Source organism: Pseudomonas sp. MF6396 (assembly GCF_002018915.1).
Taxonomy (GTDB): domain Bacteria; phylum Pseudomonadota; class Gammaproteobacteria; order Pseudomonadales; family Pseudomonadaceae; genus Aquipseudomonas; species Aquipseudomonas palmensis.
In genome coordinates this window covers 1-57,210 of sequence record NZ_MVOK01000022.1, presented here as the reverse complement: position 1 = coordinate 57,210, position 57,210 = coordinate 1, and the positions used below count along the sequence as shown (strand labels likewise).

At 63.6% G+C, this 57,210-nt stretch carries 51 protein-coding genes (1 of these 51 only partly in view); 23 read left to right on the top strand and 28 right to left on the bottom strand.

The genetic code is table 11. From position 1 onward, the window contains the following. From pstA to MF6396_RS20470, 4 genes are all read right to left on the bottom strand, one after another. Positions 1-1,351, bottom strand: the 5' portion of a protein-coding gene (gene pstA, locus MF6396_RS20485; RefSeq protein WP_078481441.1) for a phosphate ABC transporter permease PstA. 320 nt of this gene lie to the left of the window's left edge; only the first 1,351 of its 1,671 coding nucleotides appear in the window; it begins with the start codon at positions 1,349-1,351; its stop codon lies beyond the left edge, outside the window. 17 nt (positions 1,352-1,368) lie between these two features. Next, the gene (locus tag MF6396_RS20480) at positions 1,369-3,657 is read right to left on the bottom strand and encodes an ABC transporter permease subunit (protein WP_043861542.1); all 2,289 of its coding nucleotides are present in this window, start codon (positions 3,655-3,657) and stop codon (positions 1,369-1,371) included. A gap of 138 nt (positions 3,658-3,795) precedes the next feature. Further along, entirely contained in the window at positions 3,796-4,797 is a 1,002-nt protein-coding gene (locus MF6396_RS20475) for a phosphate ABC transporter substrate-binding protein PstS (protein ID WP_043861541.1), read from the bottom strand. A gap of 150 nt (positions 4,798-4,947) precedes the next feature. After that, on the bottom strand, positions 4,948-6,237 hold the full coding sequence (locus tag MF6396_RS20470) for an MFS transporter (protein ID WP_043861540.1): 1,290 nt from the start codon (positions 6,235-6,237) through the stop codon (positions 4,948-4,950). 360 nt (positions 6,238-6,597) lie between these two features. Between MF6396_RS20470 and MF6396_RS20465 the strand changes: the two genes are divergently transcribed. Next, the gene (locus tag MF6396_RS20465; protein WP_009402429.1) at positions 6,598-6,999 is read left to right on the top strand and encodes an acyl-CoA thioesterase; all 402 of its coding nucleotides are present in this window, start codon (positions 6,598-6,600) and stop codon (positions 6,997-6,999) included. A 72-nt stretch (positions 7,000-7,071) separates the two neighbouring features. Further along, positions 7,072-7,968 carry a D-hexose-6-phosphate mutarotase gene (locus tag MF6396_RS20460; RefSeq protein ID WP_078481440.1) on the top strand — a complete coding sequence of 299 codons (897 nt, stop codon included), beginning with the start codon at positions 7,072-7,074 and terminating at the stop codon, positions 7,966-7,968. Between the two features lie 104 nt (positions 7,969-8,072). Here MF6396_RS20460 and MF6396_RS20455 read toward each other — a convergent pair whose 3' ends face one another. The 5 genes from MF6396_RS20455 to MF6396_RS20435 all read right to left on the bottom strand — a co-directional run bounded on the left by MF6396_RS20455 (position 8,073) and on the right by MF6396_RS20435 (position 11,698). Continuing rightward, on the bottom strand, positions 8,073-8,606 hold the full coding sequence (locus MF6396_RS20455) for a DUF3299 domain-containing protein (RefSeq protein ID WP_043861581.1): 534 nt from the start codon (positions 8,604-8,606) through the stop codon (positions 8,073-8,075). Between the two features lie 51 nt (positions 8,607-8,657). Then, on the bottom strand, positions 8,658-8,903 hold the full coding sequence (locus tag MF6396_RS20450) for a GlsB/YeaQ/YmgE family stress response membrane protein (protein WP_043861538.1): 246 nt from the start codon (positions 8,901-8,903) through the stop codon (positions 8,658-8,660). A gap of 92 nt (positions 8,904-8,995) precedes the next feature. Further along, a complete protein-coding gene (locus MF6396_RS20445) occupies positions 8,996-10,078 on the bottom strand; it encodes a 5-(carboxyamino)imidazole ribonucleotide synthase (protein WP_078481438.1) in 1,083 nt (360 codons plus the stop codon). 10 nt (positions 10,079-10,088) lie between these two features. Continuing rightward, positions 10,089-10,580, bottom strand: a complete 492-nt coding sequence (purE, locus tag MF6396_RS20440) for a 5-(carboxyamino)imidazole ribonucleotide mutase (RefSeq protein WP_054916459.1) — start codon at positions 10,578-10,580, stop codon at positions 10,089-10,091. A 212-nt stretch (positions 10,581-10,792) separates the two neighbouring features. Continuing rightward, positions 10,793-11,698 (bottom strand): LysR substrate-binding domain-containing protein, encoded by a 906-nt coding sequence (locus tag MF6396_RS20435; protein ID WP_043861535.1) that lies wholly within the window; start codon positions 11,696-11,698, stop codon positions 10,793-10,795. Positions 11,699-11,876: 178 nt separating this feature from the next. Between MF6396_RS20435 and aspA the strand changes: the two genes are divergently transcribed. Further along, positions 11,877-13,301 (top strand): aspartate ammonia-lyase, encoded by a 1,425-nt coding sequence (gene aspA, locus MF6396_RS20430; RefSeq protein WP_078481437.1) that lies wholly within the window; start codon positions 11,877-11,879, stop codon positions 13,299-13,301. A gap of 126 nt (positions 13,302-13,427) precedes the next feature. Here aspA and MF6396_RS20425 read toward each other — a convergent pair whose 3' ends face one another. After that, a complete protein-coding gene (locus MF6396_RS20425; RefSeq protein ID WP_058541954.1) occupies positions 13,428-13,856 on the bottom strand; it encodes a hypothetical protein in 429 nt (142 codons plus the stop codon). A 151-nt stretch (positions 13,857-14,007) separates the two neighbouring features. Between MF6396_RS20425 and MF6396_RS20420 the strand changes: the two genes are divergently transcribed. The 3 genes from MF6396_RS20420 to MF6396_RS20410 all read left to right on the top strand — a co-directional run bounded on the left by MF6396_RS20420 (position 14,008) and on the right by MF6396_RS20410 (position 17,253). Beyond that, positions 14,008-14,994 carry an asparaginase gene (locus tag MF6396_RS20420; RefSeq protein ID WP_078481435.1) on the top strand — a complete coding sequence of 329 codons (987 nt, stop codon included), beginning with the start codon at positions 14,008-14,010 and terminating at the stop codon, positions 14,992-14,994. Between the two features lie 87 nt (positions 14,995-15,081). Beyond that, entirely contained in the window at positions 15,082-16,074 is a 993-nt protein-coding gene (locus MF6396_RS20415) for an AraC family transcriptional regulator (protein ID WP_043861531.1), read from the top strand. A 141-nt stretch (positions 16,075-16,215) separates the two neighbouring features. After that, the gene (locus tag MF6396_RS20410) at positions 16,216-17,253 is read left to right on the top strand and encodes a histone deacetylase family protein (protein WP_043861530.1); all 1,038 of its coding nucleotides are present in this window, start codon (positions 16,216-16,218) and stop codon (positions 17,251-17,253) included. A gap of 2 nt (positions 17,254-17,255) precedes the next feature. On the opposite strand, the gene pdxR is transcribed toward MF6396_RS20410, so the two are convergent. Then, on the bottom strand, positions 17,256-18,785 hold the full coding sequence (gene pdxR, locus MF6396_RS20405; RefSeq protein WP_078481434.1) for a MocR-like pyridoxine biosynthesis transcription factor PdxR: 1,530 nt from the start codon (positions 18,783-18,785) through the stop codon (positions 17,256-17,258). Positions 18,786-18,892: 107 nt separating this feature from the next. Between pdxR and MF6396_RS20400 the strand changes: the two genes are divergently transcribed. Together MF6396_RS20400 and MF6396_RS20395 are read left to right on the top strand one after the other, a co-directional pair. After that, a complete protein-coding gene (locus MF6396_RS20400; protein WP_043861529.1) occupies positions 18,893-19,339 on the top strand; it encodes a GNAT family N-acetyltransferase in 447 nt (148 codons plus the stop codon). Positions 19,340-19,353: 14 nt separating this feature from the next. After that, positions 19,354-20,028, top strand: a complete 675-nt coding sequence (locus MF6396_RS20395; protein WP_054916454.1) for a GNAT family N-acetyltransferase — start codon at positions 19,354-19,356, stop codon at positions 20,026-20,028. Positions 20,029-20,122: 94 nt separating this feature from the next. Here the strand turns inward: MF6396_RS20395 and oadA are convergent, their stop codons facing one another. Both oadA and MF6396_RS20385 read right to left on the bottom strand, forming a co-directional pair. Further along, complete coding sequence (oadA, locus tag MF6396_RS20390; protein ID WP_043861527.1) at positions 20,123-21,931, bottom strand: sodium-extruding oxaloacetate decarboxylase subunit alpha; 1,809 nt, start codon at positions 21,929-21,931, stop codon at positions 20,123-20,125. Positions 21,932-21,942: 11 nt separating this feature from the next. Beyond that, positions 21,943-23,358: an acetyl-CoA carboxylase biotin carboxylase subunit gene (locus MF6396_RS20385; protein WP_043861526.1), complete on the bottom strand. Its 1,416-nt coding sequence runs from the start codon at positions 23,356-23,358 to the stop codon at positions 21,943-21,945. Positions 23,359-23,563: 205 nt separating this feature from the next. On the opposite strand from MF6396_RS20385, the gene MF6396_RS20380 reads away from it, so the two are divergent. Next, positions 23,564-24,511, top strand: coding sequence for a LysR family transcriptional regulator (locus tag MF6396_RS20380; protein WP_162484870.1), 948 nt, complete (start codon positions 23,564-23,566; stop codon positions 24,509-24,511). Here MF6396_RS20380 and MF6396_RS20375 read toward each other — a convergent pair. Both MF6396_RS20375 and hexR read right to left on the bottom strand, forming a co-directional pair. After that, positions 24,453-24,671 (bottom strand): PA3496 family putative envelope integrity protein, encoded by a 219-nt coding sequence (locus MF6396_RS20375; protein WP_078481432.1) that lies wholly within the window; start codon positions 24,669-24,671, stop codon positions 24,453-24,455. The genes MF6396_RS20380 and MF6396_RS20375 overlap by 59 nt on opposite strands. A gap of 162 nt (positions 24,672-24,833) precedes the next feature. Next, positions 24,834-25,700, bottom strand: a complete 867-nt coding sequence (gene hexR, locus MF6396_RS20370) for a transcriptional regulator HexR (protein WP_043861524.1) — start codon at positions 25,698-25,700, stop codon at positions 24,834-24,836. Between the two features lie 104 nt (positions 25,701-25,804). Here hexR and zwf point away from each other — a divergent pair, with 104 nt between their 5' ends. Both zwf and MF6396_RS20360 read left to right on the top strand, forming a co-directional pair. Next, complete coding sequence (gene zwf / locus MF6396_RS20365) at positions 25,805-27,247, top strand: glucose-6-phosphate dehydrogenase (protein ID WP_078481431.1); 1,443 nt, start codon at positions 25,805-25,807, stop codon at positions 27,245-27,247. 84 nt (positions 27,248-27,331) lie between these two features. Further along, on the top strand, positions 27,332-27,649 hold the full coding sequence (locus tag MF6396_RS20360) for a hypothetical protein (protein WP_078481429.1): 318 nt from the start codon (positions 27,332-27,334) through the stop codon (positions 27,647-27,649). A 61-nt stretch (positions 27,650-27,710) separates the two neighbouring features. Here the strand turns inward: MF6396_RS20360 and MF6396_RS20355 are convergent, their stop codons facing one another. Further along, the gene (locus MF6396_RS20355) at positions 27,711-30,581 is read right to left on the bottom strand and encodes an EAL domain-containing protein (protein WP_078481428.1); all 2,871 of its coding nucleotides are present in this window, start codon (positions 30,579-30,581) and stop codon (positions 27,711-27,713) included. Positions 30,582-30,816: 235 nt separating this feature from the next. Here MF6396_RS20355 and uvrD point away from each other — a divergent pair, with 235 nt between their 5' ends. From uvrD to MF6396_RS20335, 4 genes are all read left to right on the top strand, one after another. Beyond that, the gene (gene uvrD, locus MF6396_RS20350; protein ID WP_043861521.1) at positions 30,817-33,000 is read left to right on the top strand and encodes a DNA helicase II; all 2,184 of its coding nucleotides are present in this window, start codon (positions 30,817-30,819) and stop codon (positions 32,998-33,000) included. Positions 33,001-33,192: 192 nt separating this feature from the next. Then, entirely contained in the window at positions 33,193-34,044 is an 852-nt protein-coding gene (locus MF6396_RS20345; protein WP_043861520.1) for a Tim44 domain-containing protein, read from the top strand. Between the two features lie 112 nt (positions 34,045-34,156). Beyond that, positions 34,157-34,564, top strand: a complete 408-nt coding sequence (locus tag MF6396_RS20340) for an SMI1/KNR4 family protein (protein WP_014720555.1) — start codon at positions 34,157-34,159, stop codon at positions 34,562-34,564. 157 nt (positions 34,565-34,721) lie between these two features. Further along, positions 34,722-35,534: an alpha/beta hydrolase gene (locus MF6396_RS20335; RefSeq protein ID WP_078481426.1), complete on the top strand. Its 813-nt coding sequence runs from the start codon at positions 34,722-34,724 to the stop codon at positions 35,532-35,534. Here MF6396_RS20335 and MF6396_RS20330 read toward each other — a convergent pair. Next, positions 35,531-37,291: a cation:proton antiporter gene (locus MF6396_RS20330; RefSeq protein ID WP_054916449.1), complete on the bottom strand. Its 1,761-nt coding sequence runs from the start codon at positions 37,289-37,291 to the stop codon at positions 35,531-35,533. The two genes, MF6396_RS20335 and MF6396_RS20330, sit on opposite strands and share 4 nt — an antisense overlap. Before the next feature lie 323 nt (positions 37,292-37,614). Between MF6396_RS20330 and MF6396_RS20325 the strand changes: the two genes are divergently transcribed. Next, complete coding sequence (locus MF6396_RS20325; RefSeq protein ID WP_043861517.1) at positions 37,615-38,100, top strand: acyl-CoA thioesterase; 486 nt, start codon at positions 37,615-37,617, stop codon at positions 38,098-38,100. On the opposite strand, the gene pdxY is transcribed toward MF6396_RS20325, so the two are convergent. Continuing rightward, positions 38,097-38,969, bottom strand: coding sequence for a pyridoxal kinase PdxY (pdxY, locus tag MF6396_RS20320; RefSeq protein ID WP_078481425.1), 873 nt, complete (start codon positions 38,967-38,969; stop codon positions 38,097-38,099). The two genes, MF6396_RS20325 and pdxY, sit on opposite strands and share 4 nt — an antisense overlap. A gap of 117 nt (positions 38,970-39,086) precedes the next feature. Between pdxY and MF6396_RS20315 the strand changes: the two genes are divergently transcribed. Further along, the gene (locus MF6396_RS20315) at positions 39,087-39,479 is read left to right on the top strand and encodes a DUF3301 domain-containing protein (RefSeq protein ID WP_043861515.1); all 393 of its coding nucleotides are present in this window, start codon (positions 39,087-39,089) and stop codon (positions 39,477-39,479) included. A gap of 54 nt (positions 39,480-39,533) precedes the next feature. Here MF6396_RS20315 and MF6396_RS20310 read toward each other — a convergent pair whose 3' ends face one another. The 3 genes from MF6396_RS20310 to zigA are packed head-to-tail and all read right to left on the bottom strand — an operon-like array spanning position 39,534 to position 42,346. Beyond that, entirely contained in the window at positions 39,534-40,496 is a 963-nt protein-coding gene (locus MF6396_RS20310) for a CobW family GTP-binding protein (protein ID WP_078481468.1), read from the bottom strand. A gap of 42 nt (positions 40,497-40,538) precedes the next feature. Continuing rightward, positions 40,539-41,138 (bottom strand): DUF1826 domain-containing protein, encoded by a 600-nt coding sequence (locus tag MF6396_RS20305; protein ID WP_043861514.1) that lies wholly within the window; start codon positions 41,136-41,138, stop codon positions 40,539-40,541. After that, complete coding sequence (gene zigA / locus MF6396_RS20300; protein ID WP_078481423.1) at positions 41,138-42,346, bottom strand: zinc metallochaperone GTPase ZigA; 1,209 nt, start codon at positions 42,344-42,346, stop codon at positions 41,138-41,140. The genes MF6396_RS20305 and zigA overlap by 1 nt, the downstream gene beginning before the upstream one ends. 93 nt (positions 42,347-42,439) lie before the next feature. On the opposite strand from zigA, the gene MF6396_RS20295 reads away from it, so the two are divergent. Beyond that, complete coding sequence (locus tag MF6396_RS20295) at positions 42,440-42,817, top strand: glutamine synthetase (protein WP_078481422.1); 378 nt, start codon at positions 42,440-42,442, stop codon at positions 42,815-42,817. 75 nt (positions 42,818-42,892) lie between these two features. Further along, positions 42,893-43,792 carry a GTP cyclohydrolase FolE2 gene (folE2, locus tag MF6396_RS20290; protein WP_078481420.1) on the top strand — a complete coding sequence of 300 codons (900 nt, stop codon included), beginning with the start codon at positions 42,893-42,895 and terminating at the stop codon, positions 43,790-43,792. Here the strand turns inward: folE2 and MF6396_RS20285 are convergent, their stop codons facing one another. Then, positions 43,793-44,320: a DUF3617 domain-containing protein gene (locus MF6396_RS20285; RefSeq protein ID WP_043861510.1), complete on the bottom strand. Its 528-nt coding sequence runs from the start codon at positions 44,318-44,320 to the stop codon at positions 43,793-43,795. A 128-nt stretch (positions 44,321-44,448) separates the two neighbouring features. Here MF6396_RS20285 and cls point away from each other — a divergent pair, with 128 nt between their 5' ends. Then, on the top strand, positions 44,449-45,888 hold the full coding sequence (gene cls / locus MF6396_RS20280) for a cardiolipin synthase (protein WP_078481419.1): 1,440 nt from the start codon (positions 44,449-44,451) through the stop codon (positions 45,886-45,888). Positions 45,889-45,897: 9 nt separating this feature from the next. On the opposite strand, the gene cfaB is transcribed toward cls, so the two are convergent. Next, complete coding sequence (cfaB, locus tag MF6396_RS20275) at positions 45,898-47,082, bottom strand: C17 cyclopropane fatty acid synthase CfaB (protein WP_054916443.1); 1,185 nt, start codon at positions 47,080-47,082, stop codon at positions 45,898-45,900. Between the two features lie 188 nt (positions 47,083-47,270). Here cfaB and lpdA point away from each other — a divergent pair, with 188 nt between their 5' ends. Next, positions 47,271-48,671, top strand: coding sequence for a dihydrolipoyl dehydrogenase (gene lpdA, locus MF6396_RS20270; RefSeq protein ID WP_043861507.1), 1,401 nt, complete (start codon positions 47,271-47,273; stop codon positions 48,669-48,671). A gap of 77 nt (positions 48,672-48,748) precedes the next feature. On the opposite strand, the gene hcnC is transcribed toward lpdA, so the two are convergent. From hcnC to hcnA, 3 genes are read right to left on the bottom strand one after another with little or no spacing between them, the layout of a single operon-like run. Then, positions 48,749-49,993 carry a cyanide-forming glycine dehydrogenase subunit HcnC gene (gene hcnC, locus MF6396_RS20265; RefSeq protein ID WP_078481417.1) on the bottom strand — a complete coding sequence of 415 codons (1,245 nt, stop codon included), beginning with the start codon at positions 49,991-49,993 and terminating at the stop codon, positions 48,749-48,751. Then, positions 49,990-51,393 carry a cyanide-forming glycine dehydrogenase subunit HcnB gene (gene hcnB, locus MF6396_RS20260; RefSeq protein ID WP_043861505.1) on the bottom strand — a complete coding sequence of 468 codons (1,404 nt, stop codon included), beginning with the start codon at positions 51,391-51,393 and terminating at the stop codon, positions 49,990-49,992. Before hcnB ends, hcnC begins: the two co-directional genes overlap by 4 nt. Then, entirely contained in the window at positions 51,390-51,704 is a 315-nt protein-coding gene (gene hcnA, locus MF6396_RS20255; RefSeq protein WP_043861504.1) for a cyanide-forming glycine dehydrogenase subunit HcnA, read from the bottom strand. Before hcnA ends, hcnB begins: the two co-directional genes overlap by 4 nt. A 176-nt stretch (positions 51,705-51,880) precedes the next feature. On the opposite strand from hcnA, the gene MF6396_RS20250 reads away from it, so the two are divergent. Both MF6396_RS20250 and MF6396_RS20245 read left to right on the top strand, forming a co-directional pair. After that, positions 51,881-54,094, top strand: coding sequence for an LTA synthase family protein (locus MF6396_RS20250; RefSeq protein WP_229589187.1), 2,214 nt, complete (start codon positions 51,881-51,883; stop codon positions 54,092-54,094). Between the two features lie 429 nt (positions 54,095-54,523). Then, complete coding sequence (locus MF6396_RS20245; protein ID WP_078481416.1) at positions 54,524-55,399, top strand: TIR domain-containing protein; 876 nt, start codon at positions 54,524-54,526, stop codon at positions 55,397-55,399. A 354-nt stretch (positions 55,400-55,753) separates the two neighbouring features. On the opposite strand, the gene MF6396_RS20240 is transcribed toward MF6396_RS20245, so the two are convergent. Next, positions 55,754-56,575 carry a hypothetical protein gene (locus MF6396_RS20240; protein ID WP_231390552.1) on the bottom strand — a complete coding sequence of 274 codons (822 nt, stop codon included), beginning with the start codon at positions 56,573-56,575 and terminating at the stop codon, positions 55,754-55,756. Positions 56,576-57,101: 526 nt separating this feature from the next. After that, positions 57,102-57,210, bottom strand: a 109-nt coding sequence (locus tag MF6396_RS28495) for an IS3 family transposase (RefSeq protein WP_146427598.1), incomplete at its 5' end; no start/stop codon positions are given.

Here is a 57,210-nt window from a genome sequence, read left to right as displayed (position 1 = left end):
GGCTGGCCATCGGCAGCACGATCTTCCACAGCGTCTCGGCCTTGGTCGCACCCAGGGCCAGCGAGCCCTCGCGCACGGTCCGCGGGATCCGCGCCAGGCCTTCTTCGGTGGCCACGATCACCACCGGTACCGCCAGCAGCGCCAGGGTCAGCGAGGCCCACAGCAGGCCCGGGGTACCCAGGGTCGGCGCCGGCAGTGCTTCGGGGAAGAACAGGTGGTCGAGCGAGCCGCCCAGCACGTACACGAAGAAGCCCAGGCCGAACACGCCGTAGACGATCGCCGGCACGCCGGCCAGGTTGTTCACCGCGATGCGGATCAGCCGGGTCACCGGGCCCTGGCGGGCATATTCACGCAGGTACACCGCCGCCAGCACGCCGAACGGGGTGACGATCACGGCCATGATCAGGGTCATCATCACGGTGCCGAAGATCGCCGGGAAGATCCCGCCCTCGGTGTTGGCTTCACGCGGGTCGTCGCTGAGGAACTCCCACACCTTGGCGAAGTAGGTGCCCAGCTTGGTGAAGTTGTTCATGGCGTTGGGCTGGTAGGCGTGCACCACCTTGTCGAGGTTGATCTCGACTTCGCGGCCATTGCCGTCACGGGCCACCAGGCTGTCGCGGCTGAAGTCCTGGTGCAGCTTGCCCAGGCGGTCCTCGATGGCCTTGTAGCGGTTGTTCAGCTCGGCGCGCTCGGCATCCATGTCGGCCTGCGCTACAGGGGTCAGCTTGCCTTGCAGTTCCAGCTTGCGGGCTTGCAGGCGCAGGCGCTCAAGGCCATGGTTGATCGCACCGATGTCCTTCTTCTCGAGCTTCTGCAGCTCGCCGGCCAGGCCGGCAGCACGCTTGAGGCGTGCCTGCAGCTCGTTCCAGGCGGCCTGCCCTTCGGCAACCACCTTGCCGTTTTCCTTGACGCTGACCAGGTAGCCGTAGAAGTTGCCCCACTCGCGGCGCTCCAGGGCGATCAGGTCGACCGGCTTCTGCTGGTCCACCAGCCAGTCGCCGACCACCCAGGTGAAGTCACTGCCGTTGAGGTCGCGGTTGCCGACCTTGATCAGCTCGCGGGTCATGAACTCCGGGCCGTTGTCGGGTACCGGCAGGCCGGCCCCCTTGAGGCGTGCCAGCGGCACCTCTTCCTTCTGCACCACTTCGCCGATGACGATGTGGTTGGGCTGGCCCGGCACGTTGTAGCTGGCCTGAATCAGGTCGGCCGGCCAGAAGTGCGCCAGGCCGCGCACGGCGATCACGGAGAGCAGACCGATGGTCATGATCACCGCGATGGACACCGCGCCACCGCTTATCCAGACGCCGGGGGCGCCGCTCTTGAACCAGCTCTTGAGGGAATCCTTTTTCACGGATCTCTACCTTTCTATCAAAGCGACGAGTATTTCTTGCGCAGACGCTGGCGAATCAGCTCGGCCAAGGTGTTCATCACGAAGGTGAACATCAGCAGCACCAGCGCGGCGAGGAACAGCACGCGGTAGTGGCTGCCACCGACTTCCGATTCGGGCATCTCCACCGCGACGTTGGCCGCCAGGGTGCGCATACCTTCGAACAGGTTCATTTCCATGACCGGGGTGTTGCCCGTGGCCATCAGCACGATCATGGTTTCACCCACCGCGCGGCCCATGCCGATCATCAGCGCCGAGAAGATGCCCGGGCTGGCGGTCAGGATGACCACGCGGGTCAGGGTCTGCCACGGCGTGGCGCCGAGTGCCAACGAGCCCAGGGTCAGGCTGCGCGGCACGCTGAACACGGCGTCCTCGGCAATCGAGTAGATGTTCGGGATGACCGCAAAGCCCATGGCGATACCGACCACCAGGGCGTTGCGCTGGTCGTAGGTGATGCCCAGGTCATTGGTGATCCACAGGCGCATGTCGCCGCCGAAGAACCAGGTTTCGAGGAACGGGCTCAGGGTCAGCGCGCCCCAGCCGGTGAACAGGATCACCGGGATCAGGATCGCCGCTTCCCAGCCATCCGGCACACGCAGGCGGATCGACTCCGGCAGGCGGCTCCAGATGAAGCCGGCCAGCAGGATGCCGAACGGCATCACCACGAACAGGCTGAACACACCGGGCAGATGCCCTTCCAGGTACGGCGCCAGGAACAGCCCGGCGAAGAAGCCGAGGATCACCGTGGGCATCGCCTCCATCAGCTCGATCACCGGCTTGACCTTGCGGCGCATGCCCGGGGCCATGAAGTAGGCGGTGTAGATCGCTGCGGCAATCGCCAGCGGTGCGGCCAGGATCATCGCGTAGAACGCGGCCTTGAGCGTACCGAAGGTCAGTGGCGACAGGCTCAGCTTGGGCTCGAAGTCGGTGTTCGACGCGGTGGACTGCCAGACGTACTTGGGCTCGTCGTAGTTCTCGTACCAGACCTTGCTCCACAGCGCACTCCAGGACACTTCCGGGTGCGGGTTGCGCAGGCTGGCCGGGATCAGCTTGCCGCCCTCTTCGACGAACAGGCGGTTGGCCCGTGGCGACAGTGCCAGCACGCCGGCGCCTTCGGCCATCGGCTCCACCAGCAGGGTGCGGTGCGCGGTGCTGTGGAACACGCCGAGCTTGCCGCTGGCATCCAGTGCCACGAAGCCCTTGCGGCGCTCTTCGGCATCGATCTGCACGATCGGCGCCTTGCCCATCTGGAAGGTACGAATCTGCTTGAAGCGCTGCTCGCCGTCCGGGTCGCGGGCCATGAACCACTGGGCCAGGCCACCCTTGGAGTCACCGATGATCAGCGAGATGCCGCCCACCAGCTGGGCGCTGGCGGTGACTTCGGCATCGGCGTCGTCGAGCAGCTTGTAACGACCGTTGAGGCTCTTGTCGCGCAGGCTGAACACATCGGCCTGGGCCCGCCCGTTGATCACGTACAACCACTGCTGGCGCGGGTCGATGAAGATCGCCTTGACCGCCTCGGTCATCTGCGGCAGTTCGATGTGGTTCTGCTCGCTGGTGACTTCGCCGGTCATCATGTTTTCTTCGCGGCTCAGTTGCAGTACCTGCAACTGCGCACCGCTGGAGCCGGCCACCACCAGGGTGTCGCCATTGACGTTCAGGCTCACGTGCTCCAGCGCACGGCCCGAATCGCCGAGGGCGAACGGTTGCTGGCCATAGGGGTAGTCGATGGCCGGGGTGATGGTCTTGTGGTTGTCCGGGTAGGTGATCTTGTAGCTGTGGCTGAACACCAGTGCCTGGCCGTTGGACAGGCCCAGCACCACCAGCGGGTTGCCCGGCTGGTCGGCGCCGATCGAGGTCACCTGGGTGCCGGCCGGTACCGGCAGGTCGACACGCTTGAGCTCGGCACCGGTCTTGGTGTCGAAGAACAGCGCCTGCCCCTTGTCCGAGACGCGCATGCCGACCAGGTTCTGCTCTTCGAGCGCGATCATCAGCGGCTTGCCGGCGTCCTGGGTCAGCCAGGCCGGGGTCATGGCCTTCTTGGTGGTCAGTTCGGCGCCTTGAAACAGCGGCACCACCACGTAGGCCAGGTAGAAGAAGATCAAGGTGATCGCCGCCAGCACGGCGAGCCCGCCCACCAGTACATACCAGCGGGTCAGGCGGTCCTTGAATGCACGCAGGCGACGCTTGCGTTGCAGCTCGGGCGTATTGAAATCAATCCGCACGGGGGGAGAATTTTGGGTCATGGTGGAGTTGGCCAGATCATTCATGCGCTCACCCTAGCGGTCCCGTATGACAAAAACATGACAATGCAGTGACGCAAAAAAGCCCGCCGCTCAGGCATGCCTGGCAGCGGACTCGCAATTTGCAGCGCGGCCCGCACAGATGCAGGGCGCGCCCGTTCACACTCAGTTTGCAGCGACGCCTTTGGCGGCGTGGTTCAGGCCCAGGTCGGCCAGCGCTTTCTCGGCCACTTTGGCGGGCAGCGGGATGTAACCGTCTTTCACCACGACCTGTTGACCGGCCTGCGACAGCACCAGCTTGACGAACTCGGCTTCCAGCGGGGCCAGAGGCTTGTTCGGGGCCTTGTTGACGTAGACGTAGAGGAAACGCGACAGCGGGTAGGTACCGTTGAGGGCGTTGGCTTCGTTGTCTTCGACGAACGCGCCGCCTTCCTTCTTGGCCAGGGCCACGGTTTTCACGCTGGCGGTCTTGTAGCCGATGCCCGAGTAACCGATACCGTTCAGCGAGCTGCTGATCGACTGCACGACGGACGCCGAGCCAGGTTGTTCGTTGACGTTAGGCTTGAAGTCGCCTTTGCACAGGGCTTCTTCCTTGAAGTAGCCGTAGGTGCCGGATACCGAGTTGCGACCGAACAGCTGGACCGGCTTGTTGGCCAGGTCGCCGGTCACGCCCAGGTCGCCCCAGGTTTTCACGTCGGCCTTGGCACCGCACAGGCGGGTGGAGGAGAAGATGGCGTCGACCTGAGCCATGGTCAGGCCCTTGATCGGGTTGTCCTTGTGCACGAACACGGCCAGGGCGTCGACGGCGACCGGGATGGCGGTCGGCTTGTAGCCGTACTTCTGTTCGAACGCCTGCAGCTCGACGTCTTTCATCTTGCGGCTCATCGGGCCCAGGTTGGCGGTGCCTTCGGTCAGCGCGGGTGGCGCGGTGGAGGAGCCGGCGGCCTGGATCTGGATGTTTACGTTCGGGTATTCCTTCTTGTAGGCCTCGGCCCACAGGGTCATCAGGTTGGCCAGGGTATCGGAACCGACGCTGGAGAGGTTGCCCGATACGCCGGTGGTTTTGACGTAGGTCGGAATAGCAGGATCAACAGCGGCAACTGCGTTGGCAGTCGCAACGCCAGCGGCGGCAAAGGTCAGGGCCGCCATCAAACGCTTCAGTTTCATGCCTTACTCCTAGCAGGAATTGGGGGTAGATGGATCGGGCCCAAGTATCTGCAGGCCGTATGACTACTCTATGAACTGAATGTGACAATTAGATGAAAGGCCATCACCTCGTTCGAGGGATGGCCTTTATAGCGGACGCGGGGCGGGGTTTCAGCGCTTGGTGAGCAGCAGGTAGATGCCTACCAGCAGGCCCAGGGTGCAGATGCCGGCGACATAGTAGGCCGGGCCGAGCGGGCTGAACTTCATCAGCGAGGTGACCATGATCGGGGTCAGGCCACCGAAGATCGCGTAGGCCAGGTTGTAGGAAAACGACAGGCCGCTGAAACGCACCACCGGCGGGAAGGCGCGCACCATCACGTAAGGCACCGCACCGACGATGCCCACGCACAGCCCGGTAACGGCGTACATCGGGTACAGCCACTCAGGGTGCGCCGCCAGGTTGTGGTAGAAGCTCCAGGAGCTGGCCAGCAGCGCCAGGCTGCCGACGATGAACACGCGCCCGGCGCCGAAGCGGTCGGCCAGGCGCCCGGCCACGATGCAGCCGATGCTCAGCAGCACGATGGCCAGGCTGTTGGCCTTGAGGGCCTCGGTGGCGCTGATGCCGTAGAGAGTCTGCAGCACGGTCGGGGTCATCAGGATGACCACGATGATGCCGGCCGACAGCAGCCAGGTCAGCAGCATCGACAGTACGATGGCGCCACGGTGGTCACGCAGCACCGCGCGCAGCGGCACTTCCTCGGCCAATGCCTTGCGCTGCTGCATCTCGGCGAACACCGGGGTTTCGTGCAGCCAGCGGCGCAGGTACACCGAAAACAGGCCGAACACGCCGCCGAGCAGGAACGGGATCCGCCAGGCGTAGTCGCTCAGTTGCTCGGGGGTGTACACGGTGTTGATCAGGGTCGCGACCAGCGAGCCGAGCAGGATGCCCGAGGTGAGGCCCGCCGTCAGGGTGCCGCAGGCGTAGCCGATGTTGCGCGCCGGCACGTGTTCGGACACGAACACCCAGGCACCCGGCACTTCACCGCCAATGGCGGCGCCCTGGATCACGCGCATCAGCAACAACAGGATCGGTGCCCACATGCCGATCTGCGCGTAGGTGGGCAGCAGGCCCATGATCAGGGTCGGCACGGCCATCATGAAGATGCTCAGGGTGAACATCTTCTTGCGCCCCAGCAGGTCGCCGAAGTGGGCCATCACGATGCCGCCCAGCGGGCGCGCCAGGTAGCCGGCAGCGAAGATGCCGAAGGTCTGCATCAGGCGCAGCCACTCGGGCATGTCGACCGGAAAGAACAGCTTGCCCACCACCGCGGCGAAGAACACGAAGATGATGAAGTCGTAGAACTCCAGCGCCCCGCCCAGGGCGGAGAGCGACAGGGTCTTGTAGTCACTGCGGGTGAGCGGCCGCGAGGGCTGCTCTATGGAGGGGGGCACGGAGGTCATCGAAGCGTCTCTTATTGGCAAATCAGGCCGCGGCAGCGCTGGCCCCGGCCTGTCAGGAGGTCGAACGATAGCAAATTGTTCGAAAAAGCACATGGATCGACATAATCGGGGCAGATAATCATGACCGCATGGTCGTCGCCCCACGCGCGGCTCTATATACTGGCCGCTCGTATCAAACGGTTACGCCTTGTGTGGGATGTTGTGCGAAAACGCCGCTAGGTATGCTTAGTCGGTTTCGCAGAGTCTCCCTTCGCCGCACGGCAGAGCGAAGCAGCGTAGTATGTTCGTGCTGAATCGTTTTTCGCGGCGTCCGCACCAGCGCAAACCAACGAAGCGTTACGGGTCAGAGGCACCCCCGGCATGATTGAACTCGAACAAGAAGATCCTATTCCGCAAGGCGACCTGGCCTTGCAGATCACCGCATTGCCCCGTGAAACCAACGGTTTCGGCGATATCTTCGGCGGCTGGCTGGTCGCCCAGATGGACCTGGCCGGCACGGCCATGGCCAGCCGAGTCGCAGGCGGGCGCGTCGCCACCGTGGCGATCGACCGCATGGCCTTTCTGGTGCCGGTGGCGGTGGGCGCGCAACTGTCCTTCTATACCCAGACCCTGGAAATCGGCCGCAGCTCGATCCAGATGATGGTCGAGGTGTGGAGCGACGACCCGCTGAGCAGTGAATGGCGCAAGGTCACCGAGGCGGTGTTCGTGTTCGTCGCCATCGACGGCAGCGGCCGCACCCGCTCGGTGCCGCCTCGTCGCTGAGCCTGGGGCGCGCTAAACTCGAGGGTCTGCGCGAGGTCCAAGACCTCGTAGGCCACCCTTCGAGAGCAACGCATGTCCACATCCAAGGTAGAAGTCGAACAGCATGGCGAGCTTGCCTGCTGGCGTATCACCACGCCTCGCGCCGAGCTGCTGATTGCCCAGCAGGGCGCACAGGTGCTCAGTTACCAGCGCGTGGGCGAGCCGCCGCTGCTGTGGCTCAGCGATCAGGCGATCTTCAGGCAGGGCAAATCGGTGCGCGCCGGTGCCCCGGTGTGCTGGCCCTGGTTCGGCAACCTGCAACGCAACCCAGCGGCCGTACAGGCCATGTTCCACGGCGCCGAGGCCCCGGCCCACGGGCTGGTGCGCGGGCGTGACTGGCAGTTGCTGGGTATCGACAGCAGTGCGGATTCGGTACGCGTGGACTTCACGCTGCCCCAGGCGTTGGGAGAGCTGCCCGGCTGGCCGCACACGGTGGAACTGAAACTGAGCATCGTGCTCGGCGAGGAACTGGCGCTGACCCTCGACAGCCACAACCTGGGCAATGGCAGCGTCACCCTCAGCCAGGCGCTGCACAGCTACTTTGCAGTCAGCGACGTGCGTGGCGCGCGAGTTGAAGGCGTGGACGGGCTGGCCTACATCGAGACGCTGGCAGACTGGGAGCAACGCACCCAGCAGGGCGACCTGGGGTTTGCCGGGGAAACCGACCGCATCTACCTGCAGACACCTGAGCGTCTGAGCATCGTCGACCCGGGCTGGAACCGGCGTATCACCCTGCGTACCCAGGGTTCGCGTTCGGCGGTGATCTGGAACCCATGGGTGGACCGCGCCGCGCAGCTCACGGACATGGCCGATGACGGCTGGCAGCGGATGCTGTGCATCGAGACGGCGAACGTGTGGGATGACGTGGTGGAACTTGCGCCCGGGGCGACCCATTCGCTGAGTGTCAGTATCGGCAGCGAACCGCTCTAGACCGCTATCGCGGGTCAAGCCCGCTCCCACCGGGCATTGCACTGATCATGAGGGCAGCACTGTACCTGTGGGAGCGGGCTTGACCCGCGATGCAGACGACGCGGTTACAGGTCGGAGTCCTCCACCACCCTCACCTTCCCCGCATCCAGCGCATACGCCGCATCGGCCAGGTCATTGCTGACCTTCTCCACCTTCAGCGTGCCGCTGACCCACAGCGGCGTGTAGATATCGTCCAGCTTCAGGCCATGGGGATAACGCACCAGCACCAGCTGGTTGGGCGGCGGTGGCGGTACATGGATGCAGGCGCCCGGATAGGGCACAAGGAAGAACAGCGTGCTGTTGCCCTTGGCGTCGGTTTCCAGCGGCACCGGGTACCCGCCCAGACGGATCTGCCTGCCGTTCATGGCAGCCACCGTCTTGCTCGAATACATCACCGCCGGCAGGCCCTTGCTCTGCTTCAGGCCACCCTTCTCGGTAAAGGTACCCATCGCCTCGGGGGAGTTGTGGTCGATCTCGGGCATCTGCTCCAGCGCCTTCTGGTCCGACTTGGGCATCAGCTCCAGCCAGTCGGTCTCGGGCAGCTCGGCGCGGGCCAGGCCACTACACAGCAACAGGGTAAGCAGTACGACTCGGCGCATGAAAAAAAGCTCGGCAACTGACGGAAAGTTGCCGAGCATTCTAGCGCCCTGTCAGCGCTTTTTGATCATGCCGTAGATCACCAGCAGGATGATTGCACCCACCAGTGCACCGAGGAAGCCAGCACCCTCGCCCGCATGGTAGATCCCCAGCGCCTGGCCACCGTAGGTCGCCGCCAGAGAGCCGGCGATACCCAGCAGAATGGTCATGATCCAGCCCATGCTGTCGTCGCCCGGCTTCAGAAAACGTGCCAGCAAGCCGACGATCAGGCCGATGAAGATGGTTCCGATGATACCCATGGCATTCCCTCTGAATTGAGTGCACGAGCCAAAGCCTAGTCAGCGCTTTGGCATCCTGCCATCAGAGGGATGCGCGGCGGGAATGGTTCCGCTCAGCCTGCGATGAGCGCTTCGACCTGCTGGATCTTCTGCTCCAGCGTGGTCATGTCGGCGCAGCGCAGGGTGGCGTGACCGACCTTGCGCCCGGCCTTGAAGGCCTTGCCGTAGTGATGCAGGTGACAGTCGTCGATAGCCACGACCGCAGCCACCGCCGGCACTTCGCCGATGAAGTTGAGCATGGCGCTTTCGCCGACCTTGGCGGTCGAGCCCAGCGGCAGGCCGGCCACGGCGCGCAGGTGGTTCTCGAACTGGCTGCACTCGGCACCTTCGATGGTCCAGTGCCCGGAGTTGTGCACACGCGGCGCGATCTCGTTGGCCTTCAGGCCACCGTCGACCTCGAAGAACTCGAACGCCAGCACGCCGACATAGTCGAGCTGCTCGAGCACGCGGCTCGCGTAGTCTTCGGCCAGGCTCTGCAGCAGGTGGTCTTCGCTGGCCACCGACAGGCGCAGGATGCCGCTGTCGTGGGTGTTGTGCACCAGCGGGTAGAAGCGTGTCTCGCCATCGCGGCCGCGAACGGCAATCAGCGACACCTCGCCGGTGAACGGCACGAAGCCCTCCAGCAGGCAGGGCACGCTACCAAGTTCGGCGAACGTGTCGACAACATCGGCTTCGGTGCGGAGCACCTTCTGGCCCTTGCCGTCATAACCCAGGGTACGGGTCTTGAGCACGGCCGGCAGGCCGATGCTGGCGACGGCGGCCTCCAGGTCGGCTTGCGACTGGATGTCGGCGAAGGCCGGGGTCGGGATGCCCAGGTCACGGAACATGCTCTTCTCGAACAGCCGGTCGCGGGCGATGCGCAGCGCTTCGGCGCTCGGATACACCGGCACGAACTGCGACAGGAAGGCCACCGTCTCGGCTGGCACGCTTTCGAATTCGAAGGTCACCAGGTCGACTTCGTCGGCCAGCTGGCGCAGGTGATCCTGGTCGCCGTAGTCGGCACGCAGGTGCTCGCCCAGAGCGGCCGCACAGGCGTCAGGGGCCGGGTCGAGGAAAGCGAAGTTCATGCCCAGCGGGGTACCCGCCAGGGCCAGCATGCGGCCCAGTTGGCCGCCACCGATTACACCGATTTTCATGCGTGTGACCTCAGGCCTGGCGCGGGTCTGGATTGTCCAGAACGTTGTCTGTCTGCTCAGCGCGGAACTGTTTCAGAACGGTATGGAACTGCGGGTGCTTGGCGCCCAGGATGCTCGCCGAGAGCAGCGCGGCGTTGATCGCGCCGGCCTTGCCGATGGCCAGGGTGGCAACCGGGATGCCAGCCGGCATCTGCACGATCGACAGCAGCGAATCGACGCCCGAGAGCATGGCCGACTGCACCGGCACACCCAGCACCGGCAGGTGGGTCTTGGCGGCGCACATGCCTGGCAGGTGGGCAGCGCCACCGGCACCGGCGATGATCACCTCGATGCCACGGCCTTCGGCCTCTTCGGCGTACTGGAACAGCAGGTCCGGCGTGCGGTGGGCGGAAACCACCTTCACTTCGTAGGGAATGCCGAGTTTTTCCAGCATATCGGCGGTGTGGCTAAGGGTGGACCAATCGGACTTGGAGCCCATGATCACGCCAACCAGTGCACTCATCGTCGAGCCTCTTCTCTTGGGCGCCTTCAGGCGCGTCAAAAAACAACAAGCCACGCAGGGACGACCGGCGTGGCTTGTTATGCGAATTAGGGCCGGGTGTACCGACCGAAGGCCGCGCAGTATATCGTAAAGCCGTGTGTTTGATGCACCCCGGCGACCAACTGTAAGCCTTATTTTTCGGGCTTTTTCAGGGCTTCGGGCTGACTCTGGAGTCAAGCCGTCGCCGGCCCGCCTTCGAGCTTGCGCCACAGCAGGCGCACGTTGGCCTTGCGCACCAGCGCGCAGCGGTACAGGCGGATCTCCAGCGGCACGTGCCATTGCGCACCGCCACAGATCACCAGCTCGCCACGTTCAAGCTCGGCGCGGGCCGACAGGCGCGGCACCCAGGCAATACCCAGGCCTTCCAGGGCCATGCTCTTGAGGCTGTCGGCCATGGCGGTTTCGTAGATGGTGGTAAAGCGCAGGTTGCGCTGGCGCAGCAGCAGATTCACCGAACGCCCCAGAAACGCTCCGGCGCTGTAGGCCAGCAAGGGCACGCTGGCGTCGTTTTCCAGGTCGAACAGCGGCTTGCCGTCGGCATCCGCTGCACACACCGGCAGCATCTCGGTGTGCCCCAGGTGCAGCGAGGGGAAGATCTCGGCGTCCATCTGCAGGGCCGCATCCGGGTCGTAGAACGCCAGCATCAGGTCGCAGCCACCTTCGCGCAGGGCGTGCACCGCATCGCCGACGTTGGTCGCCACCAGCCGCGTGGCGATGTTCAGACCGTCGTTGCGCAACTGCGCGATCCAGCGCGGAAAGAAGCCCAGCGCCAGCGAGTGCGCCGCCGCCACCTGGATCACCTCGCCCTGCCCGCCTTCCAGGTGATGCAAGTGGCGCAGCACCTCGCCCAGCTGGTCGACCACCGTGCGCGCCGTCACCAGGAACAGTTGGCCGGCAGCGGTCAACTCGATCGGCGTGCGCGAGCGGTTGACCAGGGTCAGCCCCAACGCAGCCTCCAGGCTGCGAATGCGCCGGCTGAACGCCGGCTGGGTCACGAAGCGACGCTCCGCCGCCTGGGAAAAGCTGCGGGTGGCGGCCAGGGCGCTGAAATCTTCCAGCCATTTGCTTTCGAGGTTCATCGGGCTCTCCAGGCATGCACCAAAATGGTACACGCTCGAATGTCAATTGGCGTCACATGGAACGTTATGCCGTTTGTGCATAGGTTAGCGTGCAACAGCATTGGCCGCAAAATCCGTGCAGGCCTAGGATTGGCGCCATTCCGGCATGTGCCGGGCCTAACTCGAGATGATCTCTATCATGTCCGCTGCTGCATCGTTCCGTGTCGAAAAAGACCTGCTTGGCACCCTCGAAGTCCCTGCTGATGCCTACTACGGTATCCAGACCCTGCGTGCTGCCAACAACTTCCACCTCTCTGGCGTGCAGCTGTCGCACTACCCGAAAATGGTTGTCGGCCTGGCCATGGTCAAACAGGCAGCTGCCGACGCCAACCGCGAGCTGGGTCACCTGAGCGATGCCAAGCACGCCGCCATCAGCGAGGCCTGTGCCCGCCTGATCCGCGGTGACTTCCACGAGCAGTTCGTGGTCGACATGATTCAAGGCGGTGCCGGTACCTCCACCAACATGAACGCCAACGAAGTGATCGCCAACATCGCGCTGGAAGCGATGGGTCACCAGAAGGGCGAGTACCAGTACCTGCACCCGAACAACGACGTGAACATGGCGCAGTCGACCAACGACGCCTACCCGACCGCCATCCGTCTGGGCCTGCTGCTGGGTCACGATGCGCTGCTGGCCAGCCTCGACAGCCTGATCCAGGCCTTCGCTGCCAAGGGTGAAGAGTTCAGCCACGTACTGAAGATGGGCCGTACCCAGCTGCAGGACGCCGTGCCGATGACCCTGGGCCAGGAATTCCGTGCCTTCGCCACCACCCTGACCGAAGACCTCAACCGCCTGCGCACCCTGGCGCCGGAAGTGCTGACCGAAGTCAACCTGGGCGGTACCGCGATCGGTACCGGCATCAACGCCGACCCGGGCTACCAGGCCCTGGCCGTACAGCGTCTGGCGCTGATCAGCGGCCAGCCGCTGGTACCGGCTGCCGACCTGATCGAAGCCACCTCCGACATGGGCGCCTTCGTGCTGTTCTCCGGCATGCTCAAGCGCACTGCAGTCAAGCTGTCGAAGATCTGCAACGACCTGCGCCTGCTGTCCAGCGGCCCGCGCACCGGCATCAACGAGATCAACCTGCCGGCGCGTCAGCCAGGCAGCTCGATCATGCCCGGCAAGGTCAACCCGGTTATCCCGGAAGCGGTCAACCAGGTGGCCTTCGCCATCATCGGCAACGACATCGCGCTGACCATCGCGGCCGAAGGCGGCCAGCTGCAGTTGAACGTGATGGAGCCGCTGATCGCCTACAAGATCTTCGACTCGATCCGTCTGCTGCAACGCGCCATGGACATGCTGCGCGAGCACTGCATCGTCGGCATCACCGCCAACGAACAGCGCTGCCGTGAACTGGTCGAACACTCGATCGGCCTGGTCACCGCCCTGAACCCGTACATCGGCTACGAAAACGCCACCCGTATTGCCCGTATCGCGCTGGAAAGCGGCCGCGGCGTACTGGAACTGGTGCGTGAGGAAGGCCTGCTGGACGAAGCGATGCTCAACGACATCCTGCGTCCGGAAAACATGATTGCACCGCGTCTGGTACCGCTCAAAGCGTAACCGACGCCGTACTACCGCTCACCAGGTTGAGGGACTAGACACCTCTCACCTTTTGAGGGCCCAGGGACTTTGTCTCCGGGCCCTTTTTTTTGCCTGCGGTGCGACCTTCGCCAGCAATGCCGGCGCCTAAAGGGAACGGGTAGTGTCGGCTGCTTCTGCCGACGAGGGCAGCAGCAGCACATTCAGGAAGGTCGAATCGCTGACGATCTCCTTCATGAACCACCACACGAACGCCAGGCAGAGCGCCACCATGAAGGCGGTCAGATCGCCCGTGTAATGGCGCACCGTGAGCACCCCGATAAAGCACAGCACCACGCCCAGCCCGCTGATCAGGTCTGCCCAGTTGGAACGGCTGAGGTGGCGCTTCATGGCCCGGTGATCCGCCTCGGGCAACACCAGTGCCTGCGCACACTTTGCACAGGTGAGCGGCTGCCCGCCCATGAGCGTTTCCAGCTCGCCCTCGCTCGGCAACCAGACGTGGCCGCATGCCGGGCAATTGAGGTCCACCGCGGCGCACAGGCGCTCTTGCGCGGATTTGTACTTGTTCGTCGACACGTCCTTGGCACCTTCGTCCTGAAGCAGGCGCGATGGTAACCGCTGGCCGTCACGCTGCCCATCGCGAACTCGGGCGGCCCGGCCGCTGACAGCGCGCCGGGGGATGGCGTAAGGTGGTCGGCTTTCCTTCAGTCGAGCACGGAGACAGGCCATGACCCCGGCCCCTGCCCACAACATCATGGTGCTGTACACCGGTGGCACCATCGGCATGCAGGCCAGCGCCGGCGGCCTGGCCCCGGCGTCGGGCTTCGAGCAGCGCATGCGTGAGCAACTGGCCGGGCAACCGGGCCTGGCAGCCTGGCAGTTCCGCGAACTGCTGCCGCTGATCGACAGCGCCAACATGACGCCCTGCTACTGGCAGCGCCTGCGCGCCGCGATCATCGAAGCGGTGGATGGCCAGGGCTGCGATGGCGTGCTGGTGCTGCATGGCACCGACACCCTGGCCTACAGCGCCGCCGCCATGAGCTTCCAGTTGCTCGGGCTGACGGTGCCGGTGCTGTTCACCGGCTCGATGCTGCCGGCCGGTACGCCGGACAGCGATGCGTGGGAGAACCTCACGGGGGCGCTGCAGGTGCTGAGCCAGGGTACGTCGCCGGGTGTTCAGCTGTATTTCCACGGTCAGCTGCTGGCACCAAACCGCACCGCCAAGGTGCGCAGCTTCGGCCGGAACCCGTTCGCGACCTTGCAGCGCTCGGGCGGTGCGGCGCAGGCGCCTGTACCGGCAGCACTGGCTTATCGCGCGCCGCTGCAGGTGGCCAAGGTTGCAGTGTTGCCGCTGGTGCCAGGCCTCGACGCCGCGCTGTTGCAGGCCACACTCGACAGCGGGGTCCAGGGGCTGGTGCTGGAATGCTACGGTAGCGGCACCGGGCCGTGTGATGACGATGCGTTCGTGGCCGTGCTGGAACAGGCCCGCGCGCGTGACATCGTGGTGGTGGCGATCACCCAGTGCCATGAAGGCGGGGTCGAACTGGAGGTGTACGCAGCCGGCAGCCGCCTGCGCGAGGCCGGTGTGCTGTCGGGTGGCGGAATGACCCGGGAGGCGGCGTTCGGCAAATTGCTGGCATTGCTCGGTAGCCGGTTGCCGGTTGACGAGGTGCGACGGCTGGTTGGGCTGGACCTGGCTGGCGAGTTACGTTGAGCCCTTCGCTGGCTTGCCAGCGAACTGGCCCTGAAGGGCATACAAATTGCTCACTCAACCCCAAGCCCCCTCAGCCGGATGCCGAGCATGCTCCACTCCCACCTCACCACCCTGAACGCGGTTTCCCTGATGCTGCAGGCCTTCAAGGACGAAGACCGTGCCGCCCAGCGGCTGCTCGAAGGCACCGGCATCACCCCGGCCGACCTGGGCCGCGCCGACTGGCGCATCACCACGCACCAGGAACTGCGGGTGTGCGCCAACGCCGTGGCCATGCGCCGGGAAGTCGGGCTGGAACTGGGCCAGCGCATGCACGTTTCATCCTACGGCATGCTCGGTTACGCCCTGCTTTCCGGTGCCACCCTGGGTGACGCCCTGCACCTGGCCCTGCAGTACCCCGCGCTGCTGGGAACACTTTTCCAGCTGCGCCTGATCGAGGACGGCGAGCGGGTCTGGTTCAGCGCCAGCGACTACGGCCAGGCCCCGGAGCTTGCGGCGTTCAATGCCGAGTTCTGCCTGACGTCGCTCAAGGTCATCTGCAACGACCTGCTCGGCCAGCCGCTGCCCTTGCTGGGCGCGCGTTTCGCTCACCCTGCCCCGGATTACCAGGCGCTCTACAGCGCGCCTTTCGACTGCCCGCTGCAGTTCGGCGCCAGCGACAATGCCTTCGCCTTCGAACGCCACTGGCTGGCCCGGGCCCTGCCCCTGGCCGACCCGATCACCCACCGTGCGATGAGCGAACGCTGCCGCCGGCAGAACCTGGAATTCACCGGGCGCCAGGCCTGGCTCGGGCGCATTCGCCAGCTGCTGCAGCAGCAGTTGGAGGCACCACCAGGCCTCGAGGGCCTGGCGCGGCAGATGAGCTGTTCGTCACGCACCCTGCGTCGCCACCTGCACGAGCTGGGCAGCAGTTATCAACAGCTGCTAGATGAGCTGCGCTTCGAACGGGCCAAGCAGTTGCTGGCCGAGGACGAGCTACCGATCTACCGCATCGCCGAGGTGCTGGGCTTCAGCGAGCCGGCCAGCTTCCGACACGCCTTCCTGCGCTGGAGCGGCGTGGCACCGAGCCATTTTCGCGCCTGAAACACGCGCATGCACCGCGAGGGGGCGAAATGCGGACAACCGTGTTGGCCATATCGATCCCCTTTTGGCCGTTTGCGCCGTTCTGCCGGTGGGCGTACCTCCCGACAATGGGGCCACGCCAGTAAACCCGGAGAACAAAAAATGCTGACGATCTATTCCGATGACCATCGCCTGCACCACGGCCGCTGCGAGCTGATCGACGGGCAGTTGATGCCCTGCTTCGAAATGCCCTCGCGTGCCGACCATGTGCTCGAGCGGGTCAAGGCCCAGGGCCTGGGGCCCGTCGAAGGCCCTACCGATTTTGGCCGCGCACCGCTGCTGCGCGTGCACAGCGCCGACTACCTGGATTTCTTCCAGGGCGCCTGGCAGCGCTGGAGCGCACTGGGCCATGACGGCGACCTGCTGCCGTTCACCTGGCCGGCGCGCAGCCTGCGCCAGGTCAAACCCAGCGGCCTGCATGGCGAGCTGGGCTATTACAGCTTCGACGCCGGTGCACCGATCACCGCCGGCACCTGGCAGGCCGCCTACAGCTCGGCGCAGGTTGCCCTGACCGCACAGGCGGCGGTGCAGGCCGGTGCCCACAGCGCCTTCGCCCTGTGCCGGCCACCGGGGCATCATGCCGCCAGCGACGTGATGGGGGGCTACTGCTATCTGAACAACGCCGCGATCGCCGCCCAGGCCTTCATCGACCACGGTCGCCAGCGCGTGGCGATCCTGGATGTGGACTACCACCACGGCAACGGTACCCAGCAGATCTTCTACGCACGCAACGACGTGCTGTTCGCCTCGATCCACGGCGACCCGCAAGCCGAATTCCCGTTCTTCCTCGGCTATGCCGACGAGCACGGCGAAGGCGACGGGCTGGGCTGCAACTTCAACTATCCGCTGCCGGCAGGCAGCGACTGGGCCACCTGGCGCGGCGCGCTGGACGAAGCCTGCGAACGCATCGGCGCGTATGACCCCGAAGTGCTGGTGATCTCGCTGGGCGTGGACACCTTCAAGGACGACCCGATCTCGCAATTCAAGCTCGACAGCCCGGACTACCTGGCCATGGGCGAGCGCATCGCACAGCTGGGCAAGCCGACCCTGTTCATCATGGAAGGTGGCTATGCCGTGGCCGAAATCGGCGTCAACGCGGTCAACGTGCTCGAGGGTTTCGAGCGCGCCCGTCAAGGCTAGGCTCAGTCGACCCAGGCACGTGCAAGGCGTGCCAGGGCCTGGGCAATCGCGGCCTCGTTCACGGCCGCGAACCCCAGCACCAGTCCGGCACGCTTATCCACAGGCAGCGGCGTGTCGGGCAACCAGTAATCACTCAGCGCATTGAGTTCGACACCCACCGCTGCGGCACGGGCGATCAGTTCCCGTTCGCGCGCCTGGCTGTCCACGTCGATCTTCAGGTGCAGGCCCGCCGCCACCTCCGGCAAGGCTCCCAGCCCCGCCACAGCCTTCGGCCAGCCGGCCAGCAGCGCATTGCGCCGGCTCAACGCCGCGCGGCGCATGCGCCGGATATGACGCTGGAAGTGCCCTTTAGCCATGAACTGCGCCATCACCGCCTGTGTGCCGACCTCGGAATGGCGCACCGCCAACGCCCGAAAGCGCGAGAATGCCTCCACCAGCCGGGCCGGCAGCACAAGGTAGCCCAGACGCAGCGCCGGAAAGGCCACCTTGCCGAAGGTGCCGACATACAGCACCCGTCCGCTGCGGTCCAGGGCTGCCAGCGGGGCCAGCGGCGCGCCGCTGTAGCGGTACTCGCCGTCGTAGTCGTCCTCGATGATCCAGCTGTCATTGCGCTCGGCCCAGGCCAGCAGTTCCAGACGCCGCGCCAGGCTCAGGGTGACGCCGGTGGGGTACTGATGCGCGGGGGTAACGTAGCTCAGGCGACAGTTGGGCAACTGGGCCAGGGCAGCGCACTGCAACCCGTCGTGATCCACCCCCACGCCATGCACCTTCGCGCCCGCCATGGCGAAGGCTTTACCCGCCGCACGATAGCCGGGGTTTTCCACAGCCACACCGTCACCGGGCGCCAGCAGCAGCTGTGCACAAAGGCTGATTGCCTGCTGCGCACCACTGGTGATCACAATTTGTTCAGCCACGCAGGACAACCCACGGGAGCGACGCAGGTAGGTGGCAATCAGCTCGCGCAGCAGCGGTTCTCCGGCCGGGTCGCCGTAACCGAGTGACGCCGGGTCGGGATTTCGCCAGAAACCCGCCTGCAGCTTGGCCCACACCTCGAAGGGGAACAGATCGAAGGCCGGTATGCCAACCTGAAAAGCCCGCGGCGCACGAGGCTCATGCACGGATAAATGATTGTTTTCCAGGCGCTCCAGCACGTCCGTGTGGATAACTTTACTGGATAAATCCTCAGTGCAATCACCCGTTTTTGTGGATAACCCTGTGGAAAAACCCAGGGATAACCCTGTGGACAGTTTTGTGGATAGTTTTGGCAGCTGACTGACGTAGGTACCATCGCCCACCCGGCTTTCGATATAGCCTTCGGCATACAGCTGGTCGTAGGCACGAACTACGCTGTTACGTGAGACGGCCAGCGCTGCGGCCATGTCGCGGGTGGCGGGAAGACGCGTGCCGCTACCCAGGCGCCCGTCCAGCACGCGCTGGCGCAGCGCCTGGTACAACTGGCGACTGAGCCCCTGACGACGGTCCAGCACGATGCCGGTGGGGTCGAAGGGCAAGGCAACGCTACGTTCGCTCATGAAATTGGACCTACCAAATAAGCCGGAAATGGCTCTTACCATAAGCCAATAGCCTGCCTAGGATGGGGCCATTCGCCAACCCCTGTATTGCACACAAGGATCCTTCGATGTCTACCGTGACCCTGCGCCCCGTGACCGCCGATGACCACGCCGCCTGGCTGCCGCTGTGGCAGGCCTACCAGCGTTTCTATGAGACCCGCATCGATGAGGCGGTCAGTGCCGTGACCTGGCAGCGCATGCTCGACACCAGCGAGCCGACCAACGCTGCGCTGGCCTGGGTCGATGGCAAGGCGGTGGGCATGGTGCACTGGATCTACCACCGCTCCAACTGGACGGTGGAAAACGCCTGCTACCTGCAGGATCTGTATGTCGACGCCAACCAGCGCGGCAAGGGCGTGGGCCGCCAGCTGATCGAGCTGGTGTACGACACGGCGCGCCAGGCCGGCTGCACCAAGGTGCACTGGCTGACCCATGAAACCAACGCCACCGGTATTTCGCTGTATGAACAGGTGGCCGAACGGCCGGGTTTCATCCAGTTCCGCAAAGCCCTGTAATCGGAGAAGCCACCATGAGCACACCGTTGAACTGGCGGCCGGCCAAGGCCCCGCAGCCTGTCCCGCTGGTCGGGCGCTTCATCCGCCTGGAAAAACTCGACCCGCGCCGCGACCGCGAGCACCTGTGGGCGGTGTTCCAGGGCCCCGAGGCCGACCAGACACTGTGGAAGTACCTGGCCTACGGACCATTCACCGAGCGCGAAGACTTCGACCACTGGCTAGACAGCAACGCCGCCAGCAGCGACCCGCTGTTCTACAGCGTGATCGACCTGGCCAGCGGGCAGACCCAGGGTATCCTCAGCCTGATGTCGATCGTGCCCGAGCAGGGCCGTATCGAGATCGGCCACATTGCCTTCGGCGCGGCCATGCAGCGCACGCCCAAGGGCACCGAGGCCATCTACCTGCTGGGCAAGCAGGCCTTCGCCCTGGGCAACCGGCGACTGGAATGGAAGTGCAACAACGACAATGCCCGCTCCAAGCGCGCGGCCGAGCGTTTCGGGTTCACCTTCGAAGGGGTGTTTCGCAAGCACATGGTGACCAAGGACCACAACCGCGACACGGCCTGGTACTCCATCACCGATGACGAATGGCCGGCCATTGCCGCTGGTTTCGAACGCTGGCTGAGCGAGGACAACCAGCGCCCAGAGGGTCAGCTCAAGACGCTGGAAGCGTGCCGTACGGGTGCGTGAGGCGGGTACCCGAAGCGGGCGTATCCAACAGAAGATAAAAAAAGGGGAGCAATTCGCTCCCCAGAGGTTAACCGCTTGCAGATGAAGGCCTGAATCAGCCTTCGATCTCGATCAGGATCTCGCCCGGGTTGACCCGGTCGCCCTTGGCCACGTGTATGGCTGCAACCTTGCCGGCGATGGCCGATTGCACCTCGGTTTCCATCTTCATCGCTTCGGTGATCAGCACCGCCTGGCCGGCCTTGACCGTGTCGCCCTGCTTGACCAGCACATCGACGATGTTGCCCGGCATGGTGGTGCTCACATGGCCCGGCTCGCTGGCCTGCTTGCGCTTGCTGCTGCCACCGCCGACGAATTCGTTGAGCGGCTCGAACACCACCTCTTCCGGCATGCCGTCGATGGACAGGTAGAAGTGGCGCTTGCCTTCGGCCTTGACGCCCACACCGGTGATATCCACGCGGTAGGTCTCGCCGTGCACGTCGATCACGAACTCGGTTGGTACGCCTTCGCCACCGGCCGAGGCCACCGCGCCGGCTTCCGGAATCGGCAGCAGCACTTCAGGGGTCAGGCTGCCGGCTTCACGCTCTTCAAGGAACTTGCGCCCGATGTCCGGGAACATGGCGAAGGTCAGCACGTCTTCTTCGGACTTGGCCAGGCTGCCGATGTCGGCACGCAGCTTGGTCATCTCGGGCTTGAGCAGGTCGGCGGGGCGCACGTCGATGACGTCTTCGCTGCCGATGGCCTGGCGACGCAGCTTCTCGTCGACCACCCCCGGTGCCTTGCCGTAGCCACCCTGCAGGTACAGCTTCACCTCGTTGGTGATGGTCTTGTAGCGCTCGCCGGCCAGCACGTTGAAGAACGCCTGGGTGCCGACGATCTGCGAGGTGGGCGTGACCAGCGGCGGGAAGCCGAGGTCTTCACGCACCCGCGGGATCTCGGCCAGCACTTCGTTCATGCGGTTGAGCGCACCCTGCTCCTTGAGCTGGTTGGCCAGGTTGGAAATCATCCCGCCCGGTACCTGGTTGACCTGCACGCGGGTATCCACGGCGGTGAACTCGCTTTCGAACTGGTGGTACTTCTTGCGCACGGCATAGAAGTACAGGCCGATCTCCTGCAGCAGTTGCAGGTCCAGGCCGGTATCGAACTCGCTGCCCTTGAGCGCTGCAACCATCGATTCGGTGCCCGGGTGGCTGGTGCCCCAGGCGAAGCTGGAGATGGCGGTGTCGATATGGTCGGCACCGTTCTCGATGGCCTTGAGCTGGCACATCGCGGCCAGGCCGGCCGTGTCGTGGCTGTGGATGAACACCGGCAGCGACTGCTCGGCCTTGAGTGCCTTGACCAGCTCGCCGGTGGCGTAGGGGGTCAGCAGGCCGGCCATGTCCTTGATCGCGATGGAGTCGCAGCCCATGGCTTCCATCTGCTTGGCCTGGGCCACGAACGCCTCGATGGTGTGCACCGGGCTGGTGGTGTAGGCGATGGTGCCCTGGGCATGCTTGCCGGCCGCCTTCACGGCCTCGATGGCCACGCGCAGGTTGCGCACGTCGTTCATGGCATCGAAGATGCGGAACACATCGATGCCGTTGACTGCTGCCTTGGCCACGAAGGCCTTGACCACGTCATCGCTGTAGTGCCGGTAGCCAAGCAGGTTCTGGCCGCGCAGCAGCATCTGCAGACGGGTGTTGGGCAGTGCTGCGCGCAGCTTGCGCAGGCGCTCCCACGGGTCTTCCTTGAGGAAGCGCACGCAGGCGTCGAAGGTCGCGCCGCCCCACACTTCCAGCGACCAGTAGCCCACCTTGTCGAGCTTGTCGCAGATCGGCAGCATGTCGTCGGTGCGCATGCGGGTGGCCAGCAGCGATTGGTGGGCGTCGCGCAGGATCGTGTCGGTTACGAAAATTTTCTTGGACATTGTAGGGTTCCTCACAGGCCTGCGTGGGCGGCGATGGCGGCGGCGATGGCCAGGGCCAGCTCTTCGGGTTTGCGCTTGATCGAGTAGTTGGTCAGTTCGGGGTGGCTTTCAACGAAGCTGGTGTTGAACTGGCCGCTACGGAATTCCGGGTTGCGCAGGATTTCCTGGTAGTACGCGGCGGTGGTCTTGACCCCCTGCAGGCGCATGTCGTCCAGGGCCCGCAGGCCGCGGTCCATGGCTTCTTCCCAGGTCAGTGCCCAGACCACCAGCTTCAGGCACATCGAGTCGTAGAACGGCGGGATGGTGTAGCCGGTGTAGATCGCCGTGTCGGTGCGCACGCCCGGGCCGCCGGGGGCGTAGTAGCGGGTGATCTTGCCGAAGCTGGGCAGAAAGTTGTTTTTCGGGTCTTCTGCATTGATCCGGAACTGCAGCGCGAAGCCGCGGTGCTGGATGTCTTCCTGCTTGACCGACAGCGGCAGGCCCGAGGCGATGCGGATCTGTTCGCGAACGATGTCGATACCGGTGATTTCCTCGGTGATGGTGTGCTCCACCTGCACCCGGGTGTTCATTTCCATGAAGTACACCTCGCCATCGGCGAGCAGGAACTCCACGGTACCGGCATTCTCGTAGCCCACGGCCTTGGCCGCGCGCACCGACAGGTCGCCGATGTAGGCGCGCTGTTCGGGGGTCAGCTGCGGGCTGGGGGCGATCTCGATGAGCTTCTGGTTGCGGCGCTGGATCGAGCAGTCGCGCTCGAACAGGTGCACCACGTTGCCGAAGCTGTCACCCAGGATCTGCGCCTCGATGTGCTTGGGGTTGACGATGCATTTTTCCAGGAACACCTCGGCCGAACCGAATGCCTTGGTGGCTTCGGAAATCACCCGCGGAAAGGCCTGCTCGAGTTCTTCGCGGCTGTTGCAGCGACGAATGCCGCGCCCGCCGCCGCCGGAAGTGGCCTTGAGCATAACCGGGTAACCGATGCGGTCGCCCTCTTCCAGGGCTTCGTGGATGTCGGCCACGTTGCCTTCGGTGCCCGGGGTGACCGGTACGCCGGCCTTGATCATGCTGCGCCGCGCCTCGGTCTTGTCGCCCATGCGGCGAATGACTTCGGCGGCCGGGCCGATGAACTTGATCCCGCGTTCGGCGCAGATGTCCGCCAGCTCCGCGTTCTCCGACAGAAAACCATAGCCCGGGTGCAACGCATCGCAGCCGGTTTCCACTGCCAGGTTCACCAGCTTGCGCGGGTTGAGGTAACCGGCCAGGGGTTCGGCACCGATGCTATGGGCCTCGTCCGCACGCTTTACGTGCAGGGCGTGACGGTCGGCGTCGGAATAGATCGCCACCGAGCGAATGCCCATCTCGGCGCAGGCACGCACGATGCGTACTGCGATTTCACCCCGGTTGGCGATCAGGATTTTTTTTATCACTGGAGTCTTCCCAAAGCCGTTGGTAACAAACGAACCGGCAGTACCGGTCGGCGCGTGACCAGACGTCGCTGGCCAGTCGTATAATCACCCTAGCGCCGAACGTGAATAAACAAAAATCAATATTTGTTAGGGGCAGCATTAGCAATTGCTTATAGTGCCGTAACAGGGTTTTGCCGAGGCGACGGGAAATATGCGTAAGTCATTGATGCGTATGACATTGCGTCAATTGCAGATCTTCAATGAAGTGTGTGATTTGCGTTCGTACAGCCGGGCCGCCGAGGAGATGTCGCTGACGCAACCCGCCGTTAGTCTACAGATCCGCCAGCTCGAAGAACTGGTAGGCCAGCCGCTGTTCGAGTACGTCGGCAAGAAGCTCTACCTCACCGAGGCCGCCGAGGCGCTGCAGCGCGCCAGCCGGGACATCTTCGGACGCCTGGAGAGCCTCGACATGCAGCTGTCGGACATGCAGGGCTCGCTGCAGGGCCAGCTCAAGCTGGCGGTGGAGTCGAGCGCCAAGTACTTCGTGCCGCACCTGTTCGCCGCCTTCAAGCGCCTGCACCCGGAGGTCAACCTGACGCTCACCGTGGTCAACCGCGCCCAGGCCATCCGGCGCCTGTCGGACAACCGCGACGACCTGATCATCATGTCGATGGTGCCGCAGGACATGGGCCTGGAGTTTTTGCCCTTCCTGAACAACCCGATCGTGGCCGTGGCCCCGCCCGATCACCCGCTGTGCACGCTCGACAGCCTGCGCCTGCAGGACCTGGAGCCGCATACGCTGCTGGTGCGCGAACAGGGTTCGGGCACGCGCAAGGCGTGCGAGGAGTACTTCAAGGAAAAGCGCGTGCACTTCACCCAGACCCTAGAAGTGGCATCGGCCGACGCCCAGCGCGAATGCGTGATCGCAGGCCTTGGCATCGCCCTTTTGACCCGGCATGCACTGAACATGGAACTGGCCACCGGGGTGCTGCGCGAGCTGCCGGTAGAGGAGCTGCCGCTGTATCGCAGCTGGTGCGTGGTGCAGGCCAAGGCCAAGCGGCAGTCGCCGGTGGCCCTGGCCTTTGTTGCGTTCATCCGCAGCGAACGTGCGCAGATCAGCGCGCTTGTTGAGCGTTTCTCGGGGACGTTGCCGCTGACACCTGCCATACGCTGACAGCGTGCAGTTCGGGGTAGTCGGCGATGTCCTGCAGCAATTGGCGCTGCTCGGAATAGCTTTCGATCGCGCGGCGAAACTCCATGCGGCGCTGATCCTTTTCCTGCTGCTTGCGGGACTTGGCGGTAGGTTGGTGCGAGCCATCGAATTCACGAGCCATTGCGTGTCTCCCTGGTCGATTGCGGGGAGTTTCAGCGTGCCCGGGCGGGGTTACGGTTTGGCGGCGGGAGGGTTACAAAAGCATGAACAATCAGGCGTGGTATGCGGTGCTGCCCTTCGCTGGCAAGCCAGCGAAGGTGTCAGCTCGGGCGGTGCAAGACGATCAGTCGTCCATCGCCTTGATCGACTTGGGCGACAGGCGCAGGCTGCGCAAGCTGCGCTTGACGCTCTTGAGGTGGTTGACCAGGCTCGGCCCGCGCGCCATGGCAACGCCCATGGCCAGCACGTCGATCACCACCAGGTGGGCGATACGTGAGGTCAGCGGGGTGTAGATTTCGGTGTCTTCATGCACGTCGATGGCCAGGTTGACCGTGGACAGTTCGGCCAGCGGGGTCTGGCTCGGGCACAGGGTGATCAGCGTCGCACCGCTTTCACGCACCAGGTTGGCAGTGATCAGCAGGTCCTTGGAACGCCCTGACTGGGAAATGCAGATCGCTACGTCACCCGGCTTGAGGGTGACCGCCGACATCGCCTGCATGTGCGGGTCGGAATACGCCGCTGCCGTCAGCAACAGGCGGAAGAACTTGTGCTGGGCATCGGCAGCCACCGCACCCGATGCACCAAACCCGTAGAACTCCACGCGCTGCGCCTGGGCCATGGCCGTCACGGCGCGCTGCAATGCCTGGGCATCGAGGTGCTCGCGCACTTCCATCAGGGTGTGCAGGGTGGTGTCGAAGATCTTCAGGCTGTAGTCGGCTACCGAATCGTCTTCATGAATCGCGAACTGACCGAAGCTCGCACCCGCCGCCAGGCTTTGCGCCAGCTTGAGCTTGAGGTCCTGGAAACCGGTGCAACCGATCGCCCGGCAGAAACGCACGATGGTCGGCTCGCTGATCCCGACGCTGTGCGCCAGATCAGCCATGGAGCTATGCATGACAGCCGCTGGATCGAGCAATACGTGATCGGCAACCTTCAGTTCCGATTTGCGTAGCAGATGGCGCGACTGGGCGATGTGTTGCAACAGATTCAAGGGCAGGACTCGGTTATGATCGGCTGACCGGGTTGTAGCTTTCTTGTAGTTATACTACATGACCGGCGACCCGCCCAGCTAAACGATCTTGGAGAGTGGTGGCATTGACTATCCCGTGCGACATTCTGGTGTTCGGCGGCACCGGCGATCTGGCCCTGAACAAACTGCTTCCAGCGCTCTACCACCTGTTTCGCGAAGGCCGTCTGCACAACGCCGTGCGGATCATCGCCCTGGCCCGCCGGCCCTTGCCACGGATTGAATTTCTCAAGCTGGTCGAACGCCGCTGCCGCGCCCAGATCGTGCCCCAGGACTTCAGCGACGAGGTGTGGCACCGCTTTTCCACGCGCCTGGACTACTTCTCCATGGACGCCATGCAGAGCGCCGATTTCGGCCGCCTCGCCCGCTTTCTGGGCGAGCCCGGCGGGCTGACGCGGGTCTACTACCTGGCCACCGCACCCAACCTGTTCGTGCCCATCGCCACCCACCTGCAGGTGGCCGGGCTGGTCGACAGCGAAGCGCGTATCGTGCTGGAAAAACCCATCGGCCACTCACTGGAGTCCGCCACCACGATCAACAGCGCCATCGGCGCGGTATTCGCCGAATCCCAGGTGTTTCGCATCGACCACTACCTGGGCAAGGAGACGGTGCAGAACCTCATGGCATTGCGCTTCGCCAACGCGCTCCTGGAACCGGTGTGGCGCACCAACCAGGTGGACCACGTGCAGATCAGCGTGTGCGAAACCCTCGGCGTGGAAAACCGCGGCGGCTACTACGACCGTGCCGGCGCGACCCGCGACATGCTGCAGAACCACCTGCTGCAACTGCTCTGCCTGGTAGCCATGGAGCCACCTGCGCAGTTCGAGGCCGAGGCGGTGCGCGATGAAAAGGTCAAGATCCTCAAGGCCCTCAAACCCATCACCGGGCAGGACGTGCAGGACAAGACCGTGCGCGGCCAGTACAGCGCCGGCAAGATCGGCGGGCAGGAGGTTCCGGCCTACTACTTCGAGAAGGACGTGGACAACGACAGCGATACCGAAACCTTCGTCGCCGTCGAAGCCCACATCAACAACTGGCGCTGGGCCGGCGTGCCCTTCTACCTGCGTACCGGCAAGCGCATGGCCAAACGCTCCTCGCAGATCGTCATCCAGTTCAAGCCGGTGCCCCATCGCCTGTTCGACGGCGACCAGGCCAACCAGTTGCTGATCCAGCTGCAGCCCGACGAGCGCATCAGCCTGCAGATGATGACCAAGGCACCGGGCAAGGGCATGCGCCTGGAGCCGGTGGAACTGAACCTGAACCTGGCCCAGGTGTTCGGCCAGGCACGTCGCTGGGACGCCTACGAACGCCTGCTGCTGGATGTTCTGGACGGCGACTCGACCCTGTTCATGCGCCGCGACGAAGTGGAGGCCGCATGGGCCTGGATCGACCCGATCCTGACTGGCTGGCAGGAGCACTTCCAGGCCCCCCGCCCTTACCCGGCCGGCTCCAATGGCCCGGACCAGGCCCATAGCCTGCTGGCTCACCAGGGACGCGCCTGGCACGGTTGAAAGCTTTCCGGCTGCCGGGTGCAGCCGCGCTGTTCGATAGTGGGCACGCAACATCCCACCCACCATCGAATGGAGTACAAAGGAATGTCCCTGAAAGCAAAAGGCTGGATCGCGCAGAACGACAAGATGCCGGGCAACGCCAGGTTTCGAGTGCATGGCACCGTGGAAGTCGCCACCTCGGCCATCGTGCCGGTGCTGGTGAAACGCGCCATCCAGGACAAATCGCACGCCCTGGCGCTGGAACTGAAGCTGGAGAACGTGGACGCCCTGGCTGCCCAGGTGATCACCGAACGTGCGGTCTGTTTCGAAATGGACGGCGACCACAGCAACATCCCGAAAGTGGATATTTTCCACGACGGCAAACTGCTGGTGAGCCTGGAGGAGATCCTGGTCACTCACTGACCGGCAGGCTTCGACTTGTTACAACGCCAGGGCCCCGTTGATCGGGGCCCTGGCCGTGGGGCTACCAGCGCCGATCTTCACGCAGCAAGGCGGCCAGGCTGTCGGCCTCCACCGGCCGGCTTATCAGGTAGCCCTGCACCTCATCGCAGCCCTGCTCGCGCAGAAACGCCAGCTGCTCCTGGGTTTCCACCCCTTCGGCCACCACCTGCAGGCCCAGGCTGTGGGCCATGACAATGATCGCACGGGTGATTGCGGCGTCCTCGCTGCCTTCGTGCAGGCCACGGATGAAGGTCTGGTCGATCTTCACGTAATTCACCGGAAAACGCTTGAGGTAGCTGAGCGACGAATAGCCGGTGCCGAAATCGTCGATGGCCAGCTTGACCCCCAGTTCATGCAACTGATGAAAGGTCGCGATGATGTGCTCCACACTGTCGAGCAACTGGCTTTCGGTCAGCTCCAGCTCCAGCAGGTGCGGTGCCAGGCCGCTGTCTTCCAGCACCTGACGCACCAGGCTGACCAGCTTGCCCTGGCGCAACTGATACACCGACAGGTTCACCGACACGCGAATCGGCGCCAGCCCCTGCCGTTGCCATTCACAGGCCTGCCAGCACGCCTGGCGCAACACGAACTCGCCCATCGGCGCGATCAGCCCGGTCTCTTCGGCCAGGCCGATGAAGTCGCCCGGTGGCACCATGCCCACCTGCGGGTGATGCCAGCGCACCAGGGCCTCGGCAGCCTGCAGGCGGCCGCTGGTCAGGCACAGTTTGGGCTGGTAATAGACCTCCAGCTGGCGTTCTTCGATGGCCTTGCGCAGCTGGTTCTCCAGTTGCAGGCGCTCCAGGGTGCTGGCCTGCAGGCTCTCGGTGTAGAACTGGAACCCGTCGCCGCCGAGGTGCTTGGCGTGCTGCATGGCCATGTTGGCCTGGCTCACCAGGGTGCTGACATCCAGGCTGGCATCGGGCAGCAGACTGACCCCCACTGAAGCGCTGATCACCAGCTCGTGCCCGTCGACACGCAGCGGCACGCGCAACTTGTCCAGCAGGCGCGTCGCCACCCGCACCAGGCTGGACAGGTGTGAATAGCCGTCGAACAGCACCACGAACTCGTCACCGGACAGACGCGCCACGGTATCGGCCTCGGGCACTGCGTTGCCGATGCGCTGGGCCATGGTCTTGAGCAGCCGGTCGGCCAGTTCGTGGCCCAGGCTGTCGTTGAGCAGCTTGAAGCGGTCCAGGTCGATGTGCAGCAGCGCCAGGCTGCGACCGCTGCCACGCAGGCGCTGGCCGGCTTCATGCAGACGCAGGCGGAACAACGCGCGGTTGGCCAGGCCGGTCAGTTCGTCGTAGTGCGCCAGGTACCGCAGGCGCTCTTCGGACTCGCGGCGTGCCGACAGGTCGGTGAAGAAACCCACGATGGTGCCGACCTGGCCACGCGCATCCGTCACGCCGGTCAGTTGCAGCCACTGCGGGTAGAGTTCCCCGTTCTTGCGCGCCTCAACCAGCTCGCCTTCCCAGCGCCCCTGCTGCGCCAGGGCCTGGTCGATGGCACCGTAGTGCCGGCGCGCGTCGCGGCTGCATGGCAGCTCCAGCGCATTGCGCCCCAGCAGTTCTTCGCGCACGTAGCCGGTCATGTGGCAGAACGCCTGGTTGGCGGCCAGTACGGCATAGTCCGGCCCCATGATCGCGATGCCTTCGCTGGCCGCCTCGAATACGGTTGCGGCCAGGCGTTGCTGTTCCTGCTGGGCCTTGCGCGCGCTCACGTCGCGCCGGGTGCCGAGCATTCGCACCACCCGCCCGGCGGCATCGCGCTCCACCGCGCGGCCGCGGTCCTCGATCCAGCACCAGTGGCCCTGGGCGTGGCGGAAGCGGTACTCGATACGGTAATCGTCGGTGCGCCCCTTGAGGTGGTCGACCAGGGCGCGCTTGAGCGCCGGCACGTCATCCGGGTGCAGGCGCGGCTTGAGGTGCGCCTGCACCGCCCGCACCTGCTCCGGGTTCAGGCCGAACAGTTCGTGCAATTGGGTGTGATGCACCTCGTCGGTTTCCAGATTCCAGTCCCACAGCCCCAGCTCACTGGCTTCCAGCGCCAGGGCCAGGCGCTGCTCGCTCTTGCTCAGGGCCTGGTTGGCGCGGTCCAGCTCCTGGCTGCGCTGCGCCACCCTCGATTCCAGCCCGGCCTGGGCCTGACGCAGTTGCTCCTCGATCAGCCGACGCTGCTCGACCTCGGTCGCCAGGGCCTTGTTGAGCCGCTCGCTGCGCGCCTGCGCGGCCTGCAGGTGCTCGATCAGCGCCTGGTTCTGAAAGCGGCGCAACAGGCCCCCCTCGATCAGCCGATTGACCTGCCAGGCCACCACCATCAACGCGCCGAGCAGGATCAGCCCCAGCCAACCCCAGCCCTGCTGCTGCTCGTCACCGCGCCAGAACAGGAACGCGATCGGCGGCAGCAGGCACGGCAAGGTGAAACTCAGGAACGCCGGCAGGCTGACCGCGTAGGCCACACTCGCCGACAGGGTCGCGGCCCCCAGCAAGCCGAAGACCCAGGCCTGTTGCACGAAGTTATCCACAGGCACCAGGGCAATCGCCGCGCTGGCCAGGGTCAGGCCGCTGAAGGCCGAACCGAGCAGGAACATGCGCCACCAGGTCGGTTGCACCTGTCGATCGGGCATCGCCGCGTCGAAGGCCGCCACCTGAATGACCCGCAGCGCTACCAGCGCCATCAACCAGACGATCCACACACTGACCAGCAGGTAGCGCTGCGGGCTCCACAGCAGCCAGGCACACACCAGGCCGTTGAGCAGCATGAACAGGGTGGGCAGCAACGAGCCCTGGTACAACAGACGGGTACGCTCGACGGCCAGTTGCGTGGCGAACTGTTTGCGAATACCGCGGCGCGCTTCCAGCGGCACGCTGACGGAGGCAGATGCGAAGGTCATAGGCAATGTTCTTGTAATGGTGAGCCTCGAACGAGCACGGAGCATACACAAGCAGGCGCCTGGGCCAAACTGCTCTGGGTCATAAATTGTGCGTGGCAATTATGGAACCTGGTTTCAGTGCCGAGCCCTCAAGCACGCGGGCCAAGGGGCGCGCCCGATGAGCGGGCGGCGCCTTGGGCGATCTTTTTCCACCATGGGTTTGCCCCCGGCTCGCTTGCGCCCCTAAAATGGCCGGATGCGCGATGACCTCTCCCTCCTGTTGAACTCCCTCAACGACGCCCAACGCCAGGCCGTAGCGGCCCCGCTTGGTCGCCAGTTGGTTCTGGCCGGTGCCGGCTCCGGTAAGACCCGAGTGCTGGTGCACCGTATCGCCTGGTTGATCCAGGTCGAGCAGGCCTCACCCCATTCGGTGCTGTCGGTGACCTTCACCAACAAGGCCGCCGCCGAGATGCGCCAGCGCATCGAGCAGTTGATGGGCATCAACCCGGCCGGCATGTGGGTGGGTACCTTCCACGGCCTGGCGCACCGCCTGTTGCGTGCCCACTGGCAGGAAGCGGGGCTGAACCAGAACTTCCAGATCCTCGACAGCGACGACCAGCAACGCCTGGTCAAGCGGGTGATCCGCGAGCTGGGCCTGGACGAACAGCGCTGGCCGGTACGCCAGGCGCAGTGGTTCATCAACGGGCAGAAGGACGAAGGGCTGCGCCCGCAGCACATCCAGGCCAGCGGCGACCTGTTCCTGGGCACCATGCGCAGCATCTACGAGGCCTACGAGGCAGCCTGCCAGCGCGCCGGCGTGATCGACTTCTCCGAACTGCTGCTGCGCGCGCTGGACCTGTGGCGCGACAACCCGGGCCTGCTGCAGCACTACCAGCGGCGCTTCCGCCACCTGCTGGTAGACGAGTTCCAGGACACCAACGCCGTGCAGTACGCCTGGTTGCGCCTGCTGGCCCAGGGCGGTGACAGCCTGATGGTGGTGGGCGACGACGACCAGTCCATCTATGGCTGGCGCGGCGCCAAGATCGAGAACATCCACCAGTACAGTGCCGACTTCCCCGACACCCAGATGATCCGCCTGGAGCAGAACTACCGCTCCACCGCCGGCATCCTCAAGGCGGCCAACGCCCTGATCGCCAACAACAGTGATCGCCTGGGCAAGGAGCTGTGGACCGACGGCGGCGACGGCGAACCGCTGAGCCTGTACGCCGCCTTCAACGAACACGACGAAGCGCGCTATGTGGTCGAGACCATCGAGAGCGCGCTCAAGACCGGCATGGCGCGCAGCGACATCGCCATCCTGTACCGCTCCAACGCCCAGTCGCGGGTGCTCGAGGAAGCCCTGCTGCGCGAGCGCATCCCGTACCGCATCTATGGAGGTCAGCGCTTCTTCGAACGCGCCGAGATCAAGAACGCCATGGCCTACCTGCGCCTGCTTGAAGGGCGTGGCAATGATGCGGCGCTGGAGCGGGTGATCAACGTGCCGCCGCGCGGCATCGGCGAGAAGACCGTGGAGGCGATTCGCGAACACGCCCGTCACGCCCAGGTATCGATGTGGGAGTCGATGAGCCTGCTGATCGCCAACAAGGGCCTCAAGGGCCGCGCCGCCAGCGCCCTGGCCGCGTTCATCGAGCTGATCGAGAACCTCTCGGCCAAGGTCATGGACATGCCGTTGCACCTGATGACCCAGACCGTGATCGAGCAGTCCGGGCTGATCGTCTATCACCAGGAAGAAAAGGGTGAAAAGGGCCAGGCACGGGTAGAAAACCTTGAAGAACTGGTCAGCGCCGCGCGTAACTTCGAAAGCGCCGAGGAAGACGCCGAGCTGTCGCCGCTGGCTGCGTTCCTGGGCCATGCCTCCCTCGAGGCCGGCGATGCCCAGGCCGAGGAACACGAAGACAGCATCCAGCTGATGACCCTGCACAGCGCCAAGGGCCTGGAGTTCCCCCACGTGTTCCTGGTGGGCATGGAAGAGGGCCTGTTCCCGCACAAGATGAGCCTGGAAGAGCCCGGCCGCCTGGAAGAGGAACGTCGCCTGGCCTATGTGGGCATTACCCGCGCCATGCAGCAGCTGGTGATGACCTACGCCGAGACCCGCCGCCTGTACGGCAGCGAAACCTACAACAAGGTGTCGCGATTCGTGCGTGAGATCCCTGCGGGGCTGGTGCAGGAAGTGCGCTTGTCCAACAGCGTCAGCCGGCCGTTCGGCTCGGGTCAGAAACAGAATTCGAGCAGCCTGTTCGGTGCGGCGAACATCCCCGAAACCGCGTTCAACCTCGGCCAGCGCGTGCAGCACGCGGTGTTTGGCGAGGGCGTGATCCTCAATTTCGAGGGCGCCGGTGCCCAGGCGCGGGTGCAGGTGAACTTTGCCGAAGGCAGCAAGTGGCTGATGCTTGGCTACGCCAAGCTGGAGCCGTTGTAACACCCTCCGCCGGCAAGGCCGTCCCCTGTGGGAGCCGGCCTTGCCGGCGAAGGGGTCGGCCAATTCCTACACGCACTTGATAAACATCCCACAGCGCCAAGCAAAAGATAGAAACATTATGGCGCTAGTCATGTGTCCTACAACCTGTGCACCATGGCGCGCGTGCACTCCACAAAACGGGAATACCCTTCTATGCAACGTTTTCTTAGCATCGCCTTGGCGCTGTGCATCGGCCTTACGCTGAGCCTCGACGCCAACGCCAAGCGCTTCGGCGGCGGCAAGAGCTCGGGCGCCGCGCCGACCCACCAGACGCGCCAGGCCGCTCCGGCCACGCCGGCCGCCACGCCAAATGCGGCAGGCCGTCCACCGGCAGCCGCCAGCGGTGCTTCGCGCTGGCTCGGCCCTCTGGCCGGCCTCGCCGCCGGTGGCCTGCTGGCCTCCATGTTCATGGGCGACGGCTTCCAGGGCATGCAGATCTTCGACATCCTGATCATGGCGGTCATCGCCTTCCTGATCTTCCGTTTCATTGCCGCCCGTCGCCGCAAGCAACAGCCGCAGATGGCCGCTGCCGGTCACGCGCCGTTCCAGCGTGAAGTTCACGAGCAACCGGCTCAGCCGTCGATCTTCGGTGGTTCCGCTGCACCTGCCGCGGCCCGCCCGGTAATCAACGCACCAGCCTGGTTCAATGAAGAGAGCTTCCTGGCCGCTGCACGCAACCACTTCCAGACCCTGCAGCAGCACTGGGACGCCAACGAGATCGACAAGATCGCCGAGTTCGTTACCCCGCAGATGCTGCAGTTCCTGAAAAAGGAACGTGCCGAGCTGGGTGAAGGCTTCCAGTCCACCTACATCGACGACCTGAACGTGCAGCTGGAAGGCGTGGATGACCGTGCCGACCGCACCATCGCCACCCTGACCTTCAGCGGTGTGTCGAAAACCTCGCGTTTCGACCAGGGCGAAGTGTTCAGCGAAAGCTGGAACATGGAACGTGCCCAGGGCGAAAACCAGCCTTGGCTGGTCGCAGGGATCCGCCAGAACGGCTGATCTTGAGGCATTGCACAAAAAAACCCCGGGCTTGCCCGGGGTTTTGCTTTTAGCGTAGCGTCCTACTAGGGTATAACGCGCAGCGTGTCGTCAAGGTAAGAGGATTGAACCCGTGGAAGAAATCATCGAGCAACTGCGTGAAGCCAACGAACCGGTACCCGTACCGCTTGAGTTGCCCGACGAAGACCTGCTGGTCGAGATTGAAGAACAGCTGTTCATCGATATCCCGTTCGTTTTCAGGGAGTTCCTGCTGACCGTCAGCGATGTGGTGTACGGCAGCCTGGAGCCGGTGACCGTTACCGACCCGCAATCGCATACCTACCTGCCTGACGTGGCGGCCAATGCCTGGGATGCCGGCGTGGACCGTTCGCTGATTCCGATCTGCCAGGATGGTGACGATTACTACTGCGTCGAGGAAGACGGCACCGTGGTGCTGTGGTCGGCCGAAGAAGAGCTGGTGACCGAAGAAACCTGGGAATCGGTATGGCACTGGGCGCGCGACGTGTGGCTGGAAAGCTGATCCGTCAGTTTGTCGGACAAAAATGATGGCTCTGAGCTATCAATCTTCGTAGAATCGCCGCGCCTTCCTGTGCGCGGCGGTGTTGCTACCGCTCCATCCCCTCGGACATACGACCCGCGCGCACAGGAATGCACCTTCACATGCCGGGGCCCTGTCGATGTACTCCAGACTGTTCACACTGCTCGCCCTGCTGCTGGCGAGCGGCTGCCAGGCGCCGCTGACACAGTTGCAGACCCTCAGCCAGGCCCATGGCCATCGTGTCGAGATCCAGCCTACCCAGCCCTTCCCGCTGGCGCTGAGCGTTCCGCTCAAGGCGCCAGGCGCCCTGCGCCTGCGCGTCTATCTGGAAGGTGACGGACGCGCCTGGGCCACCTCCAGCCAACCCAGCCTGGACCCCAGCCCGCGCAACCTGTTGCTGGCGCGACTGGCCCTGAAAGACCCACAGCCCAGCCTGTATCTGGCGCGCCCTTGCCAGTTCGTCAGTGCGCCTGGCTGCCGCGCAGCGATGTGGACCGACCAGCGCTTTGGCAAGGCAGTGCTCGATAGCCTGGACCAAGCCCTGAGCGGCATCAAGCAGCGCTATGGCAACCAGGAGTTCGAGCTGATCGGCTATTCCGGCGGGGGTGCGCTGGCCTTGCTGCTGGCCGCCCGGCGAAGCGACGTTACCCAGGTACAGACCCTGGCCGGCAACCTCAGCCCGCGGTACTGGGCACAGACCCTGCAACTGACGCCACTGGCGGGCTCACTGGAGCCGCTGGACTATCGCCAGCGCCTGCGCGACCTGCCGCAGCGCCACCTTCTCGGGCTGCAGGACCGCAGCGTGCCGGCCTCGCTGTTCGAGCACTACCGCGTGGAACTGGGCAGTGCCCGCTGCATGCAGCAGGTTGCGCTGCCCGGTGTGAGCCACGCCGAAGGCTGGACACGGGCCTGGGCCCAATGGCGGGACCAGCCGCTGCGCTGCAAACCCTAGGGGTGGTGTTCCTTCTGATTGTCGAGGGTTTCGAGCAGTGCGATCTGCATGCGCGTGTGCACCCGGATGAACCAGCGCCACAGCAACGCCACCACGCCGGCCGCCACCACCGCAATCAGCAACAGCAGCTCGCTGGTGGGCAGGATGCTCGCCGACAGCGCCGACAGCAGCAGGAAGATCACCAGCAGCGACAGCAGCGGGATCACCTCGGCGATCACCCGGCGCACGCGCTGGGTATGGCGCCCGGCCATTTCCGGCTTGACCCCCATTTCGGCCAGCAGCATCGACAGCGCCTTGAGCTTGCGATACGCGGCAATCAGGAACGGCAATGACAGCAGCAACGCCGCGCCCCAGATCAGCGCTTTCTGCTGGGCCAGGTCGGGCAACCATTCGCTCAGGTACTCGCCGATGCGTGCCGCGAAGTAACCTCCACTGAAGAAGATCGCCACCACCAGCGCCAGGTTGACCCCCACCTGCAGCAGGATGCGCCGGATCATCGCCGCCACCATCGCGCCCTCGCCTTGCGGCTGGATGCTGCGCAGCCATTCGCCGTACAGCGACAGCACCCGCGACAGGCGCTTGGGCACCACACTGGCAAGCTTGAGCGACAGCGGGTCGGCGGCGCGAATCAGGTAGGGCGTGAGCAAGGTGGTAATGGCCGACACCGCCACCGCCACCGGGTAAAGGAAGTCGCTGGTGACCTGCAGGGTCATGCCCAGCGCAGCGATGATGAAGGAGAATTCGCCGATCTGCGAAAGCCCCATGCCCACCCGCAACGAGGTGCGACCGTCGTTGCCGGCGATGAAGGCGCCCATGCCGCACGAGAGCATCTTGCCCAGGACCACCGCTACAGTGATGACCACGATCGGCCAGATGTACTCGATGAGCACGCTCAGGTCGATCATCAGGCCGATGGCGACGAAGAAGATGGCACTGAACAGGTCGCGAACCGGCTCGATCAACTGCTCGATCTTCAGCAACTGGCGCGATTCGGCCATGATCGCCCCGATCAGGAACGCGCCCAGCACCATGCTGTACTCGAGCTTGACCACCAGCAGGCAGAAGCCGAAGCACAGGCCCAACACGGTAATCAGCAGCATCTCGTTGCTTTCGAACCTGGCCACGTAGGCCAGTACCCGCGGTACCAGCAGTATGCCGATGACCAGCGCCACGATCATGAACAGCGAGAGCTTGCCGACGGTGGAGAACACCTCGCCGGAACTGACCGCGCCGCTGACCGCAATGCCCGACAGCAGGGCAATGATGCCGATACCGAGGATGTCCTCGACGATCAGCACACCGAAGATCAGCTGGGCGAAGCGCTCGTTCTTCATCTTCAGGTCGTTGAGCGCCTTGACGATGATGGTGGTGGAAGAAATTGCCAGGATTGCGCCCAGGAACAGCGAGTCCATAGTGTTCCAGCCGAACCAGCGGCCGATCTCGAAGCCGATCCAGATCATCAGCACGATTTCGAGGAAGGCCGCAATGAACGCCGTGGCCCCCACCTTGAACAGCTTGCGCAGGCTGAACTCCAGCCCCAGGCAGAACATCAGGAAGATCACCCCGAGTTCGGCCAGCGTCTTGATCGTGTCTTCGTCGTGGATGAGGCCGAATGGCGGGGTGTGCGGGCCGATGATGAAGCCGGCGACGATATAGCCGAGTACCACCGGCTGCTTGAAACGGTGAAACAGGATGGTGACCACACCGGCAACCAGCATGATCACCGCCAGATCCTGAATAAAGCTGATGGCATGCACGGCGTGGAGCTCCTTACTTCGAACCGAAGAACAAGCCCGCCGCTCGATGACATGCCTGTCGTGGAGCGGCGGGGGAATTAGTCTGTCAAATGACGCCAGGCACCACATTGCATGGGCTTGGTCAGGTTAACACCGGCGCCTGCAACGAAAAGGCGGTGTAATATCAAGAAACAGATAGACCGGTAACACGCCAAAGATGGCACGAACGGCGTGACGGCAACGGCGCTGTCAGCGTCCCGTTTTCATGGGATTCGAAATTGGGGAAAAGAAGCGTGATGACCACTCGCCACCCCGCCTCAGCGCAACCTTACCGTGAGCACACTATGGAACCTGGAAACGCCCAGCTGTCGATGACCGTCCTGATGACCCCGGACATGGCCAACTTTTCTGGCAACGTACACGGCGGCACCCTGCTCAAGTACCTCGATGAAGTCGCCTATGCCTGCGCCAGCCGCTACGCGGGCCGTTATGTGGTGACGTTGTCGGTGGATCAGGTGGTCTTTCGCGAGCCGGTACACGTGGGCGAACTGGTGACCTTCCTGGCGTCGGTGAACTACACCGGCAACACCTCGATGGAGGTCGGGATCAAGGTCGTCACCGAAAATATCCGCGAGCGTTCGGTGCGCCACAGCAACAGCTGCTTCTTCACCATGGTCGCGGTGGACGACGATCGCAAGCCGGTCGCCGTGCCGCCACGCCAGCCAGAGACCAGCGAGGAAAAGCGCCGCTTCGTGCAAGGCAAGCAGCGCCGCCTGATTCGCCAGGAACTCGAAAAGCGCTACCAGGAACTCAAGGGCGACGCCTTCTAGAGCGACAGTCGCCGCGCCTCGAAGCGCACCCGCGGGTGCATGATGCGGTCCTGAGCACGCACCAGCTCCAGCTCGTAGCTGGTGCAAGCCTGGGTTTCCAGCAGCACCTCGTGCACGGCCGCGGCAGTGAATTCGAAAGCCGCCACCCAGCTGTCACCCAGCAGCACCCGCGCCAGGAACAGGCCGGAGGTCAGGTCGCCGACCCCCACCGGCTGCCGCGCAAAGGCCAGCAGCGGTCGTTGCAGGTGCCAACTGCCTTCGGCAGTCACCAGCAGCATCTCGAAGTCTTCGGCCTTGCGTCCCGGGTATGCCAGGTGCTTGACCAGCACAGCCTTGGGCCCGCGGGCGAGCAGGCTGCGCGCCATGGCCACGCAGTCCTCCAGCGACTCGGCCCGACGCCCGCAGAAGCTGTCGAGCTCCAACTGATTGGGGCACAGCACATCCGCCACCGCAACCGCTTCATCGAGCAGGAAGTCACTGACCTCGGCGGGTACGATGCAGCCTTTTTCCGGATGCCCCATGACGGGGTCGCACAGGTACAGGGCGTTCGGGTTGACCGCCTTGATCCGCGCCACCCCAGTAAGAATCGCACGGCCCTGGGCGGCGCTGCCGAGGTAGCCGGAAAGCACCGCATCACAGTTGCCCAGCTCGCCGATCGTCGCAATCCCGTCCACCAGCGCCGGAATTTGCTCTGGCGCAAGCACTTCGCCGGTCCACTGGCCATACTGAGTATGGTTGGAGAACTGAACGGTGTTCAGCGGCCAGACATTGACCCCCACCCGTTGCATCGGAAACACCGCGGCGCTGTTGCCGGCGTGGCCGAATACCACGTGTGACTGGATGGCGAGCAGATGCGGTGTACGTTTCATGCAGGGCTTCCAAACGATCGAATGAAAAACAAGGCGCGCAGTATGGCGCCAAATGCCACCTGTACGACAGACCGGGGTGGCAGTTAAGCTGAGCCTATCTGGTTGGAGCGAACGTAGATGTTAACCCTCGAAAACCTTCTGGTGCTGATGCTGCTGGCCACCGCAGGCGCCTGGCTGTGGCATAACCACGGCCTGCGCGAAAAGGCACTGGAACGGGTCAAGCAGCATTGCGCCAAGCTCGACCTGGAACTGCTGGATGGCAACGTGGCGCTCAAGCGCATCGGTTTTGTGCGCGATGCCAACGGGCGCAAGCGCCTGGCCCGTGTGTACAACTTCGAATTCACGGTGACAGGCGAACATCGTCACCCCGGTACGGTGACGCAGTTTGGCGCGCATACGATGCAGATCGAACTGGCACCCTACCCGTTCGAGATCAAGCCGCCGGTGCAGGGCGGCAACGTGATCGAGATGAACCAGTGGCGCCAGGAGCACAATCGCTGGCGCCAGTGACGTTCCCTCCGTCTACCGGGGCCAGCCTTGCCTGCAAAAAGGCCGGCCCTGTCTTCAGGGAATCCGGCATTCCTGCATCCCCTGCTCCAAGGCCGCCACTGCCTGCGGCTGTGCAAAAATCAGCTCGATACGCGAGTCGCGCCGCCACTCGCTGGCCTGCCAGTGCAGCGCCTGCCCCTCCAGCGCATTGGCCGACTGCCAACCCTCCGGGCTGTGGATAACCAGTTTGGCCCTGCGCCACCCAAGGCCTGCAAGCCATTGCTGCAAACGCTGCGGGTGCAACTGCTGGCTCGGGTGCCAGCGCCAGCCAATGCTCCAGCCCTGCTCCAGCTGTTGATAAAGACAGATCGGCGTCAGCGGGTTTATCCACAGCGCCGCCGGCAACGGCCTGGCCTCCGGCAGCTTGAAGTTATCCACCGGCAACGGATGCACACCAACGCCCGGCAGGCTGTTCAGCGCAATCTGCCCATGGTCCGTCCAAAGCTGGGGTACATCAGGCAACCCCTGGCTTATCCACAGGCGCGTGGCGGCCGCCAAGCCTTCAGATTTGTTGAGCACCAGCAGCCCCGCACCGTGCAGTGCCTGCGCCTGCGGCTGGGGTAATGCCTGGCCTGCCGCCAATGCCTGGGCGTCCAGTACCAGCACCGACGGCTGAACCGCCAGCACGCCTTGCCAGGGTGCTTCGCCCAGCTGGGCCAGCAACTGGGCAGGATGACCCAGCCCCGAAGGCTCGATGAACAGTCGATGAGGGCGCGCCTTGCGCAACAAGCGCCCCAGGCCCACCTGGAACGGTGCACCATTCACGCAGCACAGGCATCCGCCCGCCACTTCGCCCATCGCCACGCCATCATCGTCGGTGGCGAGCAAGGCGGCATCCAGGCCGATCTGGCCGAACTCGTTGATCAGCACCGCCCACCGCTCGTGGGCCGGGCGCTGGGCCAGCAGGTGCCGGATCAGGCTGGTCTTGCCGGCGCCCAGGGGGCCGCCGATCAGGTGGGTGGGTATGTTCTGCAGCATGCGCATCGATTCGTCAGGAAGGATACGCACTATGCTGCGCGCTCAGGCCATCCAGTCAAGCGTCAGCATCAGGCGGCGCTGCCCCGCAGGTACCGCCGGCGAACGGTGCACCAGCCCCTGCCCCTCATTGCCCAGCCACCTCTCGCCCTTGAGCACGGCCACATCACCGGTCGACAACTGCTCCACCTGCACCGCATCGGGCGCCGTCAGCCATTCACTGCCGGGGCCCGCATAGGTACAGATCAGCCGCGCCGGCACGTGGTCGACGTGAAAACGCGGGCACATTGCGCCCTCCAGTGCGCGCAGGCGCAGCCCCACCCGACGCGCGTCGAGCAGGCAGGCGTAGGCGCCCACCAGCCAGCGCACATCGCAGATGAACCCCTCATACCCCTGCAGATCGGCATACGCTGCCGCCAACCCGCGCAGGGCGGGTGCATCGTCATCTGGCTGCAACTCCAGGGTCAGGGACTCGGCCAGCGGCTGCCCAAGGGACAACAGCACCTGGGCAAAATCGGCCACATGCACCGGCAACTGGCGCTGCCACACGGCCAGATTGACGCCATCCTGCAGCACCTCGGTCAGCACCTGGGGCGATTCGCCGACTGTCTGCCGGGCGCTGCCACGGCGTTTCAGGGCCAGCATCAGGCCGCCTCTTCGTCGTGCCAGTCGCCAAACGGGTCGGGCAGGCGTTGCCAGCCCTCGGCGCCCAATGCCATTTCTTCATCGCTCAGCAGGCAGGCGCCCAGCTCGGCATCCAGTTGCGCAAAGTCGATGTGCTGCCCGATGAACACCAGCTCCTGTCGGCAATCGCCGCATTCGGCCGTCCAGTGCTTGAGGATCGCCGCCGTGTCCTGCGGGTCCTGGGGCCATTGCCCGCGTGGTACGAAACGCCACCAGCGACCGGCAAAGCCGTGGCGCATAATGCCGCCGGCCTGGGACCAGCTGCCGGCTTCCTGGTGCTTGCTGGCCAGCCAGAAAAAGCCCTTGGAACGCAACAGGCGGCCGTTGCTCCAGGGCCTGTGGATAAAGTCGAAAAAACGCTGTGGGTGCAAGGGGCGGCGGGCCTGCCAGGTAGTGGCGGCAATGCCGTACTCCTGGGTTTCCGGCACATGCGTACCGCGCAGTTCCTGCAGCCAGCCCGGCGCCTGGGCAGCACGCTCGAAGTCGAACAGGCCGGTATCGAGAATCTGCGCCAATGGCACCTGCCCCATCACCATCGGCACGATCTGGGCGTGGGCATTGAGCGAGCGCAGAATGGCGCAGAGTTCTTCGCGCTCATCGCTGCCGATCAGGTCGATCTTGCTCAACAGGATCACATCGGCGAACTCGACCTGCTCGATCAGCAGGTCGCTGATGGAACGTTCATCGCCCTCGCCCAGGGTCTCGCCGCGCGAAGCCAGGCTGTCGGCGGCCTGGTAGTCACTCAGGAAATTCAGCCCGTCGACCACCGTGACCATGGTGTCCAGCCGCGCCTGGTCGGCCAGGCTGCGGCCTTGCTCATCACGGAAGGTAAAGGTTTCGGCTACCGGTAGCGGCTCGGATATGCCGGTGGACTCGATCAACAGGTAATCGAAACGCCCCTCGCGGGCAAGCCGCGCGACCTCTTCGAGCAGATCTTCGCGCAGGGTGCAGCAGATGCAGCCATTGCTCATCTCGACCAGTTTTTCTTCTGCACGATTGAGGCTGACGTTGCGCTGCACTTCGCTGGCGTCGATATTGATTTCACTCATGTCGTTGACGATCACCGCCACCCGCAGGTTGTCGCGGTTACGCAGCACATGGTTGAGCAGGGTGCTCTTGCCGGCACCTAGAAAGCCGGACAGCACGGTAACGGGGAGACGGTCGGTCATGGCGCAAATACCTCATCAGGGCGTCGGAGCATTCGAAGGATGCCTTTTTCAATGTTATATTATAACAATGCAATTTAGCCAATCGGAGATTGGATGAAAACCTTCGTACTGCTTTCGCTCCTGCTGATCCCCGTCGCGACGGTTCACGCCGCGATGCCGCGCAGTGAGCCTGCCCAATGCACGCGCAGCGCCAACCTGCTGGCCTGCCAAGATCGCGACGGCAATGTGTACAGCGTGCACAGCCAGGGCAACACCCAGTACGTGCGCGGCCTTGAGGTGCTGGGGCAGCGGCGCTGGGTACAAACCAACAGCCTCTATGGGCCGCTGACCTTCTACACGGGCCTGGCCAGCGACGGCGAAGCCTGGGTCGGCTATAGCCGCCGGGTGGGTTGGACCACGCAGAACCGGGTGTCCAGCTCCAGCGGCCAACGCTTCAGCCTGCGTTGCAATCGCCTTGGGGGCTGCGAGTGAGGACTCGGAAAAAGCTATGATGAATGAATCGTTATAATGTAACGTATCGGTTTTTAATTCAGCGATGGTTTCAGCATGAACGCCCTGACCCTTCCCGATATCGCCGCTCAGGCCAGCCAGCAATCCATGCCTCTGGAATGGGTTGGCATGTGCGGCATCGCACTGCCGATCACACTCGACGGCGTTCAGGTACGCGCCAGCGCCGATGCCGGCGTCAGCCTGGATGATGGATCCTCGCGGGGGATTCACATGTCGCGCCTGTACCTCGCGTTGGAGGCATTCGAGCACGCGGCGTTTTCAGTAGGGTTGGTGCGCCAGGTCCTGGAACGGTTTATCGACAGCCATCAGGGCCTCTCGACCACCGCTTACCTGCGTCTGGACTTCGAATTGTTGCTCAAGCGGCCTGCGCTGGTCAGCCCGCTGGCAGGCTGGAAGGCTTACCCGATGAGTGTGGACGCGCGTTTGGAAAACGGAGTGTTCCACGTGGAACTAAACGCACAAGTCGAGTATTCCTCGACCTGCCCATGCTCCGCCGCGCTCGCCCGCCAATTGATTCAGCAGCAGTTCGTCGATGATTTCGCCAACCGGAGTAACCTCGATCATGCTGCCATCCTGCATTGGCTCGGCACCGCCCAAGGCATCGTGGCAACACCACACAGCCAACGCAGCACGGCCCATCTGCACCTGCGCCTGGCCCCAGGCGAGGAGCAAATGCCCTTTCGACAGCTGATCGACCTGGCTGAGGCAGCTCTCGGCACTGCTGTGCAGACAGCCGTGAAACGAGCCGACGAACAGGCGTTTGCGCTGGCCAACGGGCAGAACCTGATGTTCTGCGAAGACGCCGCGAGGCGCCTGCATCTGGCCCTGCAACCGCTGCCGTGGATCGACGGCTTCAAGCTGCGTGTGGAACATGCCGAAAGCCTGCATGCCCACGACGCTGTCGCGCAGAGCCAATGGCAGTGGCACCTGCGCTGATCAGGTGCGCGGCTTGACCGTGCCGCAATCGTTGCCCAGCCATACCGCACGGGTGTTCATGCTGCCCTTTTGCTCAACACCGGACGCATTGAACGTGCCGCTGACCTTGGTCAGAAATTCCCGATCGCTGAGAAACTGCGCTTCACCGTTGCCTTGAGCCTTGGGGCAACTGAAGGTGAACTTCCACACATTGCCGTTGCGCTCGGTGATCTTCTGCGTGCACCCCGACTGCGGGTCCTGCAGCGGAATGTCGTTGGTCTGAACCTGCTCCTGGGTCAGGCACGAACGCACCCCTTTGCCCCCGACGCTGATGCCTTGCTTGGCCAGGCCACCCTCGATCATTGCGCGCTGCTCGGGCGGCAGGTTCTTCAACTGGCCGAGCATGAATTCCATGTCGGGCAGTGGCTTGCCATCGACCTGCATGTTGCTGCTGGTCAACTCCCACAGGCCCGGTTGCAACATCTGCGCATGCACCAACGGGCTCGCCAGGCCCAGTACCAGTGCCAGCATCGGCAGACGACTTTTCATGTAGTGACTCCTTCAGAATCCGGCCCCAAGCCGGAACACAGCTTAGACGCGTTTTCGTGCTTTCAGTTGCAAGTGCAGGCGCGAACGTGCTCTGTTAGCGGGCAGTGCCCTCGGATAGCAGAATGTGTATGGATTACCACAGCCCTTACTTCTTCGGTTACCTCATCGGTGTGATTCACCTGCTGGGCGTGATTGCCGCCCTGCATGCCGTGTTCACCGTGCGCACTGCCCAAGGTGCAATTGCCTGGGCCATGTCGCTGCTGTTTATCCCCTACTTCACGCTGATTCCGTACCTGGTATTCGGCAGTCGCACCTTCGACGCCTACATCCAGGCCCGCCGCCAGGCCAACCGCGAAATGCATGTGGCCATGGCCGACCTCAACTGGCGCCCCTGGGTGGAAGAGGCGCTGACCGCGCGCAACTCCGAATCCTATGCGGCGCTGCGGGCCATGCCCAAGCTTGGGCGCATGCCGTGCCTGGCCAACAACCAGGTCAGCCTGCTGATCGACGGGCAGGCCACCTTCGACGCGATCTTCAAGGCGATAGAAGCGGCCCACGACACGGTACTGATCCAGTTCTTCATCATCCACGACGACGGCATCGGCCGTGAGCTCAAGGCGCTGCTGCTGAGAAAGGCCGCTGAAGGGGTGAAGATCTACGTGCTGTTCGACAGCGTTGGCAGTCACGCCCTGCCCTCCGCCTATATACAGAGCTTGCGCGAAGGCGGCGTGAACATCCGCGCCTTCGCCACCCGCCGCGGCTGGTTCAACCGCTTCCAGGTCAACTTCCGCAACCATCGCAAGATCGTGGTGGTCGACGGCATGCTGGGGTTCATGGGGGGCCATAACGTGGGCGACGAATACCTGGGCGGCAACCCCAGGCTATCGCCCTGGCGCGACACCCATGTGCAGGTCAGCGGCCCGGTGCTGGCCTGCCTGCAGGAATCCTTTGCCGAAGACTGGTACTGGGCGGCGCGCCAGTTGCCGCCACTGATACTGCCCGACACCTACCCGGACAACGGCGTACTTTGCCAGGTACTGGCCAGCGGGCCCGCCGATCCGCAGGAGACCTGTTCGCTGTTTTTTGTCGACGCCATCCACGCGGCGCGCGAGCGGCTCTGGATCACCAGCCCGTACTTCATTCCCGACGAGGCCGTGTCGGCCGCGCTGCGCCTGGCGGTGTTGCGGGGCGTCGACGTGCGTATCCTGATTCCCTCGCGCCCTGACCACCGTATCGTGTACGCCGCCTCCAGCCTGTTCGCCTTCGAGGCGGTGCAGGCCGGGGTGCGCATGTTCCGCTACGGGCCGGGGTTTCTGCACCAGAAGGTGGTGCTGGTCGACAACGAAGTCAGCGCCATCGGCAGTGCCAACCTGGACAACCGCTCGTTCCGCCTGAACTTCGAAATCATGCTGCTGACCGTAGACCTTGCCTTTGCCGCGCAGGTCGAAGCCATGCTCCAGCACGACTTCGACCAAGCGCGGGAAAGCACCCCCGAGGACAGCCAGCAGACGCGCCGCCTGCAACAACTGGGGATGCGCATCGCCCGACTGATCTCGCCGATCCTCTGAGCGCGACTGTCAGCGGTACAGGTCCTCGCGGGTCAGCGGCAGGTCGTGGCCACCATCGGCGAACGGCTTGACTGCCAGAATCTGGTGCAGGTTGATCCAGCCCTTGGCAAAGGCATAGGAGCAACCGGCCAGGTACAGCCGCCAGATGCGCAGGGCCTTTTCCGGCACCAGGCTCGCGGCCTTGTCCAGCTGGCTTTCCAGGCGATCGCTCCACTGCGCCAGCGTCCGTGCGTAATGCAGGCGCAGGCTCTCGACGTCGACCACTTCCAGCCCCGCTTCGCTGATACGCGCACTGATCATCGACAGGTGCGGCAGCTCGCCATGGGGGAACACATAGCGCTCGATGAAATTGCCCGCGCCGCGCCCCACCGGGCGCCCGTCCACATGCTTGGCGGTGATGCCGTGGTTCATCACCAGGCCACCTTCGCGCACCGCGCCGAACAAGCGCTGGCAGTACAACGCCAGGTTGGCATGCCCCACGTGTTCGAACATGCCGACACTCACCACCTTGTCGAAGCGACCGTCCTGGGGCAGGTCGCGGTAGTCGAGAATCTGCAGTTCCACCTGATCTTCAAGCCCTTCTGCCTTGACCCGTTCACGCCCCAACTTGAGCTGCTCCTTGCTCAGGGTGATGCCGAACACCTTGGCGCCGAACTCACGTGCGGCATAACGTGACAACCCGCCCCAGCCACAGCCCACGTCCAGCAGGTAGTCGCCCTGCTTGAGCCGCAGCTTGCGGCACAGGTGCTCGAACTTGTTCTGCTGGGCCTGCTCAAGGGTGTCGCCGGGGGTCTTGAAGTAGGCGCAGGAATACGCCATGTCGCGGTCCAGCCACAGCTGGTAGAAATCGTTGGACAGGTCGTAATGGTAGGAAATGGCCGCCGCGTCGGTGGCCTTGTCATGCTCGCTGCGCACCGGCTGGTCTTCTTCCTCGTCCGTGAGCAACGCCTGACTGAGCTCGTCGCACACGCGGATGACTTCGCCGATGGTGCCCTCCAGTTCCAGCTTGCCCTCGACGAACGCCGCGCCCAGCTCATCCAGGCTGGGGTGGGTCAACTGGCCGATCAGCTGGGGATCCTTGACCACGATGGTGACCTGCGGCTGGGGGCCGAGATCGAATTCGTGACCATCCCAAAGCTTGAGTCGCAAGGGCAACCGCAGGCTTTGCAGAACAGGTGGAAGTTGCGCAAGCATGAAATGAGCCTCCCGTAATCTTCGGACGTCTGCACAAAAGGGTAGCCCATCCTCAAGAACAGGGAGGCATGCCGGACTATCGTCGTAGACCGGCCGATGCAAAAAGGTAGTGGCATAAATTGTATACAACCTCCAGATCGGCCCCTAACCTTGGCGGCATTGTCGATTCTTCATCCGGGAGTACAACAATGAAAACCTATGATGTCGTGATCATCGGCGGCGGCCCTGGCGGCTACAACGCTGCCATTCGCGCAGGCCAGCTGGGCCTGAGCGTGGCCTGTGTCGAAGGTCGCCCGACCCTCGGTGGCACCTGCCTGAACGTTGGCTGCATGCCGTCCAAGGCCCTGCTGCATGCCTCCGAACTCTACGAAGCGGCTGCCGGCAGCGAGTTCGCCAACCTCGGTATCGAGGTCAAGCCAAGCCTGAACCTGGCGCAGATGATGAAACAGAAGGACGAGAGCGTCGCGGGCCTGACCAAGGGCATCGAGTTCCTGTTTCGCAAGAACAAGGTCGACTGGATCAAGGGCTGGGGCCAGCTCGATGGCGTGGGCAAGGTCAAGGTCACCGATGACCAGGGCGCCGTGACCGAACTGCAGGCCAAGGACATCGTCATCGCCACCGGGTCCGAGCCGACTCCGCTGCCCGGCGTGACCATCGACAACCAGCGCATCATCGACTCCACCGGCGCCCTCGCCCTGCCCCAGGTGCCCAAACACCTGGTGGTGATCGGCGCGGGCGTGATCGGGCTGGAGCTGGGCTCGGTGTGGCGCCGCCTCGGTAGCCAGGTCACCGTGGTGGAATACCTCGACCGTATCTGCCCCGGCACCGACGAAGAAACCGCCAAGACCCTGCAGCGCGCATTGGCCAAGCAAGGCATGAGCTTCAAGCTGGGCAGCAAGGTGACCCAGGCCACGCCGTCGGCCGACGGTGTCAGCCTGACCCTCGAACCGGCCGCCGGCGGCACCGCCGAAACCCTGCAGGCCGACTACGTGCTGGTCGCCATCGGCCGTCGCCCCTACACCCAGGGCCTGGGCCTGGAAACGGTAGGCCTGCAGACCGACAAGCGCGGCATGCTCGAGAACCAGGGCCATCGCACCAGCGTGCCGGGCGTGTGGGTGATCGGCGACGTCACCAGCGGCCCGATGCTCGCCCACAAGGCAGAAGACGAAGCCATCGCCTGCATCGAGCGAATCCACGGCAAGGCCCACGAAGTGAACTACGGGCTGATCCCGGGGGTGATCTACACCCGCCCCGAACTGGCCAGCGTGGGCAAGACCGAAGAGCAGCTCAAGGCCGAAGGCCGCGCCTACAAGGTCGGCAAGTTCCCGTTCATGGCCAACAGCCGGGCCAAGATCAACCACGAGACCGAAGGCTTCGCCAAGGTGCTGGCCGATGCCGAAACCGACGAGGTGCTCGGCGTGCACCTGGTTGGCCCGTGCGTCAGCGAGATGATCGGTGAGTACTGCGTGGCCATGGAGTTCTCGGCCTCGGCCGAAGACATCGCCCTCACCTGCCACCCGCACCCGACTCGCTCCGAGGCCTTGCGCCAGGCGGCGATGAACGTCGAAGGCATGGCCATGCAGATCTGACCCCGGTCAGCCTGCACGCTTGATCCGTGCGCCTGAACCGACGGCGACCATCACCGCAGGTTCAGGCACGCACCGGGTCAGGCCTGGGCGGCTTTGGGCAGAGTACCGAAGCGGTCCGCGAGGAACGGCGTCAGGTCCAGCGGCAGTGCCTCTTCATGCAGCACCTTGTCGATCAGCACGCCAGTGATCGCCGAGGTCAGGATGCCGGTGCGAAAGTGCCCACAGGCATTGAGGTAGCCACTCACGCTCTGCACCGGGCCGAGAATCGGCAGCTCGTCCGGCGAACCGGGACGCAGGCCTGCCCAGCTGCGCTTGAGGTTGATCTGCGCCAGCTCCGGAATGCATCGCACCGCGCCCTGCACCAGACCGTTGATTTCCGGATAGGTGGTGGTGACGTCGAAGCCCTTGTCTTCGGTGGTGCTGCCGATCAGGATCTCGCCGTTGTCCTTCTGCGCCATGTAGCAATCGGCGGTGGTCAGGCAGCCCTGCAGCAGCTTGGGCATGCGCTCGGTGAGCAGGATCTGGCCCTTGACCGGCTTGACCGGAATGCTCAGGCCGGTGGCCATCTCGCTCAGTTCTGCCGCCCAGGCGCCGCCGGCGTTGATCAGGGTCTGGCAGTGAAACTCGCCTTCCACGTCGGTCTTGACCCCCACCACCCGGTCGCCCTGGTGCAGCACGCCGGTGACGTTGGTGTTGAGGAACAGGTCGACGCCGTTCTGCCGCGCACCTTCGGTGTAGGCATCGGCCAGACGGAACGGGCTGACCTGGTGATCGCACAGGAACTCCAGCGCGCCGTGGGCATGGTGGCTGACGGCTGGCTCGGCCTTGCGCAGGGCATCGCGGTCGAGCCAGCGAACCTCGTGGGCCAGGTGCGGGATCTGCGCGACGATATGCTCGGCGTACAGGCGGTCCTCGTCGTCGTAGATCACGTACTTGAGGCCGGTGCGCTCGAACTTGAAGTCCATGCCGTGGCGCTCCATCAGTTCCTGGTGCAGGCCGGGGTACAAGGCATTGGATTGCAGCGCGAAGTCGAAGAACGACTGCGGCAGGATGTGCGGGGTGCTGGAATCGACCGCCACGGCGGCGCCGTTGGCTTCGCGCTTGTGCTTTTGCGACATCATGCGAAAGAAGATCACCCCGCAGCCCAGGCCGACCGATTCGCCGATCGCCCACAACCCGCCCGCCGAGGCGCGGGTAGCGTTGCCGGGGCGCTTGGCGTCGATCAGCGCGATCCTGAGGTTGCCACGCTTGGACAACTGGTAGGCGCAGGAAGCGCCGATCACACCGCCGCCGGCGATGACCACATCATAGGTTCTGTTCATGCTTCAGCTTCCGTGCCGAGGTTCTTGAATGCGGAGAAAGGGATCGGATCGATGGGGAACCGCGGGCGCAGCCAGCCCACATCGGCACGCCCGGTGGCCTGGCGCAGGCGATCGTTGCAGTAGCCCACGCACATGCGGCCCTGGCAATCGCCCATGCTCACGCGGGTGCGCATCTTCAGCCCGGCCATGTCCTGTACACCCTGCTCCAGGGCGCGGTCGATGTCGCTGCGGGTGACGTGCTCGCAGCGGCAGATGACGGTGTCGGGTGCGGGCAGCGTGATCTGCTCAGTGCCGCGCAGTGTGTAGCGGTCTACCCCGGCACGAAAGCGCTTGATCGCGGCAAGCTTGCCCAGGTAGCGCTCGCGCAGGTCCAGCGCCTGTTCGGGGGTGATGACCTGAGCCTGGTGCAGGATCGACACGGCGGCGATGCGCCCGGTGAGCATCGCGGCTTCGCCACCGCGAATCCCGCCCATGTCACCGGCCAGGTGAATGTGCGGCTCGCTGCTCTGTTGCCACACGTTGCTTTCGGCGCGCAGGTAGCCGTCTTCGTTGAAGCCGTGGGCCAGGCCCATCTGCTGACTGAGCTGGGTGCGCGGAATGAAGCCGTAGCCCACGGCCAGGGTCTGCGCCGAGACGCGCTGCACACGGCTGATGTCCGGCTGCCAGTTGTCACTGTAGGGGGCCAGGCGCACTTCGGTGAGTTCGCCCTCGCCGTTGGCACCTACCACGCCCCAGCCGTAGTTCATGGGGATACCGTTGAGCTTCAGATAACCGAGCATGCTCAGGCCGTCGAGAAACAGCTGCGGCTTGTTCAGCAGCGCCAGGCTTTCCTTGGCGATCTTGCCGAAGGCACATGCCTCGTACACCCCTTCCACCTTGACCCCGGCCGCGTGCAGTTGGCATGCCACCAGGGGCAGCAGCGGGCCGGTGCCGGCGATGACGGTGGTGCCCAGCGGCTTGACCACGCCGCTCTTGATCTGCAACTGCAGACCGCCCAGCAGCATCACGCCGGGCAGGGTCCAGCCGGGGAACGGCACGTTGCGCTCGTGGCAGCCGGCGGACAGTACCAGGTGGCTGTATTCCACTTCGTGCAGCTGCTCGTCGCTGTCCAGCACCATCAGGCGGTTGCCGCCTTCGCCCCCGACCACACGGGTTTCCAGGCGCACGTCGATGCGCTCGGCACAATCGGCGAACTCTTCGTGCAGGGTGTTCAGCGCGCTGGCATAACGCTTGCCCAGGTAGCCCAGGTCGACGCCGCTGCGCAAAGGGCCGCGATAGACCACCCCGCCCAGACGCGAAGCTTCGTCGAACAGCACGCTGGAGACGCCATGCCGGGCCAGTTCGATGGCAGCCGCCATGCCTGCCGAACCGCCGCCGACTATTACCGGACGCAGGCTCATTCGACACCCTCCACGTCGAAGCGGTTGACCCCGGTTTCGACCTGCATGCCCGGCTTGACGATGGTCTGGCAGGCGCGGCGCTTGGGGCGACCGTTGATCGACACCAGGCAGCAGTGGCACACGCCCATGCCGCAGAAGGCACCCGTGACCTGGCCATGGTCGTTGCGCGCCACCTGGCGCAGGCCCACCGCGTGCAGCACGTTGAGCACGCTTTCGCCTGCCGCGGCCGGTACCGGCCGCCCGTTGAGCTCGATGGTCATGTCTGCCCGCGACAGGGGCTGAATATCATGATTGCGGTCCATTGACTGCATTGCGTTTCATCCTTGAAAAGAGTGGCAGGAACCCACCACGGTAAGCCATGGAGGCGCATTCGACATTGATCCAGGCCAGAAAACTGGGTTTCGACTTGTTGCCGGAATGCTGTGGAGATGTACTGCACTTGGTACCATCACCACATTTACATGACGACATGATGACGAACGCCCCCGTGAAACGTATCTATCGCTGGTTGCAGCACCCTCGCGCTTCGCTCGCCGCCCTGTTCGGGCTGCTGGTGGTGGTTCCTGTATGCCTGCGCGTGGCGAACGGCTGGGCCGATCCGCTGGGGTACCTGTCCGACGTGGGCCTCGGTGGAGCACTGGTCGTTCTGCTGTACCGTCGTCCGGTATGGCTGGCAGTGCCCGTGGTGCTGGCGTGGGGAGTGCTGAGCCTGGCCAGTGCCGAGCTGGTGGCCGCAGTAGGCCGATTGCCGACCCCGGCCGACCTGCACTACCTCACCGATGTGCAGTTCATGGAAAACTCCGCCGGTGGCAGCCTGGCCAACCCTGGCTTCGCCATTGCCCTGGGGCTTGGCCTGCTGTTGTGGCTTGCGACCCGCTGGGCGGCCCGGGCCAGACCCGTCGCGCCATTGCCGCGGCACCTGTGGGCGGTGCCCGTGACCTGCCTGCTGGTGCATGCCGGTACCCAGGCCTGGGAACCTGCCGAAGCGGACGAGTGGCAGGTGTTCAACCTGCCACATCAATTGCTGGCGGTAGGCGTGGGTGAAAGCCAGGCGCGTATCGAAGACTGGCTGGAGGCCGATGTGGTCGACCCGCCCGTGGCCATGGCCGGCCTGACCCGCCTGGACCTGAGCGGCAAGCCGCTGCTCGACGCGCCCGGCAGCGCGCGCAACGTGCTGGTGGTCGCGCTGGAAGGCATCCCGGGGGCTTACCTGGACATCAACCGACGCACCCTCAACCCCGCCTACCAGGAACACCTGATGCCCAAGCTGAGCGCCTGGGCCGAACGCGGCATGAACACCCCCGACTACGTGCTGCATACCCACCAGACCATCCGTGGCCTCTACGCCATGCTGTGTGGCGACTACGACAAGCTCGACAACGGTACCCCCAAGGGGGTCGAGATGCTGACGCAGAACCAGCGCAACCAGGAATGCCTGCCGGCGCAATTGCGCGAACATGGCTTCAGTACGCACTACCTGCAGGGTGCCGGGCTGCGCTTCATGGCCAAGGACAAGATCATGCCGCACATCGGCTTCGATACCACCCTGGGCCTGGACTGGTTCAAGAACCCCAACTACCTGGACTTCCCGTGGGGCAAGGACGACAAGGCGTTTTTCGAAGGCGCGCTGGACTATGTCGGCCAACTGCAGAAGCAGCCTGAACCGTGGATGCTCACCCTGCTGACCGTGGGCACCCACCAGCCCTACTCCGCGCCGGCGGAATACCTCGAACGCTACGCCACGCCCAAGCAGGCGGCAGTGGCCTATCTCGACGACGCTGTGGATAACTTTCTTGCCGGACTGGAACGTCAGGGGGTACTCAAGGACACCCTGGTGGTGATCACCTCGGACGAATCCCATGGCATCGACGGTGTACGCCTGGCGTCTTCGTGGGGCTTCAACCTGATGCTGGCGCCCGAGCAGGCACAACTGCCACAGGTGAAATCCGGCGTGTACGGTCACGTCGACCTGACCGCATCGGTGCTCGACTACTTCGGCTTCCCGGTGCCCAACGCACTCAGTGGGCGTTCGCTGCTGCGCGACTATGACAACGGGCGTGAAATCATGTCGTTCACCAACGGCAAGCTGCGCTATCACGATGGCAATGCCACCTTCACCGAATGCGATTTCCAGCAGCGCTGCCGGTCGTATGCCAGTACCGGCTTCATTGCCGAACGCGCCAACCTGACAGATCGCTTCCGTGGCCAGCGGGCACGCCAGGTGCAGGCGCGCGCCAGCGCACTGGATCAATCAGTGATGGGCTCACCGCTGAACCAGCACTACCAGTTTGGCAGCGCGACAGTGATCCCGCTGCAGCCGCAGATCAAGGATGACTGGGCCGACAACCTGATCGGCGCGCAGTACCTGGAGATGCCCAAGGGCTCGCACACCCGGGTACGCCTGACGGTACGCTCGGCCGACCCGCAGCAGAACGCCTATATCGTGCTCAAGACCAAGGAGTTCGAGCAGGAGGTGCTGGTGGGGCTACCTACCGAGGAGATGCTGGTCACGCCGGATCAGCCCCTGGAAATGGAGTTCACGTTCGACAACAACGAGTCGCGCAAGGCGTTCTCGTTCCACCTGCTGGGGCATGGGTTGGGGGCGGTCGAAGTGAGCGACTTCAGTGTGGTGACCGAAGCGCCGGGGCAGATTGATGAGCTGGATGAAACGCTGGCGCGGTTGAACGGCAAACCCAGTTGATTCCCTGATTGTCGGTGGACAGTTCACCGGCCTTCAGCGCACAACGCGGCTGTTCAACCAGCAGAAGCGGCTGCCCGTTTTGCCTGTGTGAAGCGTGGCGCTGGCCGACGCTGTGATGGCCTGAGCAGCGACCGCACGGGTGTGCGGGGCAAGCAGGATCCGGGAAGGCGAACCTTCCCGGATCCTTTTGCGGTGTGGAGTGATCTTAAACAATTAAGTCAGTCTCGTCGGCTAGCGTAAATTGGCGTCTGTAGGCTGCCACTTTGGGTTTTTAAAGTCAGTCTCGCGAGGCCGCCAACCTGGGTGTGCGCCTCGCAAAAATAATTAAGTCAGTCTCGCTTGAAGAAAAGGCGTCCGTGGGACCAGAGGCTGAACAGACACTTCAAAATCAGCAACAATCGCCTACCGCTACCAAGGAATGTGTAGACCATGGCTCGAAAAACCTCCTCAGTTGTACCTCCACAGCCGAAGCTGAAACTGACACCTCAAGAGATCGAGCGTGGTCTAGCTCGGCTATCTGAACGAATTGCAGAACTTCGCGCTTTTGATCTCGATACCGTCCGCAGTGGGAATACACCGGAGCTAAAGGCCATGGAGGTTGCCATCAAGGACAGTCTGACCAGATGCTTCGGGGAGGACACCAGTGCGTATCGCACCTACGCTGCCGCCACAGACCTCACGTATTCCCCGATGGTGTTCACCACAGGGCAAGTAATCGATTACCACACGCCGATTCAACGGAGGGTGCTGCATTCTATTGCTCTGCTTGAACAAGCACAGAAAAGCTTGAAAGAGGACTTGGCGGATCTCCCAGCCTTGGAGGGTATTGAGACCACCTCGGCCCTGGAAAATAAAGCTGTTCATTCGGACCGAGTATTTGTGGTTCACGGCCATGATGAGGGAGCTAGAGAGTCGGTGGCTCGATTCCTTGAGAAGCTTGGTCTTGAGCCCATCATTCTCCACGAACAGGCGAATCGTGGTCGGACCGTAATCGAGAAAATTGAAGGGCATCGAGACGTAGGATTTGCAGTGGTGCTGCTCACACCTGACGACCAAGGCTGCGTGGAGGGTGGACAATTGGAGCCTCGTGCCAGGCAGAACGTCCTGTTGGAGCTTGGCTATTTCCTAGGCTACCTAGGTCGTGACAGGGTCTGTGCACTGAAGCGTGGTCAAGTCGAAATTCCAAGCGACTTCGCAGGCGTAGTTTGGACTTCGATGAACGATGAGGGCTGGAAGCAAGCCCTGAGCCGGGAGCTCCAGGACGCTGGGTACGAAATTGATTGGAATAAGGTGATGCGCAGCTAGGCAGGACGCCTTGGTCTGAGCCTTGCTGACAAAGGTGGCCGTGGCGTGTAGCCTATGGTGGTTGGCTCCGAGACTTCGTTGGCAAATTGCCTCCCCTTGGAGACGCGTGAGAGCCCGCCCCGAAAGCGGGCTTTTTCGTATCCGCCAGCGGTAGCACCGATCAGGTCGATCTGAGCGCGCCATGTCCTATGCATAGCTCATCTAGCTCTGCCACTCTTTGAGTATTTCGGCGGTTCTAACCTCCGGAGCTTCCATAGATCCCCTGGCCAAGAACGCACTCCTCCGAGAGCGCTGAGATTTCCTTCAGCAGCCGCCCAGTCTCACCCCTGAATCGCCCCATTTCCATAGACGCGCTCAATCCTTCAGCACTTTACGCAACTCCCCTTCAAGGTGCTTGACGGCCGCATCGACGTTGGACAGCAGAGTCTTATCGAGAGATCGGTAACCGCTCGCATGTCGGTATAGCATCACGTCTCTGGACAGTCGATCCACGTTGCGCCAGTAAGGAAGTGCTTCCAGAACAGACTCACGCGTATGCACAAAGCGCATAGTTTTCGACTCCTCGTGGGGTGTCGAGTGCAGATCTCTGCATATCCGGTAAAGCTTGAGGTCATTGGTCCCTACCCAATTATCAAGCGCAAACTCTCCTACATCGGTTTTGATCGTCGCTCCAAGATCTTCCGACAAATTGGAGCCACTGAGCCAATGTAGGTCCATGGCACCGTTAAAGGCAGCTCGCTTACACTTGCTAACAGTGGACTGCTGCTTCGTAAAATTCTCCTTTATGTCCGCCCTTCTTTCGCGAACTCGGTCAGGAAGCCTATTTATATCAACATGTGAAATTTCCCAAAACGCATACTTGGCTATCTCAAGCTCAAATGCACTAACTAGGTCCAGCATGCCAGCCATGCTGTGGAGATATGCCTCAAACTTCTCTTCGGGGCTCAATGATGGATACGTTCGGCGTATGTTCTGCATTTGCAGCAGAGCAACGTATGCCGGACCATAGACACATCTGGCCCCTTCGCTCAACTCCATGAACTCGACCCAACGATCTGTAGAATCTTCGTCAAACTTTCTGTGTGAGGCCTCAACATCGTCTCGATGCCCGGGCCAAAAGGCTGAACAAAAGTTTTCGTATGCCCACTTAGCCTTTGCAACACGGTTTTCAGGCATCTCATGTGTCCCCATGGAGGTAAGGGCAACACCAGGAGCACTTTGTAGAAACTCAACAAGAGGGAGAAGTCCAACCGCTTCAGCCGCTGCTCGGGATGGCTTGACTGGCAGCTCCTCCATTCTCTGCAGCGTGCAATTATCCAAGCCTATATTTACTATATGTCCTTGTCTGAGCATATCCATTGCATACTGAGGGGTAAGAATACGGTGATCCTCTACAGGATCACGGCATGGCTTTATAAAATGAATGACCGACCTTTCGCTCAACTATCAATACCCCCAAAAATATATGGCTGGCACCCGGACGGTTTCAGCATACCTACCGTAAAGTACTGCAAACACAACCCTAGTATCCCGCCCCGATCTGCACACTGCACAGCAGTTGCAGCTGAACAATTTTGGCCTTGAAGGCTTTGAGGTATGAGTTTAATTCAGCATCACACTTATGACTTGAATCAGGTAGGTGCCTTCGCCGAACGGTTACATTTTCTGCGCCACATTATAATACTGAATCGCCCCGGATTCTCTAGACACCTTGCAAGCTCATTGCGTAACGTTTTTCAAACTCTACCGGTGACAGCTGATTGTTGAAACCATGGCGGCGTTTTACGTTGTAGAACATCTCGATGTAATCG

Coding starts and splice junctions, on each gene's coding strand:
- MF6396_RS20480 (WP_043861542.1), bottom strand. CDS start 3,657: ATGAATGATCTGGCCAACTCCACCATGACCCAAAATTCTCCCCCCGTG.
- MF6396_RS20475 (WP_043861541.1), bottom strand. CDS start 4,797: ATGAAACTGAAGCGTTTGATGGCGGCCCTGACCTTTGCCGCCGCTGGC.
- MF6396_RS20470 (WP_043861540.1), bottom strand. CDS start 6,237: ATGACCTCCGTGCCCCCCTCCATAGAGCAGCCCTCGCGGCCGCTCACC.
- MF6396_RS20465 (WP_009402429.1), top strand. CDS start 6,598: ATGATTGAACTCGAACAAGAAGATCCTATTCCGCAAGGCGACCTGGCC.
- MF6396_RS20460 (WP_078481440.1), top strand. CDS start 7,072: ATGTCCACATCCAAGGTAGAAGTCGAACAGCATGGCGAGCTTGCCTGC.
- MF6396_RS20455 (WP_043861581.1), bottom strand. CDS start 8,606: ATGCGCCGAGTCGTACTGCTTACCCTGTTGCTGTGTAGTGGCCTGGCC.
- MF6396_RS20450 (WP_043861538.1), bottom strand. CDS start 8,903: ATGGGTATCATCGGAACCATCTTCATCGGCCTGATCGTCGGCTTGCTG.
- MF6396_RS20445 (WP_078481438.1), bottom strand. CDS start 10,078: ATGAAAATCGGTGTAATCGGTGGCGGCCAACTGGGCCGCATGCTGGCC.
- purE (WP_054916459.1), bottom strand. CDS start 10,580: ATGAGTGCACTGGTTGGCGTGATCATGGGCTCCAAGTCCGATTGGTCC.
- MF6396_RS20435 (WP_043861535.1), bottom strand. CDS start 11,698: ATGAACCTCGAAAGCAAATGGCTGGAAGATTTCAGCGCCCTGGCCGCC.
- aspA (WP_078481437.1), top strand. CDS start 11,877: ATGTCCGCTGCTGCATCGTTCCGTGTCGAAAAAGACCTGCTTGGCACC.
- MF6396_RS20420 (WP_078481435.1), top strand. CDS start 14,008: ATGACCCCGGCCCCTGCCCACAACATCATGGTGCTGTACACCGGTGGC.
- MF6396_RS20415 (WP_043861531.1), top strand. CDS start 15,082: ATGCTCCACTCCCACCTCACCACCCTGAACGCGGTTTCCCTGATGCTG.
- MF6396_RS20410 (WP_043861530.1), top strand. CDS start 16,216: ATGCTGACGATCTATTCCGATGACCATCGCCTGCACCACGGCCGCTGC.
- pdxR (WP_078481434.1), bottom strand. CDS start 18,785: ATGAGCGAACGTAGCGTTGCCTTGCCCTTCGACCCCACCGGCATCGTG.
- MF6396_RS20400 (WP_043861529.1), top strand. CDS start 18,893: ATGTCTACCGTGACCCTGCGCCCCGTGACCGCCGATGACCACGCCGCC.
- MF6396_RS20395 (WP_054916454.1), top strand. CDS start 19,354: ATGAGCACACCGTTGAACTGGCGGCCGGCCAAGGCCCCGCAGCCTGTC.
- oadA (WP_043861527.1), bottom strand. CDS start 21,931: ATGTCCAAGAAAATTTTCGTAACCGACACGATCCTGCGCGACGCCCAC.
- MF6396_RS20380 (WP_162484870.1), top strand. CDS start 23,564: ATGCGTATGACATTGCGTCAATTGCAGATCTTCAATGAAGTGTGTGAT.
- MF6396_RS20375 (WP_078481432.1), bottom strand. CDS start 24,671: ATGGCTCGTGAATTCGATGGCTCGCACCAACCTACCGCCAAGTCCCGC.
- MF6396_RS20360 (WP_078481429.1), top strand. CDS start 27,332: ATGTCCCTGAAAGCAAAAGGCTGGATCGCGCAGAACGACAAGATGCCG.
- MF6396_RS20355 (WP_078481428.1), bottom strand. CDS start 30,581: ATGACCTTCGCATCTGCCTCCGTCAGCGTGCCGCTGGAAGCGCGCCGC.
- uvrD (WP_043861521.1), top strand. CDS start 30,817: ATGCGCGATGACCTCTCCCTCCTGTTGAACTCCCTCAACGACGCCCAA.
- MF6396_RS20345 (WP_043861520.1), top strand. CDS start 33,193: ATGCAACGTTTTCTTAGCATCGCCTTGGCGCTGTGCATCGGCCTTACG.
- MF6396_RS20335 (WP_078481426.1), top strand. CDS start 34,722: ATGTACTCCAGACTGTTCACACTGCTCGCCCTGCTGCTGGCGAGCGGC.
- MF6396_RS20325 (WP_043861517.1), top strand. CDS start 37,615: ATGGAACCTGGAAACGCCCAGCTGTCGATGACCGTCCTGATGACCCCG.
- pdxY (WP_078481425.1), bottom strand. CDS start 38,969: ATGAAACGTACACCGCATCTGCTCGCCATCCAGTCACACGTGGTATTC.
- MF6396_RS20315 (WP_043861515.1), top strand. CDS start 39,087: ATGTTAACCCTCGAAAACCTTCTGGTGCTGATGCTGCTGGCCACCGCA.
- MF6396_RS20310 (WP_078481468.1), bottom strand. CDS start 40,496: ATGCTGCAGAACATACCCACCCACCTGATCGGCGGCCCCCTGGGCGCC.
- MF6396_RS20305 (WP_043861514.1), bottom strand. CDS start 41,138: ATGCTGGCCCTGAAACGCCGTGGCAGCGCCCGGCAGACAGTCGGCGAA.
- zigA (WP_078481423.1), bottom strand. CDS start 42,346: ATGACCGACCGTCTCCCCGTTACCGTGCTGTCCGGCTTTCTAGGTGCC.
- MF6396_RS20295 (WP_078481422.1), top strand. CDS start 42,440: ATGAAAACCTTCGTACTGCTTTCGCTCCTGCTGATCCCCGTCGCGACG.
- folE2 (WP_078481420.1), top strand. CDS start 42,893: ATGAACGCCCTGACCCTTCCCGATATCGCCGCTCAGGCCAGCCAGCAA.
- MF6396_RS20285 (WP_043861510.1), bottom strand. CDS start 44,320: ATGAAAAGTCGTCTGCCGATGCTGGCACTGGTACTGGGCCTGGCGAGC.
- cls (WP_078481419.1), top strand. CDS start 44,449: ATGGATTACCACAGCCCTTACTTCTTCGGTTACCTCATCGGTGTGATT.
- cfaB (WP_054916443.1), bottom strand. CDS start 47,082: ATGCTTGCGCAACTTCCACCTGTTCTGCAAAGCCTGCGGTTGCCCTTG.
- lpdA (WP_043861507.1), top strand. CDS start 47,271: ATGAAAACCTATGATGTCGTGATCATCGGCGGCGGCCCTGGCGGCTAC.
- hcnC (WP_078481417.1), bottom strand. CDS start 49,993: ATGAACAGAACCTATGATGTGGTCATCGCCGGCGGCGGTGTGATCGGC.
- hcnB (WP_043861505.1), bottom strand. CDS start 51,393: ATGAGCCTGCGTCCGGTAATAGTCGGCGGCGGTTCGGCAGGCATGGCG.
- hcnA (WP_043861504.1), bottom strand. CDS start 51,704: ATGCAGTCAATGGACCGCAATCATGATATTCAGCCCCTGTCGCGGGCA.
- MF6396_RS20245 (WP_078481416.1), top strand. CDS start 54,524: ATGGCTCGAAAAACCTCCTCAGTTGTACCTCCACAGCCGAAGCTGAAA.
- MF6396_RS20240 (WP_231390552.1), bottom strand. CDS start 56,575: ATGCCTGAAAACCGTGTTGCAAAGGCTAAGTGGGCATACGAAAACTTT.